Annotated in this window: 61 protein-coding genes (2 of these 61 only partly in view); 28 read left to right on the plus strand and 33 right to left on the minus strand. The window is 57.9% G+C overall.

What is annotated here, in order from left to right; genetic code table 11:
* The 4 genes from IM295_RS17395 to IM295_RS17410 all read left to right on the plus strand — a co-directional run.
* A protein-coding gene (locus IM295_RS17395) for an MFS transporter (RefSeq protein WP_032644875.1) crosses the window boundary here: on the plus strand, positions 1–537 show its final stretch. The gene continues 1,116 nt to the left of window position 1, outside the view; 537 of the gene's 1,653 nt are visible here — the last part of the coding sequence; the start codon falls outside the window, past its left edge; its stop codon occupies positions 535–537.
* Positions 538–559: 22 nt separating this feature from the next.
* Positions 560–1,639, plus strand: coding sequence for an HlyD family secretion protein (locus tag IM295_RS17400; RefSeq protein WP_028013076.1), 1,080 nt, complete (start codon positions 560–562; stop codon positions 1,637–1,639).
* Complete coding sequence (locus IM295_RS17405; RefSeq protein ID WP_193067117.1) at positions 1,639–3,018, plus strand: efflux transporter outer membrane subunit; 1,380 nt, start codon at positions 1,639–1,641, stop codon at positions 3,016–3,018. Before IM295_RS17400 ends, IM295_RS17405 begins: the two co-directional genes overlap by 1 nt.
* Before the next feature lie 102 nt (positions 3,019–3,120).
* The gene (locus IM295_RS17410; RefSeq protein WP_193067062.1) at positions 3,121–3,780 is read left to right on the plus strand and encodes an O-methyltransferase; all 660 of its coding nucleotides are present in this window, start codon (positions 3,121–3,123) and stop codon (positions 3,778–3,780) included.
* Between the two features lie 54 nt (positions 3,781–3,834).
* On the opposite strand, the gene hrpA is transcribed toward IM295_RS17410, so the two are convergent.
* Positions 3,835–7,737 (minus strand): ATP-dependent RNA helicase HrpA, encoded by a 3,903-nt coding sequence (hrpA, locus tag IM295_RS17415; RefSeq protein WP_193067063.1) that lies wholly within the window; start codon positions 7,735–7,737, stop codon positions 3,835–3,837.
* 205 nt (positions 7,738–7,942) lie between these two features.
* Here hrpA and azoR point away from each other — a divergent pair, with 205 nt between their 5' ends.
* Both azoR and IM295_RS17425 read left to right on the plus strand, forming a co-directional pair.
* Complete coding sequence (azoR, locus tag IM295_RS17420) at positions 7,943–8,548, plus strand: FMN-dependent NADH-azoreductase (protein WP_008502313.1); 606 nt, start codon at positions 7,943–7,945, stop codon at positions 8,546–8,548.
* 89 nt (positions 8,549–8,637) lie between these two features.
* A complete protein-coding gene (locus tag IM295_RS17425) occupies positions 8,638–9,324 on the plus strand; it encodes an RluA family pseudouridine synthase (RefSeq protein WP_193067064.1) in 687 nt (228 codons plus the stop codon).
* Between the two features lie 7 nt (positions 9,325–9,331).
* On the opposite strand, the gene IM295_RS17430 is transcribed toward IM295_RS17425, so the two are convergent.
* On the minus strand, positions 9,332–9,871 hold the full coding sequence (locus IM295_RS17430; protein WP_059357036.1) for a DUF2058 domain-containing protein: 540 nt from the start codon (positions 9,869–9,871) through the stop codon (positions 9,332–9,334).
* A 254-nt stretch (positions 9,872–10,125) separates the two neighbouring features.
* Between IM295_RS17430 and IM295_RS17435 the strand changes: the two genes are divergently transcribed.
* Positions 10,126–11,100 (plus strand): DUF1852 domain-containing protein, encoded by a 975-nt coding sequence (locus tag IM295_RS17435; protein WP_069732301.1) that lies wholly within the window; start codon positions 10,126–10,128, stop codon positions 11,098–11,100.
* Between the two features lie 23 nt (positions 11,101–11,123).
* Positions 11,124–12,152 carry a methionine synthase gene (locus tag IM295_RS17440; protein WP_193067065.1) on the plus strand — a complete coding sequence of 343 codons (1,029 nt, stop codon included), beginning with the start codon at positions 11,124–11,126 and terminating at the stop codon, positions 12,150–12,152.
* Between the two features lie 5 nt (positions 12,153–12,157).
* Here the strand turns inward: IM295_RS17440 and IM295_RS17445 are convergent, their stop codons facing one another.
* Positions 12,158–13,090: a LysR family transcriptional regulator gene (locus IM295_RS17445; protein WP_047365246.1), complete on the minus strand. Its 933-nt coding sequence runs from the start codon at positions 13,088–13,090 to the stop codon at positions 12,158–12,160.
* 95 nt (positions 13,091–13,185) lie between these two features.
* Here IM295_RS17445 and IM295_RS17450 point away from each other — a divergent pair, with 95 nt between their 5' ends.
* Positions 13,186–13,620 carry a DMT family transporter gene (locus IM295_RS17450; RefSeq protein WP_028013065.1) on the plus strand — a complete coding sequence of 145 codons (435 nt, stop codon included), beginning with the start codon at positions 13,186–13,188 and terminating at the stop codon, positions 13,618–13,620.
* Between the two features lie 4 nt (positions 13,621–13,624).
* Positions 13,625–14,083 (plus strand): DMT family transporter, encoded by a 459-nt coding sequence (locus IM295_RS17455; protein ID WP_028013064.1) that lies wholly within the window; start codon positions 13,625–13,627, stop codon positions 14,081–14,083.
* Here IM295_RS17455 and IM295_RS17460 read toward each other — a convergent pair.
* From IM295_RS17460 to IM295_RS17495, 8 genes are read right to left on the minus strand one after another with little or no spacing between them, the layout of a single operon-like run.
* The gene (locus IM295_RS17460) at positions 14,080–14,613 is read right to left on the minus strand and encodes a DUF3833 domain-containing protein (protein WP_028013063.1); all 534 of its coding nucleotides are present in this window, start codon (positions 14,611–14,613) and stop codon (positions 14,080–14,082) included. The two genes, IM295_RS17455 and IM295_RS17460, sit on opposite strands and share 4 nt — an antisense overlap.
* Positions 14,610–15,134 carry a hypothetical protein gene (locus tag IM295_RS17465; RefSeq protein ID WP_028013062.1) on the minus strand — a complete coding sequence of 175 codons (525 nt, stop codon included), beginning with the start codon at positions 15,132–15,134 and terminating at the stop codon, positions 14,610–14,612. Before IM295_RS17465 ends, IM295_RS17460 begins: the two co-directional genes overlap by 4 nt.
* A complete protein-coding gene (locus tag IM295_RS17470) occupies positions 15,131–15,616 on the minus strand; it encodes a DUF2878 domain-containing protein (protein WP_028013061.1) in 486 nt (161 codons plus the stop codon). Before IM295_RS17470 ends, IM295_RS17465 begins: the two co-directional genes overlap by 4 nt.
* Entirely contained in the window at positions 15,613–16,833 is a 1,221-nt protein-coding gene (locus IM295_RS17475; RefSeq protein ID WP_047368497.1) for a cyclopropane-fatty-acyl-phospholipid synthase family protein, read from the minus strand. Before IM295_RS17475 ends, IM295_RS17470 begins: the two co-directional genes overlap by 4 nt.
* Positions 16,830–17,552, minus strand: a complete 723-nt coding sequence (locus IM295_RS17480) for a DUF1365 domain-containing protein (RefSeq protein WP_045261402.1) — start codon at positions 17,550–17,552, stop codon at positions 16,830–16,832. Before IM295_RS17480 ends, IM295_RS17475 begins: the two co-directional genes overlap by 4 nt.
* Position 17,553: 1 nt before the next feature.
* A complete protein-coding gene (locus tag IM295_RS17485) occupies positions 17,554–18,813 on the minus strand; it encodes an NAD(P)/FAD-dependent oxidoreductase (RefSeq protein WP_193067066.1) in 1,260 nt (419 codons plus the stop codon).
* Positions 18,810–19,529 carry an SDR family NAD(P)-dependent oxidoreductase gene (locus tag IM295_RS17490; protein ID WP_193067067.1) on the minus strand — a complete coding sequence of 240 codons (720 nt, stop codon included), beginning with the start codon at positions 19,527–19,529 and terminating at the stop codon, positions 18,810–18,812. Before IM295_RS17490 ends, IM295_RS17485 begins: the two co-directional genes overlap by 4 nt.
* Positions 19,526–19,960: a nuclear transport factor 2 family protein gene (locus IM295_RS17495; protein WP_041910128.1), complete on the minus strand. Its 435-nt coding sequence runs from the start codon at positions 19,958–19,960 to the stop codon at positions 19,526–19,528. Before IM295_RS17495 ends, IM295_RS17490 begins: the two co-directional genes overlap by 4 nt.
* A 257-nt stretch (positions 19,961–20,217) precedes the next feature.
* On the opposite strand from IM295_RS17495, the gene IM295_RS17500 reads away from it, so the two are divergent.
* Both IM295_RS17500 and IM295_RS17505 read left to right on the plus strand, forming a co-directional pair.
* Complete coding sequence (locus IM295_RS17500) at positions 20,218–20,415, plus strand: hypothetical protein (protein WP_024908361.1); 198 nt, start codon at positions 20,218–20,220, stop codon at positions 20,413–20,415.
* A gap of 1 nt (position 20,416) precedes the next feature.
* Positions 20,417–21,205: a hypothetical protein gene (locus IM295_RS17505; protein ID WP_045630376.1), complete on the plus strand. Its 789-nt coding sequence runs from the start codon at positions 20,417–20,419 to the stop codon at positions 21,203–21,205.
* On the opposite strand, the gene IM295_RS17510 is transcribed toward IM295_RS17505, so the two are convergent.
* Both IM295_RS17510 and IM295_RS17515 read right to left on the minus strand, forming a co-directional pair.
* Positions 21,186–21,587, minus strand: coding sequence for a GNAT family N-acetyltransferase (locus IM295_RS17510; protein ID WP_193067068.1), 402 nt, complete (start codon positions 21,585–21,587; stop codon positions 21,186–21,188). The genes IM295_RS17505 and IM295_RS17510 overlap by 20 nt on opposite strands.
* Before the next feature lie 40 nt (positions 21,588–21,627).
* Positions 21,628–21,966 (minus strand): helix-turn-helix domain-containing protein, encoded by a 339-nt coding sequence (locus IM295_RS17515; RefSeq protein WP_193067069.1) that lies wholly within the window; start codon positions 21,964–21,966, stop codon positions 21,628–21,630.
* Between the two features lie 90 nt (positions 21,967–22,056).
* On the opposite strand from IM295_RS17515, the gene IM295_RS17520 reads away from it, so the two are divergent.
* A complete protein-coding gene (locus tag IM295_RS17520) occupies positions 22,057–22,836 on the plus strand; it encodes an SDR family oxidoreductase (protein WP_193067070.1) in 780 nt (259 codons plus the stop codon).
* A gap of 51 nt (positions 22,837–22,887) precedes the next feature.
* Here IM295_RS17520 and IM295_RS17525 read toward each other — a convergent pair whose 3' ends face one another.
* Positions 22,888–23,451: a TetR/AcrR family transcriptional regulator gene (locus tag IM295_RS17525; RefSeq protein ID WP_226859502.1), complete on the minus strand. Its 564-nt coding sequence runs from the start codon at positions 23,449–23,451 to the stop codon at positions 22,888–22,890.
* Between the two features lie 119 nt (positions 23,452–23,570).
* Here IM295_RS17525 and IM295_RS17530 point away from each other — a divergent pair, with 119 nt between their 5' ends.
* The 7 genes from IM295_RS17530 to IM295_RS17560 all read left to right on the plus strand — a co-directional run bounded on the left by IM295_RS17530 (position 23,571) and on the right by IM295_RS17560 (position 30,820).
* A complete protein-coding gene (locus IM295_RS17530; protein WP_193067072.1) occupies positions 23,571–24,038 on the plus strand; it encodes a nuclear transport factor 2 family protein in 468 nt (155 codons plus the stop codon).
* 84 nt (positions 24,039–24,122) lie between these two features.
* Complete coding sequence (locus IM295_RS17535; protein WP_047365488.1) at positions 24,123–24,437, plus strand: PTS sugar transporter subunit IIB; 315 nt, start codon at positions 24,123–24,125, stop codon at positions 24,435–24,437.
* 196 nt (positions 24,438–24,633) lie between these two features.
* Entirely contained in the window at positions 24,634–25,248 is a 615-nt protein-coding gene (locus IM295_RS17540) for a TetR/AcrR family transcriptional regulator (RefSeq protein WP_041910138.1), read from the plus strand.
* Positions 25,249–25,322: 74 nt separating this feature from the next.
* Entirely contained in the window at positions 25,323–26,432 is a 1,110-nt protein-coding gene (locus tag IM295_RS17545; protein WP_126326042.1) for an efflux RND transporter periplasmic adaptor subunit, read from the plus strand.
* Positions 26,429–29,518 (plus strand): efflux RND transporter permease subunit, encoded by a 3,090-nt coding sequence (locus tag IM295_RS17550; protein ID WP_193067073.1) that lies wholly within the window; start codon positions 26,429–26,431, stop codon positions 29,516–29,518. Before IM295_RS17545 ends, IM295_RS17550 begins: the two co-directional genes overlap by 4 nt.
* 34 nt (positions 29,519–29,552) lie before the next feature.
* Positions 29,553–30,146, plus strand: a complete 594-nt coding sequence (locus IM295_RS17555; protein ID WP_126326044.1) for a TetR/AcrR family transcriptional regulator — start codon at positions 29,553–29,555, stop codon at positions 30,144–30,146.
* 74 nt (positions 30,147–30,220) lie between these two features.
* Positions 30,221–30,820 (plus strand): NAD(P)H-dependent oxidoreductase, encoded by a 600-nt coding sequence (locus IM295_RS17560; RefSeq protein WP_193067074.1) that lies wholly within the window; start codon positions 30,221–30,223, stop codon positions 30,818–30,820.
* A gap of 51 nt (positions 30,821–30,871) precedes the next feature.
* Here IM295_RS17560 and IM295_RS17565 read toward each other — a convergent pair whose 3' ends face one another.
* Entirely contained in the window at positions 30,872–31,348 is a 477-nt protein-coding gene (locus IM295_RS17565) for a WbuC family cupin fold metalloprotein (protein ID WP_193067075.1), read from the minus strand.
* A gap of 293 nt (positions 31,349–31,641) precedes the next feature.
* Here IM295_RS17565 and IM295_RS17570 point away from each other — a divergent pair, with 293 nt between their 5' ends.
* A complete protein-coding gene (locus IM295_RS17570; protein ID WP_193067076.1) occupies positions 31,642–32,112 on the plus strand; it encodes a hypothetical protein in 471 nt (156 codons plus the stop codon).
* Positions 32,113–32,154: 42 nt separating this feature from the next.
* On the opposite strand, the gene IM295_RS17575 is transcribed toward IM295_RS17570, so the two are convergent.
* Positions 32,155–33,081 (minus strand): LysR substrate-binding domain-containing protein, encoded by a 927-nt coding sequence (locus IM295_RS17575; RefSeq protein ID WP_193067077.1) that lies wholly within the window; start codon positions 33,079–33,081, stop codon positions 32,155–32,157.
* Positions 33,082–33,267: 186 nt separating this feature from the next.
* Between IM295_RS17575 and IM295_RS17580 the strand changes: the two genes are divergently transcribed.
* On the plus strand, positions 33,268–33,705 hold the full coding sequence (locus IM295_RS17580; RefSeq protein ID WP_193067118.1) for a VOC family protein: 438 nt from the start codon (positions 33,268–33,270) through the stop codon (positions 33,703–33,705).
* Between the two features lie 45 nt (positions 33,706–33,750).
* Here IM295_RS17580 and IM295_RS17585 read toward each other — a convergent pair whose 3' ends face one another.
* Positions 33,751–34,644, minus strand: a complete 894-nt coding sequence (locus tag IM295_RS17585) for a dihydrodipicolinate synthase family protein (protein ID WP_100170350.1) — start codon at positions 34,642–34,644, stop codon at positions 33,751–33,753.
* A gap of 21 nt (positions 34,645–34,665) precedes the next feature.
* Positions 34,666–35,361 carry a B3/4 domain-containing protein gene (locus tag IM295_RS17590; protein WP_088205388.1) on the minus strand — a complete coding sequence of 232 codons (696 nt, stop codon included), beginning with the start codon at positions 35,359–35,361 and terminating at the stop codon, positions 34,666–34,668.
* Positions 35,362–35,404: 43 nt separating this feature from the next.
* Here IM295_RS17590 and IM295_RS17595 point away from each other — a divergent pair, with 43 nt between their 5' ends.
* Positions 35,405–36,007, plus strand: coding sequence for an XRE family transcriptional regulator (locus IM295_RS17595; protein WP_193067078.1), 603 nt, complete (start codon positions 35,405–35,407; stop codon positions 36,005–36,007).
* A gap of 127 nt (positions 36,008–36,134) precedes the next feature.
* On the plus strand, positions 36,135–36,755 hold the full coding sequence (locus IM295_RS17600; RefSeq protein WP_045261416.1) for a LysE family translocator: 621 nt from the start codon (positions 36,135–36,137) through the stop codon (positions 36,753–36,755).
* A gap of 53 nt (positions 36,756–36,808) precedes the next feature.
* Here IM295_RS17600 and IM295_RS17605 read toward each other — a convergent pair whose 3' ends face one another.
* Positions 36,809–37,603: a helix-turn-helix domain-containing protein gene (locus tag IM295_RS17605; RefSeq protein ID WP_028013041.1), complete on the minus strand. Its 795-nt coding sequence runs from the start codon at positions 37,601–37,603 to the stop codon at positions 36,809–36,811.
* Between the two features lie 109 nt (positions 37,604–37,712).
* Between IM295_RS17605 and IM295_RS17610 the strand changes: the two genes are divergently transcribed.
* Positions 37,713–38,504, plus strand: a complete 792-nt coding sequence (locus IM295_RS17610) for a sulfite exporter TauE/SafE family protein (protein WP_126346057.1) — start codon at positions 37,713–37,715, stop codon at positions 38,502–38,504.
* Between the two features lie 117 nt (positions 38,505–38,621).
* On the opposite strand, the gene IM295_RS17615 is transcribed toward IM295_RS17610, so the two are convergent.
* Positions 38,622–39,104, minus strand: a complete 483-nt coding sequence (locus IM295_RS17615; RefSeq protein ID WP_193067079.1) for a glutathione peroxidase — start codon at positions 39,102–39,104, stop codon at positions 38,622–38,624.
* Positions 39,105–39,240: 136 nt separating this feature from the next.
* On the opposite strand from IM295_RS17615, the gene IM295_RS17620 reads away from it, so the two are divergent.
* Positions 39,241–40,512 carry a serine hydrolase gene (locus IM295_RS17620; RefSeq protein WP_193067080.1) on the plus strand — a complete coding sequence of 424 codons (1,272 nt, stop codon included), beginning with the start codon at positions 39,241–39,243 and terminating at the stop codon, positions 40,510–40,512.
* Here the strand turns inward: IM295_RS17620 and paaY are convergent.
* The 13 genes from paaY to paaA all read right to left on the minus strand — a co-directional run bounded on the left by paaY (position 40,421) and on the right by paaA (position 51,557).
* Complete coding sequence (gene paaY / locus IM295_RS17625) at positions 40,421–41,017, minus strand: phenylacetic acid degradation protein PaaY (protein ID WP_193067081.1); 597 nt, start codon at positions 41,015–41,017, stop codon at positions 40,421–40,423. The genes IM295_RS17620 and paaY overlap by 92 nt on opposite strands.
* A 9-nt stretch (positions 41,018–41,026) precedes the next feature.
* On the minus strand, positions 41,027–41,962 hold the full coding sequence (gene paaX / locus IM295_RS17630) for a phenylacetic acid degradation operon negative regulatory protein PaaX (RefSeq protein WP_021241337.1): 936 nt from the start codon (positions 41,960–41,962) through the stop codon (positions 41,027–41,029).
* Positions 41,963–42,046: 84 nt separating this feature from the next.
* The gene (paaK, locus tag IM295_RS17635; RefSeq protein WP_041910177.1) at positions 42,047–43,363 is read right to left on the minus strand and encodes a phenylacetate--CoA ligase PaaK; all 1,317 of its coding nucleotides are present in this window, start codon (positions 43,361–43,363) and stop codon (positions 42,047–42,049) included.
* Positions 43,364–43,390: 27 nt separating this feature from the next.
* A complete protein-coding gene (pcaF, locus tag IM295_RS17640) occupies positions 43,391–44,596 on the minus strand; it encodes a 3-oxoadipyl-CoA thiolase (protein WP_193067082.1) in 1,206 nt (401 codons plus the stop codon).
* On the minus strand, positions 44,596–45,018 hold the full coding sequence (gene paaI / locus IM295_RS17645; protein WP_028013034.1) for a hydroxyphenylacetyl-CoA thioesterase PaaI: 423 nt from the start codon (positions 45,016–45,018) through the stop codon (positions 44,596–44,598). Before paaI ends, pcaF begins: the two co-directional genes overlap by 1 nt.
* Positions 45,008–46,432: a 3-hydroxyacyl-CoA dehydrogenase PaaH gene (gene paaH / locus IM295_RS17650; protein ID WP_193067083.1), complete on the minus strand. Its 1,425-nt coding sequence runs from the start codon at positions 46,430–46,432 to the stop codon at positions 45,008–45,010. The genes paaI and paaH overlap by 11 nt, the downstream gene beginning before the upstream one ends.
* 1 nt (position 46,433) lies before the next feature.
* On the minus strand, positions 46,434–47,222 hold the full coding sequence (gene paaG / locus IM295_RS17655) for a 2-(1,2-epoxy-1,2-dihydrophenyl)acetyl-CoA isomerase PaaG (RefSeq protein ID WP_126346051.1): 789 nt from the start codon (positions 47,220–47,222) through the stop codon (positions 46,434–46,436).
* Positions 47,222–47,989, minus strand: coding sequence for a 2,3-dehydroadipyl-CoA hydratase PaaF (paaF, locus tag IM295_RS17660; RefSeq protein WP_193067084.1), 768 nt, complete (start codon positions 47,987–47,989; stop codon positions 47,222–47,224). The genes paaG and paaF overlap by 1 nt, the downstream gene beginning before the upstream one ends.
* Positions 47,986–49,056, minus strand: a complete 1,071-nt coding sequence (paaE, locus tag IM295_RS17665) for a 1,2-phenylacetyl-CoA epoxidase subunit PaaE (protein WP_193067085.1) — start codon at positions 49,054–49,056, stop codon at positions 47,986–47,988. Before paaE ends, paaF begins: the two co-directional genes overlap by 4 nt.
* A 7-nt stretch (positions 49,057–49,063) precedes the next feature.
* Positions 49,064–49,561, minus strand: a complete 498-nt coding sequence (paaD, locus tag IM295_RS17670; RefSeq protein WP_193067086.1) for a 1,2-phenylacetyl-CoA epoxidase subunit PaaD — start codon at positions 49,559–49,561, stop codon at positions 49,064–49,066.
* An 11-nt stretch (positions 49,562–49,572) separates the two neighbouring features.
* Positions 49,573–50,319 carry a 1,2-phenylacetyl-CoA epoxidase subunit PaaC gene (paaC, locus tag IM295_RS17675; protein WP_126326060.1) on the minus strand — a complete coding sequence of 249 codons (747 nt, stop codon included), beginning with the start codon at positions 50,317–50,319 and terminating at the stop codon, positions 49,573–49,575.
* Between the two features lie 8 nt (positions 50,320–50,327).
* Positions 50,328–50,615, minus strand: a complete 288-nt coding sequence (gene paaB / locus IM295_RS17680; RefSeq protein ID WP_003857353.1) for a 1,2-phenylacetyl-CoA epoxidase subunit PaaB — start codon at positions 50,613–50,615, stop codon at positions 50,328–50,330.
* Positions 50,616–50,627: 12 nt separating this feature from the next.
* Entirely contained in the window at positions 50,628–51,557 is a 930-nt protein-coding gene (gene paaA, locus IM295_RS17685) for a 1,2-phenylacetyl-CoA epoxidase subunit PaaA (protein WP_028013027.1), read from the minus strand.
* A 285-nt stretch (positions 51,558–51,842) separates the two neighbouring features.
* Between paaA and paaZ the strand changes: the two genes are divergently transcribed.
* Positions 51,843–53,885, plus strand: a complete 2,043-nt coding sequence (paaZ, locus tag IM295_RS17690) for a phenylacetic acid degradation bifunctional protein PaaZ (protein WP_193067087.1) — start codon at positions 51,843–51,845, stop codon at positions 53,883–53,885.
* Between the two features lie 203 nt (positions 53,886–54,088).
* Positions 54,089–54,634, plus strand: the 5' portion of a protein-coding gene (gene tynA, locus IM295_RS17695; RefSeq protein ID WP_193067088.1) for a primary-amine oxidase. It continues 1,728 nt past the right edge of the window; the window shows 546 of its 2,274 coding nt (coding positions 1–546); it begins with the start codon at positions 54,089–54,091; its stop codon lies beyond the right edge, outside the window.

The following is a 54,634-nucleotide window of genomic DNA, read 5'->3' on the forward strand; positions in this document are numbered from 1 at the left end:
CTGCTGGACAGCCAGTCCAATAACCTGACCCGCCCGGATCAGCTGATGGTCAGCCAGTTCCTGCTGGGCTTCGGCAGCGCCTTCTTCCTGGCGCCCGCCATGCTGGCCGCCATTGGCGGGGTAATAGCCGACCCCCGTAACCTGGTCAGCTTTTCGGTCATGTTTGGCATGAGCCAGAACCTCGGCGGCCTGCTGGGATCGGCGATTCTCGGCACCTTCCAGACCTGGCGCGAGAAATACCACTCCAGCCTGCTGGCGGATCAGCTCACCACGCTTAACCCGCTGGTCAACGAGCGGATTCAGCTTTATACCCAGATGTATAAAAGCCTGATTGGCGACAGTACGCTGCTGGGAACGCAGGCCATTACCCAGCTACAGACGGTGACCAGCCTTGAGGCAAATATTCTGGCCTACAACGATACTTATCTGCTGACGGCAAGCATCGCTGCCGCCACGCTGGTCTGGATTTTATGGCGCTTGCTGCGCCTGCGCATTACTGCCCGTATGGCGCTGAAGAACGCCACCGGCAACAAATAATTGTAATATTTCTGGAGAGTTTATGAGTCAGCAGGATGCCGCCAAAGAGCAGGCCAACACCCGCAAAAATGTGCGCATTGTTTCCGTTTTCACCGCCGCTGCCATCGGTATTGTTGGCGTGCTGGTCATTCTTTACGCCTGGCAGCTGCCGCCGTTTACCCGCCACGCGCAGTTTACCGACAACGCCTACGTGCGCGGCCAGACGACGTTCATTAGCCCCCAGGTTAATGGCTATATCACCGAGGTGAAGGTGCAGGACTTTGTGCAGGTCAAAAAAGGCGATCTGCTGTTGCAGATCGATGACCGCATCTATCGCCAGCGCGTCCATCAGGCCGAGGCGCAGCTGGCGATGAAAATTGCCGCGCTGAATAACAACCTGCAGCAGCGGAAAAGCGCCGAAGCGACGATTGCCAAAAATGAAGCCGCGCTGAAAAATGCCCGCGCCCAGAGCCTGAAAACCCAGGCGGATTTAAAGCGCGTGAAGGATCTGACGGCGGATGGGTCGCTTTCCATACGCGAGCGCGATGCCGCGCTGGCCAGTGCGGCTCAGGGCAGCGCAGATATCGATCAGGCGAAAGCCACGCTTGAGATGTCGCGTCAGGATCTGCAGACGGTGATTGTGAACCGCGGCGCGCTGGAGGCAGATGTTGAAAACGCCAAAGCGGCGCTGGAGCTGGCGCAGATTGACCTGCAAAACACCCGCATTATCGCCCCGCGCGACGGCCAGCTGGGCCAGATTGCCGTGCGTCTCGGCGCGTACGTGACTGCCGGAACGCACCTCACTACGCTGGTACCGCCGCAGCACTGGGTGATTGCCAACATCAAAGAGACCCAGCTGGCGGAGCTGCGCGTCGGTCAGCCGGTGAAGTTTACCGTCGATGCCTTAAACAACAAAGCGTATCAGGGCCGCGTAGAGAGCATCTCGCCGGCGACCGGGGTTGAATTCAGCGCCATCACGCCGGACAACGCCACCGGTAACTTTGTCAAAATCGCCCAGCGTATTCCGGTGCGCATTGAGGTGCTCGGTAAGCCTGAAGAGTCTGCGCTGCTGCGTCCGGGTATGTCGGTCCAGGTAACGATCGATACGCGGGAGGCGAAGTGATGATCCTTCGCCCGATAGCCGCGCTGGTGGGGGCGCTCATGCTGGCCGGATGCCAGTCCGTTGACGTCAAGCCGGCGCAGCCGACCCTGCAAATTCCGGCTCAATGGCGCGCCGTCTCAGGGCCAGCCAGCCCGACGGAACAGCTCTGGTGGCGCAATTTTCATGACAACAACCTCAACCGCTATGTGGACCAGGCGCTAAAAAATAACAGCGATGTGCTGATCGCGCGGGAACGAATTAACGAGTACCAGGCGCGGGTCTTTGCCGCCGACGGCAGCCTGTTTCCTTCGCTCGACGCGGGCGTAACCGGGACGCGCGCCCGTTCTCAATCCGCCGCCACCGGGTTGCCGGTTTACAGCACGCTGTACAGAGGCAGCCTGACGGCGAGCTATGATGTTGATATCTGGGGCGTCAACCGCAGCGCGGCCAATGCCGCCGAAGCCTCGCTGGAGGCGCAAAAAGCCGCCGCCGCGGCTGCGGATCTCACCGTCGCCTCGTCCGTTGCCTCCGGGTACGTCACCCTGCTCTCGCTTGATGAACAGCTGCGCGTGACCGAATCCACGCTGAAATCGCGCGAAGAGGCGTTTAAACTTGCCAAACGCCAGCTTGAGACGGGCTACAGTTCGCGCCTGGAGCTGATGCAGTCGGATTCCGAGCTTCGCTCAACGCGAGCGCAGGTGCCCGTGCTGCGGCATCAGATTGCGCAGCAGGAGAATGCCCTGAGCCTGCTGCTGGGAAGCAATCCCGGTGCGGTAGCGCGTAGCGAAAGCTTTGCGGCGCTGACGCCGCTCACGCTGCCGTCACAGCTGCCCTCCACGCTCCTGAATCGTCGGCCGGATATCGTGCAGGCTGAGCGACAGCTGGTCGCGGCTGACGCCTCGCTTGCCGCGTCACGCGCCAGCCTGCTGCCGTCAATCAACCTGACCGCAACCGGATCGATCCAGGATCGCACCCTTTCCGGCCTGCTGGATAACCCGCTCCAGCTCTGGAGCGCAGGCGGCAGCATTCTCGCCCCGCTGCTTAACCGCCAGGCGCTGAACGCGCAGGTGGATATTTCCCAGTCCCAGCGTAACCAGGCGCTGTATGCGTATGAAAAAACCGTGCGTAACGCGTTTGCCGAAGTGAACAACAGCCTTGATGCCATTATGCGCTATCAGGAACAGCTGACGGAGCTGCTTGCCCAGCAGGATGTAGCCCGGGAGACGCTGCGCATTGCGCAGAACCGCTATCGCAACGGTTATTCATCCTATCTTGACGTGCTGGACGCGCAGCGCACGCTGTACTCGGTCCAGACCAACGTGGTGCAGGTCAAAAATAACCTGCTGCTGGCGCAGATTGATTTGTATAAAGCACTGGGCGGAGGATGGGTCAGTGCCTGAAAACCTGCCCGGTGGCGCTTTGCTTACCGGACCTGCATTTCGCACCCGTAGGCCGGGTAAGGCGTAGCCGCCACCCGGCAATCCCTCTAAAGGAGTCAGTCTATGCAACAACAATGGTCTGCAGTAGATAATTACATGATTTCTTCGCTTATCCCTGAGGATGAGGTTCTTCAGAAGGTTCTTGAAAACAACAAACGCACCGGGCTACCTGAACACGATGTTGCGGCCAATCAGGGGCAGCTGCTGGCGCTGTTCGTGCGAATGACGCAGGCAAGACGCATTCTTGAGATCGGGACGCTGGGTGCCTATAGCTCTATCTGGATGGCGCGCGCCCTGCCGCCGGACGGAAAGCTGATTACGCTCGAGGCGGACCCAACGCATGCTGATGTTGCCCGCCAGAATATTCGCCTCGCGGGGCTGAACGATCGTATTGAATTAATAGAAGGCCCGGCGCTGAACTCGCTGGAGAATTTCGGTGACGTTCCCCCGTTCGACCTGATCTTTATTGATGCCGATAAGCCAAACAATCCCGGCTATCTGGAGTGGGCGCTGCACTATTCCCGTCCCGGCACGGTGATTATCGGCGATAACGTGGTCCGCGACGGCGAGGTCATTAACGGGCAAAGCGACGACGCGCGCGTGCTGGGCGTGCGGCGTTTTATAGAGATGACGGGGGATAACCCACGCTTAACCGCCACCGCACTGCAAACGGTGGGGGTTAAGGGATGGGATGGGTTTACGCTGGCGATTGTGAATGGGTGAAGGCATCAGCCCGACCCTCTCCCTGTGGGAGAGGGAGAAAACCGGGCAAGGACGTTAAGCGGAAATCTGCTCCATCGCCTGCAATATACGTTTATCCGAAATCGGATACGGCGTACCGAGCTGTTGAGCAAAGAAGCTGACGCGCAGCTCCTCGATCATCCAGCGGATCTCCTGCACATCTTCATCGTCGCGACGCGCCGGCGGCAGCTTGTTTAACCACTGCTGCCACGACTGCTGCACGCTTTCGACCTTCAGCATCTGCGCGCGATCGCGGTGCGGATCGATCGCCATTTTCTCCAGACGTTTTTCAATCGCCTGAAGATAGCGCAGCGTATCTCCCAGACGCTTAAAGCCGTTGCCGGTGACAAAGCCGCGGTACACCAGCCCCGCCATCTGCGCCTTCACGTCCGACAGCCCCAGCGCCATGGTCATATCCACGCGCCCCTTCAGGCGCTTGTTGATATTGAACACGGCGGTGAGGATCTGCTCGACCTGTTTGGCAATCTCCACCACGGTGTCGTTCAGCTCGGCGCGAACCTTGTCATGCAGCTTCGCAAAACCTTCTTCCGTCCAGACCGGGCCGCCCGCCTCGTGGATCAGCTTGTCCACGCCGCAGGAGATGCAGTCGTCAATCAGATCCAGCACTTTGCCGTACGGGTTAAAGTAGAGCCCCAGCTTGGCTTTGTTCGGCAGCTTCTCGTGCAGATACTTGATCGGCGACGGGATGTTGAGCAGCAGCAGGCGGCGCAGCCCGCGCCACATCATCTGCTGCTGTTCCTGCGGGTTATCAAACAGTTTGATCGCCACGCTGTCACGTTCGTCCACCAGCGCCGGCCAGGCCTTGACCTTATAGTTGCCGCGCTTCTGCTCGTAGCTTTCCGGAAGCTGGCCAAAGCTCCAGATATGCAGCCCGCTCTGCTCGATGCCGTCGTCCGCCACCGCAGAAAGCGTCTCCTGAACTTTGCCTTTCAGCGCCTCTTTCAGCTCGCTGAGGGAACGCCCTTCCAGCAGCTTTTTGTTTTTATCATCCACCACGCGGAAGCTGATTTTCAGGTGATCGGGCACCTGCTCCCAGTTCCAGTCTTCGCGGTCAATGGTGGTGCCGGTCATGCGGCGGAACTCACGCTCCAGCGCGTCCAGTAGCGGCAGTTCCAGCGGCGTGACGCGGCCCAGAAACGCTTCCGCATAGTTTGGCGCTGGCACAAAATTGCGCCGCACCGGTTTCGGCAGGGATTTGATCAGCGCAATCACCAACTCGCGGCGCAGGCCGGGAATTTGCCACTCAAAACCGCTCTCGTCGACCTGGTTTAACAGCGGCAGCGGAATGTGGACGGTTACGCCGTCCGCGTCGGTGCCCGGTTCAAACTGGTAGGTCAGACGCAGCTTGAGGTTGCCCTGATGCCAGAAGTTCGGGTAGTCGAGCTTGCTGACCGACTCCGCCCCCTCTTTAATCAGCATGCTCTTTTCGAAGTTGAGCAGGTCTGGCGTCGCTTTGCTGGCCTTCTTCCACCAGCTGTCAAAGTGGCGGGCGGAGATCACATCATGGCTGATGCGCTGGTCGTAAAACTCAAACAGCGCCTCATCGTCCACCAGAATGTCGCGGCGTCGGGACTTGTGCTCAAGCTCTTCCACCTCGGCGCGCAGCTTCAGGTTTTCACGGAAGAACGCGTGGCGCGTCTGCCAGTCCCCCTCCACCAGCGCGTGGCGGATAAACAGCTCGCGGCTGAGCGCCGGATCGATCTGGCTGTAGTTGACCTTACGCGCGGCGACCACCGGCAGGCCGTAAACGGTCACTTTTTCGGTCGCCATCACCGCGCCCTGCGCGCGCTCCCAGTGCGGCTCGCTGTACGAGCGTTTCAGCAGGTGCTGAGCCACCGGCTCAACCCATTCCGGGTCGATGCGCGCGGCAATGCGCCCCCACAGGCGGCTGGTTTCCACAAGCTCCGCGACCATGGTCCACTTCGGCGGCTTCTTGAACAAGCCGGAACCCGGGAAGATGGAGAAACGCGCGTTACGCGCGCCGGTATATTCCTGCTTATCCGCATCCTTCATCCCGATATGGGACAGCAGGCCAGTCAGCAGCGCGATATGAATTTCGCGGTACTCCGCCGGTTCACTGTTCACCGGAATGCCCAGCTCTTTCACCACCTGGCGCAGCTGGGTGTAGATATCCTGCCATTCACGCACGCGCAGATAATTAAGGAAATCCACGCGGCACTGGCGGCGGAACTGGTTCGAGGAGAGCGCTTTCTGCTGCTCGCCGAGGTAGTTCCACAGGTTCACAAAGGCGAGGAAATCGGACTCTTTGTCGTGGAAGCGACGGTGCTTTTCGTCCGACGCCTGCTGTTTGTCCATCGGACGCTCGCGCGGGTCCTGAATGGAGAGCGCCGAGGTGATGATCATCGCCTCGCGCACGCAACCGTGCTTTTGCGCTTCCAGCACCATGCGCGCCAGGCGCGGGTCGACCGGCAGCTGGCTGAGCTGGCGGCCCAGCGGCGTCAGCTTATAGACCGTTGCCTGCTCGTCGGTGGTAATCGCCCCGAGTTCTTCCAGCAGACGCACGCCGTCCTGAATGTTGCGCTTGTCCGGCGCTTCCACAAACGGAAACGCCGCGATGTCGCCCAGCCCCAGCGCGGTCATCTGCAGGATAACGGACGCCAGGTTGGTGCGCAGAATTTCCGGGTCGGTAAACTCCGGGCGCGACAGGAAATCGTCTTCGGAATAAAGACGAATACAGATCCCTTCCGACACGCGGCCGCAGCGGCCCTTACGCTGGTTAGCAGACGCCTGGGAGACCGGCTCAATCGGCAGGCGCTGAACCTTGGTGCGGTAGCTGTAGCGGCTGATGCGCGCCGTGCCCGGGTCGATCACGTATTTAATCCCCGGTACGGTCAGCGAGGTCTCCGCCACGTTGGTCGCCAGCACGATGCGGCGTCCGCTGTGTGGCTGGAAGACGCGGTTCTGTTCGCTGTTGGACAGGCGGGCATACAGCGGCAGGATCTCGGTGTGGCGCAGGTCGCGCTTGCTGAGCGCATCGGCAGTATCGCGAATTTCGCGCTCGCCGCTCATGAAGATCAGGATGTCGCCCGCGCTCTCGTTGCCCAGCTCGTCAACAGCGTCGAAGATGGCCTGCAGCTGGTCGCGCTCGGTATCATCCGCCTCTTCCACAATCGGGCGATAGCGCACTTCCACCGGATAGGTGCGGCCCGACACTTCAATAATCGGCGCATTGTTGAAGTGTTTTGAGAAGCGCTCCGGGTCGATGGTCGCGGAGGTGATGATGATTTTCAGATCAGGGCGACGCGGCAGCAGCTCTTTAAGATAGCCAAGCAGGAAGTCGATGTTCAGGCTGCGCTCGTGCGCTTCATCGATGATGATGGTGTCGTACTGCATCAGCAGGCGGTCCTGCTGTATTTCCGCCAGCAGGATACCGTCCGTCATCAGCTTGACCATGGTGCTGTCGCTGACGTGGTCGCTGAATCGCACCTTGTAGCCGATGCAGCCGCCCGGCTCCGTCTGCAGCTCTTCGGCAATACGGTTCGCTACGGTGCGCGCCGCCAGACGACGCGGCTGGGTGTGGCCAATCAGCCCCTTCACCCCGCGGCCCAGCTCCATACAGATTTTCGGCAGCTGGGTGGTTTTTCCCGAACCGGTTTCCCCCGCGACAATCACCACCTGGTGGTCGCGGACGGCCTCAAGGATGTCCTGTTTCTTCTGACTGACGGGCAGGTTTTCCGGGTAGGTGATCGCCGGACGCGCGGCTTCGCGCAGCACAACCTTCCCTGCCGCCTGTTCAATCTCTTTGGCCATCTCCTGGTAAATGGCCTGTTGTGCATCAGGATTTTTAACCTTCTTCACGCCGTGCAGCCGGCGGGAAAACCGCTGTTTATCGCGCAGCATCAGGGAATCAAGCTGTTGCAGGAGCATCGGGAAGGTGAATTTTTGTTGTTCTGTCATAGCGTTAACGGGCAGTGCTCTGCCGGATAAAATCTCTTTTTAATGATTGCTATAGAGTACCACATTGACGCTTTTAGCGCCTTATTCAAAAAATTCGAACATAGACTTCGATATATTGCGCTATCTCTGTGGCAGGATTGTGAATAAAGTGTCAACAAGCAACGGGGCACCCCCCTTCAATCAAATGCAACAACAGGAATCACCCATGAGCAAAGTATTAGTTTTGAAATCCAGTATTCTGGCAGGGTACTCTCAGTCTGGTCAGCTGTCTGATTACTTCGTTGAACAGTGGCGTGAACAGCATTCTGCAGACGAAATCACCGTGCGTGACCTTGCAGCAAACCCTATTCCTGTGCTGGACGGCGAGTTGGTTGGCGCGCTGCGCCCAAGCGATGCGCCACTGTCCCCGCGTCAGCAGGAAGCCCTGGCCCTGTCCGACGAGCTGATTGCTGAGCTGCAGGCGCACGACGTTATCGTCATCAACGCCCCAATGTACAACTTCAACATTCCTACCCAGCTGAAGAACTACTTCGACCTGGTGGCGCGCGCTGGCGTAACCTTCCGCTACACCGAGAACGGCCCGGAAGGTCTGGTAAAAGGCAAGCGTGCGATCGTCCTGACCAGCCGTGGCGGTATTCATAAAGATACCCCAACTGACCTGGTTGCGCCGTACCTGAGCCTGTTCCTGGGCTTCATCGGCATCACTGACGTGAACTTCGTGTTCGCGGAAGGCATCGCTTACGGTCCTGAAGTGGCGACCAAAGCGCAGACCGACGCGAAAGCCGCCATCGACAGCCTGGTAGCCGCGTAAGATTTCCCCCTCTCACCGCCCGGTGGGAGGGTTTTTCTTTTCCCCGCATTTCGCTATCATCCGCATCCACTCTCCAGCCGGGCGGCCTGATGTCTGCGATTATCGATTCTTTTATTGCCCCACCGTGTCACGACGACATTGAGATCCTCTGGCAGGATGATCATCTGCTGGTGATTAATAAGCCTTCTGGCCTGCTCAGCCTCTCGGGCAAAAACCCGCAAAACCTCGATTCTGTCCATTATCGTCTGGTCCAGACGTTCCCCGGCTGCACGCTGGTACACCGTCTGGATTTCGGCACGTCCGGGCTGATGGTGGTTGCGCGCAATAAGGCCATCAACGCGGCGCTTTGCCAGCAGTTCAGCCAGCGCAGCGTGGAGAAAGTCTACAGCGCCCTGCTTTATGGGCATCTGGAAAACGACGAGGGAATAATAGACGCGCCCATTGCCAAAGACCCGGCGCTGTTCCCGCTGATGTCGATCTGCGCCATCAACGGTAAACCCGCCCGTTCCCGCTATCGGGTGGTGGAACGTTTTTTTCGGGGGACAGGAGTGCCGTTAACGCGGGTGGAACTGACGCCGGAAACCGGGCGAACCCACCAGCTGCGCATCCACTGCCAACAGCTCGGGCACCCTATTCTGGGCTGCGATCTGTATGGCGGTCTTGACGCGCCGGGGGCTAAGGAAACGCCCCGGCTGATGCTGCATGCCAGCGAGCTGAATTTTATTCATCCCGTGAGCGGAGAGCCGGTTAACGCCCGCCACGCCGCCCCGTTTTGAACGCGGTTTACCACATCAAATCGTCAGGAATTTTGAAGTCCGCGTACGGATCGTCTTCGTCCAGCTCTTCCTGACTGAGCGCGCTGTTTAACACGATGCTGTCGGCATCGCGCTGGGCAATTTTATCAGCCACCACCGCCGGAATGATCGCGTATTCACAATCGCCGTTTGCATTGAGCACCAGGCGCGCAATGGCCAGACGGCCGTTGATCAGCTGGGTTTGCGTCTGCTTGTCGACCTCAATTTTTTTGATCAGATTACCGTCGGTGAAGTTAAAGGTGATGTTGCCCTTCGCCACGGTGATGCGGTTCATCTCGATCAGCTGCTTCACCTGCGCTTTAAACTCTTTCGCGAGTACTGCCTGCTTCTGCTGCTCGCTCAGCAGCTTGTCACGCTCGATCTGCGCCTTCTTGTTCTCTTCTACCGCTTCACGAGCCTCACGTGCCTGAACGCGTGATTTCTTTGCCGTGCGCTGCACTTTCGCCGCTTTCTTGCTGCTGACCAGGCCCGCTTTCAGCATCTGCTCTTGTAAGGTGAGTTTTGTCATGATCGTTTCTAAACCGGTTGGAAATTTTGGGGATTATAGCGGGAATTGAGTAAAGAGTGCGACATTAGGAGAATCGTAGGCCGTGTAAGCGCAGCGCCACCCGGCAATAAAGGCAGCAACACCGCGAGCATTACACTTCATGAACTTCCCTCATGTTGCATTGAAATTAAGTCACTTCCCCTGCGCCGCGGGCTCAGGCATAAATTATGCATTAGTAACTTCTTAGCAACATGAACTTAGGATGCATAACCACAATGAGCAAAGCTTTCACATATACCCTTAAGCGCAGTTGCTTCGATGAGAATTACAACCCGTCAGAAAATACGCGTACGACCACCAACTTTGCCAACCTGGCACGTGGGGAAAAACGTCAGGAAAACCTGCGCAATACGCTGGTGATGATCAACAACCGCTTTAATGCCCTGGCGCGCTGGGATAACCCGACCGCCGATCGCTACGCGGTTGAGCTTGAAATCATCTCTGTCGATTTGAACATTGGCGCGGAAAAGCCGTTCCCGGCCATTGAGATTTTGCAGACGTATATTGTCGACAAGAAAAATAACCAGCGTATCGCAGGCATTGTCGGGAATAACTTCTCCTCTTACGTGCGGGATTATGATTTCAGCGTCCTGCTGCTGGAGCACAACAAGAACCAGCAGCACTTCAGTATTCCGGAAAAGTTTGGCGAACTGCACGGCAATATTTTCCGTCATTTTGTGAACTCGCAGGAATACAAAGAGAACTTCAGAAAGGGCCCGGTGATCTGCCTGAGCGTCTCGAGCAAAGACACCTATCGCCGCACCGGTAACCAGCACCCTGTTCTGGGTATTGAGTACGCGCCGGATGGCGAATCGTTAACGGAACTGTACTTCGCAAAAATGGGCCTGAAGGTCCGCTACTTCATGCCTGAGAACAGCGTGGCGCCTTTCGCGTTCTTCTTTACCGGAGACTTGCTGAGCGATTACACCGATCTGGAACTGATCGGCACCATCAGCACGATGGAGACGTTCCAGAAAATCTATCGCCCGGAAATTTATAACGCGAACTCGGCGGCGGGACTGTTTTATCGCCCGGACCTGAACCAGCAGGATCATTCATTAACCAAAATTGTTTATGACCGCGAAGAGCGAAGCCGGTTGGCGATTGAACAGGGTCGATTTACCGAAGAATATTTCATTAAGCCTTATAAACACATTCTCGAGCAGTGGTCTGATAACTACACGCTTTAATTCATCAAAAAAGGTCTTTTATTATGAAAACATTGCTCCCGACGTCTACGGCTGGCAGCCTGCCTAAGCCGACCTGGCTTGCGCAACCTGAAACGCTCTGGTCTCCGTGGAAACTGCAGGTTCAGGAATTACTAGCAGGTAAACAGGATGCGCTGCGCCTGTCTCTTGACGAGCAGATCCGTGCGGGAATCGATATCGTCAGCGACGGGGAACAGACCCGTCAGCACTTCGTCACCACCTTTATTGAACACCTGAGCGGCGTCGATTTTGAAAATCGCCAGACGGTGCGCATTCGTAACCGCTACGACGCCAGCGTGCCGACCGTGGTTTCTGCCGTTGCGCGTCAGAAGCCGGTATTCGTGGACGATGCAAAGTACCTGCGCCAGCTCACGGACAGGCCGATCAAATGGGCCCTGCCAGGGCCAATGACCATGATCGACACCCTTTACGACGCGCATTATAAAAGCCGCGAAAAGCTGGCCTGGGAATTCGCCAAAATTCTCAACCAGGAAGCGCGCGAATTAGAAGCCGCGGGCGTGGATATTATCCAGTTCGACGAGCCGGCGTTTAACGTCTTTTTTGATGAGGTCAACGACTGGGGTATCGCCGCGCTCGAGCGCGCCATTGAGGGTCTGAAATGCGAAACCGCGGTACACATCTGCTACGGCTACGGCATCAAGGCCAATACCGACTGGAAAAAGACGCTCGGCTCAGAATGGCGCCAGTATGAAGAGGCCTTCCCTAAGCTGCAAACCTCTAACATCGACATCATCTCCCTGGAGTGCCACAACTCCCGCGTACCGATGGATCTGCTGGAGCTGATTCGCGGTAAAAAGGTGATGGTTGGGGCGATTGACGTGGCAACCAACACCGTCGAAACGCCAGAAGAGGTCGCCGACACCCTGCGTAAAGCGCTGCAGTTCGTCGACGCCGACAAGCTTTACCCCTCAACCAACTGCGGCATGGCTCCCCTCTCCCGTCAGGTGGCTAACGGTAAGCTGAAAGCGCTCAGCGCCGGCGCAGAAATTATCCGCAAGGAACTCGGCGCGTAATTGCCTTACGTTTGCCAGTACGGCGGCGAGCCGAAAAACGCCACGTAATAATCAATCACCGCCCTGACGTTCAGGGGCGGATGACGTGCGTGAGGATAGATCGCCGCAATATTCAGCGGCTCCGTATTGATAGCGCACGCCATTTCCGGCATAAGAGCGACCAGCTCCCCCCGCTGCAGCCTGTCGCCAATCAGCCAGTCCGGAAACAGGACGATTCCCATTCCACCCAGCGCGGCAATGAGCAGCGACTCCGCATTATTGGACGTCATCAGCGGCGCCACGGGATAGTGCACCCAATTCTCCCCCTTGCGTCGCACAAGCCAGCGATTAGGGCCAGACGAACCGCGATACACCAGGCATTTATGCTGGCTCAGCTCGGCCGGGTCGGCCGGTACGCCGTGTTGACGCAGATACGCGGGCGACGCGGCAAGATGGTAGCGCTGCTGCCCGAAGATGCGGGCGTGGAACGTCGAGTCCGTCAGCGTGCCGATGCGAAAAATGAGGTCGGCGGCATCCCGGTGCGGGTCGATAAAGTCATCGGTCAGCGTCAGCTCTATGGTTAACCGTGGATAACGCTCGGCCAGGCCTGCCAGGCCGGGTGCAACATGCCTCTGTCCAAAAAATACCGGCCCGTTAATGCGTACCGTGCCGGAGGGTTCGGTCGAACGTTCATCCAGCTCCCGACGCGCCTCTTCGAAGTTATCCACCATCGCCCGGGCATAGCGGATAAAAAGATGCCCGTTTTCCGTGGGGATCACCGCCCGGGTATTGCGATAGAACAGCTGCTGGCCGAGCGCGTCCTCAAGCTGATGAATAATCCGCGACACCTGCGAGGCAGAAATTCCCTCCCGTCGCGCAACGACGGAAAAGTTCTGCGTTTCATAGACGGCAATAAACAGCAGCAGTGAGCGAAGGTTCATGCTTCCGGCATCTGACATTAATGCATTTCCTGCAAAGGTGTTTCCTGCATTATGGCATTTTTCTCACATGTCTACCGACGTAATCTTCTTCGCCTGATAATGGAGGAAGCATAATGCAGTTTGTATTGATTTTACTGGTGATTGCCGGCGGGATGGGTCTCTCCGTCGAGGCAGGTTTGCTGGGGCCGTTAGGGGGAGAAGTGGGCGATTTATGGGCCACGTTCAGCATTTTCGGGGTCGGCGCTGCGCTGACCTTTCTGCTGATGCTGTTTTTCAGCCCGCGCAACGGTCCGTCGTTTTTCGCACAGCCCGGCTGGCAGCTGCTTGGCGGCGTGCTGGGTCCTGTTTACGTTGTCATTTTGACTATCGCCACCCCCGCTATCGGCATCGCTCTGACGATGATCGGCATCCTGGCAGGTCAGGTTTTTAAAAGCCTGATCATTGACCACTTTGGCCTGCTGGGTACGCCGCACAGGAAGATAAACGCAAGACGCATCGTGGCGCTGGTTTTTATTATTGCCGCACTGGTACTGGTCGCAAAGGGGTAAGCACATGACACTGATGATGATAATTCTCGCCATCTGCGGCGGCGCGACGCTGAGCATACAGGCCGCAATTAACGGACAGCTCGGCAGCAGCGTGGGCGTTTTCAAGAGCGCGTTTCTGACGTTTTCCGTCGGCGCGCTGGTGACCGCCCTGCTCATTTTCTTCTTTGAGCCTAAGCAGACGGTCACGCTGCTGGACGTGCCGAAATGGCAGCTCCTCGGGGCGATGTTCGGCGTGCCCTACATTGTGATCATGGTGCTCGCTGTGCAGCGCATCGGCACCGCCGTCGCCACGGTAGCGGTGATATTCGGCCAGCTCGCCATGAGCATGCTGATAGATAACTTTGGCTGGTTGAACAATCCCGCTATTCCGTTTTCACCGAGCCGTCTGGGCGCGGTGGTGTGCCTGGGGATTGCCCTTTACTTCATTTACTCCAGCAGCAAAACCGGCGATGTTCGCGACTAAGCTTCCGTATTCCGGGTAAAAAACAGCGTCACCGTGGCGACGGTGACGCCAAATTTCTTCATCTCGGTTTTATTGAACAGATGCGTCTCATCCTGCAGGTACATCCAGTCATCAAAGTTCAGCAGCCACGTTTTGCCGTTGGCCTTCACGTTCATGCTGTAATGCCAGTTAAAGGCGTTGCCTGCGGCCTGCCCGGTGGCAACCCCTTCTATATCACCTGCCGTTCCCTCGTAGCGGTCGTTCCCCACGCGGCGAATGTGCCATACCCGCTGCTGCTTCTCGCCGTCGTCGTAAACGAAGCGCTCGTTCAGCGTCAGCGTATCGCCGATGACGTCCCCGGCAATCTCAACGTGAAAGCGGCGGATCTGCTTGCCGCTGCGATCCTGCACCATGCCCCACGCTTCGGTTTTGCCCTGGAAGTAGTGGAAGATATCAAGCCGCGGCTGCTGCTGACGATACTCGGACACCTCCGTACTGCAGCCGGCCAGCAGCATCGTGAATGCCAGCGCCAGCGTCAGGATTCGTTTCATTTTTTGCCTCCGATTAGCTGCTGACGCAGCTCAGGATATTGCGTGCGGGGATCGAGCCAGATGGCCAGAAAGCGGGTGCTGAACGCTTCTGACTGGCGCGGACCGAGCGGAATAAAAGATTTTTGCGCCGACGACGCGCGGTACCAGAACTGCCCCTGCTTATCGTTGAGAACAAAAGCCAGCTGTGAACCCGGTCGGACATCCGGCCACAGGGACTGGAGCATCCTTAGCCAGGCTTCACTTTGCGGTTCCTGCGTCAGGATCCCCTGCGCCTGCCACTGGTCGCGGGTCGCCTCAACCAGTTCATCGCGATCTATGTCGCGCGCGTAGGTAATAATCAGCGCCTGATCCTGATCGTCCCGGCTGTAACGGCCATCCGGCGTGCGGAGCTGAGAGGTATAGACCGTGAACGGCCCCCAGGTCAGCGTGGCGTCGCCCACCTTGCGCCAGGCCAGCCAGTCGGCGGCCTGAGCACCAGGAACAACCAGCATGAGGCAAAACAGCAGAACCGCAGCCCTCATTTTTGTCTCCCCATTAGCAGGTGGAAAAACAGCATCAACACCAGCCAGCCCGGCGCCATCCAGCTGACGACGATAAAGGTCGGCTCCAGAAACGTGATGGCGCCCAACCGCTCGCCAATCAGGTAGGCCACCGGGCCTCCCACGGCCGCCAGCAGGGTCAGCAGCCAGCCGGGTAACGTGGTGGTACGCGCAAGCTGCGTCCAGACCACGGCGAACATCAGCCACAATGCCACCATCCATAGCGGCATCAGGGAGTCGCCCGTGAAGGCAATCAGCCCCGTCAACGCCCAGAGCGCATCCAGCAGGCTGCCCGCCGCGGCCAGCCCAATGGCGTAAAGACGGTATGCTGACGGCAAGAGCAGGCACGCCAGGATCGCCAGCCCGAGCCAGATAATCAGGCCCTGTTCGCGAAACAGCACTACCAGCGCCCAGTAGAGATCGAACGCGACGGCCAGCAGAAAGACCTGAAGGTAGCGTCTCATACGCGCTCGGCGGTCAGCTGCACCACGCTGATGGTGCGGGCGTTAAACCCGGCTTCGCAGTAGCCGAAGTAGTACAGCCACATGCGGCGGAACCGTTCATCAAAGCCAAGCTTTTCAATCTCCTGCCAGGCGTGGACAAAGCGCTGCCGCCAGTGGGCCAGCGTGCGGGCGTAGTCCGGTCCCATATCGAAGAGATTGCGCACCACGAAATCGGTGTGGCGCGTCATCAGCTCGTTCATCGCCGTAATGCTCGGCAGGAAGCCGCCGGGGAAAATGTAGCGCTGGATAAAATCGACGCTTTTGCTGTAGTCGCGGTAGCGCTGGTCCTGAATGGTGATGGCCTGAATCGCCATCCGTCCACCGGGGCGCAGCCGCGCCTGACAGGTACGGAAGAACGTGGGCAGATAGCGTTGCCCGACGGCTTCAATCATCTCTATCGAGACCAGCTTGTCGTACTGCCCGGTAAGGTCGCGATAGTCGCAGAGCAGTACCTCAACCCGATCCTGCAGCCCGGCGCGGGCAATGCGCTCGGTCGCCCAGATATATTGCTCCTGCGACAGCGTGGTGGTGGTCACCCGACAGCCGTAGTGACGGGCGGCGTATTCCGCCATCGCCCCCCAGCCAGTGCCAATTTCCAGCAGGTGATCATCCGGGTTTAGTGCCAGCTGGTCGCACAGGCGCGCCATTTTGGCCTGCTGAGCCGCCGTCAGATCCTGCTCGTCCGCGGTAAACAGCGCGCTGGAGTAAAGCAGTTCCTTATCCAGAAAATGGGCATAGAAAGCGTTGCCCAGATCGTAATGGGCGGCAATATTTTCGCGGGCCTGGGCACGAGAGTTGCGCCGCGTCCAGTGGCGCAGCCGCTCCAGCGGTCGGCCAAGCAGCCGGAACCCGTTCTCCAGACGACCAAGCACCTCGCCGTTGAGGGCCAGGATTTGCAGAAGCGGCGTAAGCTGCGCGGTCTCCCATTCGCCGTCCATCCAGGCTTCTGCGGCGGCAAGGCTACCGCCCGTTAAGACGCGCCAGTAGACGCCGGGCGTGAGGATCTGCACGTCGGCGTGCAGCGCGGAGGATGTCTCGCCAAAATGGAAGGTCTGCGCCCCTTCACGCAGGGTGAGTGAGCCGCCGCGAATGCCGCTTAACAGACGAAACAGCAGCCATCGCGCGATGCGGACGTTGCGCGGGATATCGGGTTCTAGCGCAAAGACGGGATCGGTCATGAGCGTTCACTCCTGCTGACGGGATGGTTATACAGCGGCACGCGCTTGAGCCACAGCCTCAGCGCCTGCCAGTAAATGGCGAAAACGGTTTTCAGAGTCATCAGCGGGATGCGCAGCAGCAGCGCGCGCAGCGCCGGGCGGGTCAGAGGCTCCCGGCGCAGGGACAGCGTGGCGTCAAAGACCTTCGCTTCCTGATGATTTTCAATGTGCATATGCAACGTGTTGTCCGGGTTGTTGAAGCGCCAGTGGTAGACCATGTCCATCGGGTTGAAGGGGGAAACGTGAAACGCTTTTTCCGTGGGCCGGGCATTTTGCCCGTCGACCGCGTAATAATGGCGCTCGTTCCACGGCGTGTTGCGCACCTCCGCCAACACCCAGCGAAGCGTGTTTTCCTGGTCATAGCAATAGTAAAAATTGACCGGATTGAAATGAAACCCGAAGTAGCGCAGCTGCGTCAGAAGCATGACCCGCCCTGCGGGACGTTCCCCGGTCAGGCTCTCCAGCCTGTTCAGCACGTTCTCTTTAAGCGGCGTGCCAAGCGGATAGTCCGCGTCATGGAACGCGGCGGCGGCAAAGCGGTTGCGCCGCACGCCGACGGATGCCAGCAGCGGCAGTTCATCAAGATCCAGCCAGGCCATAAAAACGCCGTAGCTGAATTCATGCGTTTTCGGCTGAAGGCGGCGGTGGCGCAATACGCCGTGATAGAGGCAGCTGTTCATGTCAGTTCCCCTCCCCGGCGGCTATTTCATTGACCACGTCCAGCGCGCTGCGCACGCCGTCTTCATGAAAACCGTTGTACCAGTAAGCGCCGCAGAACCAGCTCCGGTGATGACCGTTGATCTCCCCACGGCGCGCCTGCGCACGCCAGCTTTGCGGGTTAAACAGCGGATGCTCATAGACAAAGCGCTGCAGGACGAAGCGTTCATCCACCGGCTCGTCCGGGTTCAGGGTGACGCAGAACAGTGGGCTGCCCGCAGGCAGACCCTGCAGAATGTTCATGTTGTAGGTGACGCAGGCGCTGGCCTGCTCCTGCGCGCTCAGTCGGTAGTTCCAGCTGGCCCAGGCGCGCTGCCGCACCGGCAGCCAGCGTGGATCGCTGTGCAAAACAACCTCGTTGCGCTGCCAGCCGATATCGCCCAGCACTTCGCGCTCCGCGGGCGTAGGATCCTCAAGCATGGCCAGCGCCTGGGCGGAGTGGCAGGCAAATATCACCTGGTCGAAGGTGTGGCTGCCGTTTTCAAGCTGGAGCGTGACCCCGTGCGCATGGCGGCTCACCCGCAGAACAGGCGTGTTCAGGTGCAGCGTCAGGCGGTCGCCCAGTTTTTGCAGCATGGCGCGGATATACTCCCGCGAGCCGCCCGGCACCACGTACCACTGCGGACGCTGGGTGATATCCAGCAGGCCGTGGTGATGAAAGAAGCGCAGGAAGAGCGGCAGCGGGAAACGCTTCATCTCCTGCAGCGATGACGACCAGATCGCGGCTCCCATCGGCAGAATGTAGTGGCGCGCAAAAAACGGCGTGAAGCCGTGCTGGTCCAGAAACGTCTGCAGCGTGGCGTTCGGATCGACCTCCCCTTCAAGCGCCTGTTTCGCCAGGCGGTTAAAGCGGACGATGTCACCGAGCAGCCGCCAGAATGCCGGATTTACCAGGTTTCGACGCTGGGCAAACAGCGACGTCAGCGTGTGGCCGTTGTACTCAAGCCCCGTCTCTGGGTTGTGTACTGAAAAGCTCATCTGTGTTTTTTGCCCGCTGATGCCGAGCTCGCTGAGCAGGCCCATAAAGCGCGGGTAGGTGCGGTCGTTGTAGACAATAAACCCGGTATCGATCGCGTATGTGCCCTGGGGCGTTGAGACGTCAACCGTCGCGGTATGGCCGCCGGGCGTGGTGCCCGCTTCAAACAGGGTTACCTGATGATGCCCTGCCAGCCGCCAGGCGCAGGTCAGCCCGGCGATGCCGCTGCCGATAATTGCAATGTTCATGAGCGCACCATCCTGCGCAGCAGCGCGCGCTGCAAAAACGCGGGCAGCCCGGAGAGCAGCCGCAAAATAAGGCCAAACCCGGCCGGAAACGCGATATGCATTTTGCCCTTTGCCAGCCCGGTACGGATCGCCTTGACCGCTTCGTCAACGCTCACCCTACCCGGCATGGCAAAATCGTTTTTGCGCGTCAGCGGGGTATCGACAAATCCCGGAGAGACGACCGTCACGGCAATCCCCTTTGGCTCCCAGTCCAGACGCAGACTGTCGGTAAACCAGCTCAGCGCCGCTTTGGACGCGCCGTAGGCCTCTGCCCGCGGGAAGGGAAGCCAGTGGGCCATCGAGCTCACCAGCACCACGCGGTTACCGGCAACCAGCTGCGGCTGCAGCGCGGCCAGGCAGTTCACTGGCCCGAGAAAATTGGTGGTCATGACCCGCTCCACCAGCGCCGCATCCACCACGCCGCCGTCGAGATATTCGCAGGTACCGGCGCAGAGAATAACCAGATCGGCGTAAACGCCGCTCAGCGCCTGGCGACAGGCGTCCCTGTCTGTCATATCGAACGGGCGAACGGTGAGATTGGGGCAGGTCTGATGTAGCGCTTCAAGCCGCGCCGGATCGCGCCCGCAGGCAATCACGTGGTAGCCGTCAGCGGCAAAGGACTTCGCCAGCCCCGCGCCGATGCCCGAGCTTGCGCCGGTAATCAGCACCGTCTTCATGATTTGACCCTCCGCTTCACGCCGCGTACCGCCCAGCCCAGCAGAGGGAGGTGTTCGTAGATCATCTCTCCCGCATCGTAGAAGTCCCGCTGACGCGTGATGAGATTGTTTTCGGTGTCCACCACCGAACATCCAGGCAGTTCAAGCGGCTCGCCTCCGGCAATGCGCGGATGCGACCAATGCATTACCCAGGTGACAACAAACCGGTTCCCGCTGCAGAGCGGCGGATCGATGACAAAACGGCACTTCTCGACGTTTGCCAGCAGATGGGTGAAATAGCGCTGAAGCGCGAAAATACCGTTGTGCTCGCCGAACGGATCGATAAGGGTGGCATTCGAATGGTAAAGCCCGACCAGCGCGGTCGGCGGCTGGCTATCCAGTGCGGCGTAGTACTCAATAAACCGACTCACGACAGAGGGCAAAGTGCTCATGGGTCACATCCTGGCTGTAAACAACGTGGCGTAATCGCATAATTAAAACTTACACAATTAACGTTATTTGTCCAAGTTTGTGCAAATTTATTTTTTATTACCCATAAATATCAACAACTTGAAAACACAATCACTTGACGGTTTTGTAGGCCGGGTAAGGTGTAGCCGCCACCCGGCTTTCACTTTCAGGTTATCCTTAAGGCAAATTCAGCCGTCATCTTCCAGGCTTATCCTTTTTATTCATAAGGATGCCTGACATGAAACGTTTCTTTCTCTCCCTATTCTCAAGCCCGGAATCCTTACTGCAGGTGATGAGTCAGCAGGAAATTATTGAAGCCGTGGAAGATGGCGATCGCATCATTATCGACCAGGACGGGAACGCCTCGGTGAACTACAAGAGCAACGAGGTGCGGCAGGACTTTCTGCGTCACGTCAACACGCTGAAGAGGGCCTGATATGGGAACGGCGATATTTATGGTGCTGATGGTCTGCGGGTACTGGTACACCAGCCGCGACCTGTCGACCCGCTTTAAAATCAAGCGTTCCTTCGGCTGGGACGTCTATTTTCTCGTCGCGCTTTACGGCTGTATTTTCGTTTTGCAGGGCGTAATCGCCACGGGATTGCTCTGGCTGCTGCTATTCGCCCTTTCCGCCGCCAACAACGCTTTCCACTTTGCCTCACCGAAATACACCGACTGGCAAATCGACTTTATGAACTGGAGTTTTTTAGGCATTCAGGCGCCGGTGGTGGTGATGCTGGCGTTTGCCATTCTGTTTTGCCTCTACCGCTCTAACTGGGCAGGCAGCGCCAGGCTGGACGGCGAGAGCCGGAAAAAGCTCTACAAACGGCTTGCGCAGGCGAGCGGGATTGAACAACTGCTCTATCAGTGTATGGAGCAAGGCGAGCTGGCGCAGGTGACGCTCCGGTCGCGGCGGATTTACGTCGGCATGATCCACACCGCGACGCTGGAATATGAAAAAACGGCCAATATCGTGCTGATCCCAATGTTGAGCGGGTACCGGGATGCCAAGACGATGAATCTGCGTATCGAGAATAATTACAGCAGGTGGTATGCGGAACATGATATTACGCTCGACTCTGAACCCCGCAGCGCCATGTCATTCCGCAAGGTGATTTTGCTTAATCAGATTGAGAGCATCTCGCTGTTCGATCCTGCCAGCGCCAGCGCGCTGTCGCTGGCACAGCGGGACATGCAGGCGCGTTCTAAAGAGACATCCCCATAATGTTGAGTATGCTCTGCTGTGAGGCAGTTTCGAAAAGGACGTTCTTGATGCAGAGCATGCCCTGCTTCTGGTAGAACCGGTACGTTCCCGCGTTCTGCTCAAGCACTTCCAGCCAGAGATAGTCCTTTTCCCTGCTCCGGGCCATGTCGATAATTTTATTGAACATGTCCTGAACATAGTTCTTGCCGGTCTCAGCAGGATCGAGGTAGAGCTTGTTGAGGAGAACGCCCCTCTTGTCCGTTTCCGGAAGCATAGCGTCCCAGGTCACTTTCATGAATCCCACTGGCCGATCGGTTTCTGCCACAAACCAGGAAACAGGGCTCTCGGACAGGCTCTGCTCAATTACGGCAGGGGTATACTCGGCATCCAGAAAAGCCTTCATCTCTGCGTCTTATCCCACTGATACGTATTGAGCGCAGGGTTTAATGCCTGGCGTAATCCTCGCGTTTTTCTGCCCATTTCAGCATGGCATCAAGCGCCGGGCACAGTGCCTGCCCCCAATCGGTGAGGCGATATTCCACTTTCGGTGGTACCTGAGGGTAGACCATCCGCGAAACAATACCGTCTGACTCGAGTTGTCGAAGCTGCTGCGCCAGCATCTTTTGGGAAATACCGGGGATCAGTTTTTCGAAATCAGAGTAGCGCTGCACTTTTCCGTCGAAAAGATGAAAAAGAATAATTAATTTCCAGCGCCCTTCCAGCAACCGTAATACTTGCTCCACGCCGCTTGCGGCAGATTCCGGACTATATAACTTACTCATAATTTAGTAACTCACTTTTTCGTGCGTACTTGTCAATTACTCAGTCTATGTTGAATATACCTGTACTGTAAATAATGGGAGTGAAAGTCCATGTCATTAGATATTGATTTTAAAGGCAAGCGCGTGCTTGTTACCGCTGGCACGAAAGGGCTCGGCAAAGCAGTCGTCGGACTTTTAAAACAACTCGGTGCAACGGTATTTACCACGGCGCGCCACGAACCAGACGTAAATATCGCGGATACTTTCGTAGCCGCTGATCTTACTACGGTCGCTGGATGTGCCTCAGTCACATCCGCAGTGCAGGAACAGATGGGAGGTGTCGACGTGATTATCCATGTTGCAGGCGGTTCAACCTCACCCGGTGGCGGTTTTGCTGCACTTGGCGAAGACGAGTGGCAGCAGGAGCTCAATCTTAATTTGTTACCTGCCGTACGCTTAGATCGCGCCCTGCTTCCCGGAATGCTCGAGCAGGGAAATGGGGTGATTATCCACGTGACGTCTATCCAGCGCGAACTGCCTTTACCGGATTCAACAACGGGTTATGCGGCGGCTAAAGCAGCCCTCTCAACCTACAGTAAAAGTCTTTCAAAGGAAGTCTCGCCGAAAGGTGTTCGGGTGGTGCGCGTTGCACCTGGCTGGATCGAAACTGAAGCGGCGGTGGCACTGGCGGAGAGACTGGCAAAGCAGGCAGGAACAGACTACGAAGGTGGCAAACAGATCATTATGAAGGCGTTAGGTGGAATACCGCTCGGACGCCCTGCCCGACCGATTGAGGTTGCCAACCTCATCGTCTTCCTCGCTTCATCGCATGCTGCGAGTATTACTGGCACTGAATTTGTCGTTGACGGCGGTACCATCCCGACAGTGTGACGCGGGTGCTTAATCGGCTCGGGATGAGGGCTGATTAAGCACAGGGAAATATCACTGACCCGTCAGTTTTTCTAAACCTGTTTTTAACGCGTGTATTACCCTGTCTGAATCCATTCCCATTTGTGCATGAATAATCGCGCCGTCAACAAGCATCATAATGTCATTACAGATCTGTTCATCCGTTATACCGGTGAGCATTCCGATTTTTTTGTTTGTTTCTGCTTTATGATTGCGGCATATCTCTTTAATTTCGCTTTCAATATCTTCGGATTTTGCCTCTGCGCTGGCGTTAATAAACGCGCAGCCGTGGAACTCGGGCGAAACAAACCATTCGTGAAGCGTTGCGGATAATGCATCAGACGCTGTCAGGCCTGCGTCGTGATGTTGACGCAGCGTGGTTTCAAACCAGTTAATCCATATTTCATGCCGGTACTGTAAATAGGCAAGAATAAGTAAGCTTTTACCCGGAAAATGGCGATAAAACGTCACCTTCGTCACTTTCGCCTCTTTAATCAGCGTATCTACCCCCGTGGCTTTGAAACCCGTGGAATAAAACAGATCGTGCGCCGTATGTAATATTTTATCCCTGACGCTGATTTTTTTATCGTTGCTCATGACGGGTGTATTCACTTTTCGGCAGCCTCTAAAAGGAGTGTTGACAGCGTTATTTTTCAAGCATAGATTAGCGCAAGTAGACAGACCTGTCTACATAATAACAAACAGAGGTAATCGCAATGAACGCACGTCCTCCTTTACCGCCCTTCACACGTGAAAGCGCCATCGAAAAAGTCAGACTGGCAGAAGACGGCTGGAATAGCCGCGACCCGGCGAAAGTCGCGCTGGCCTATTCGCTGGATACCCAATGGCGCAACCGTGCGGAATTCGCCAATGGCCGTGAAGAAGCCCAGGCGTTTCTGGCGCGGAAATGGAAAAAAGAGCTCGACTATCGTCTGATTAAAGAGCTCTGGGCATTTACGGGCAACCGGATCGCGGTGCGCTATGCCTATGAATGGCATGATGATTCCGGCAACTGGTTCCGCTCGTACGGCAATGAAAACTGGGAGTTTGAACCGGACGGACTGATGAAGCGCCGTTTTGCCTGCGTTAACGATATGCCGATAAAAGAATCCGAGCGACTGTTCCACTGGCCGTTGGGTAGACGCCCGGACGATCATCCCTCATTGAGCGATCTGGGGTTATAGTTTTGTCACCAAAATCAGAGATAGCGCGCATTTCGGTGACCACCTCAGGACTACCCTATGAGCGGTTTTCAGGAGGAACAAAATATGAAAAAGCTTCTGATATGTTGTTTGTTCGGTAATACCGCAAACGCTCTTGCCAAAAAAATGCAGTCCCTGGCAGAACAAGAAGGCTATCCACTGATGATTAGCGCCGTTGGGCTGGATAACTTCGCCAGCGTCGCCCCCGCTTTCGACGGTTTTCTTATCGCGCCGCACATTCAGTACAAACTCGACGAGATACACGCAACGGTGGGCAATACACGTTCAATCGCCATCATTGAGAGTCTTCCCTACGCGTCTCTGGACGCGAAGAAGGTGTTGAATTTCGTAAAGGAGCAAATGCCTGAACTGGCTGCCTGACAGACAAGGCCGCATCGCTATTGCGGCCTCCTCGTCCCCGCAGACAGATAGATGCCATAGCGCGCGAAAAACAGTGATACACTTACCCCACCTGGTTGATCGTCCCGTCTGAACGGCTCACGACGAAAACGGATGTAACCAAAATACGAAATGGTCACTCGTTGTCAATCGTAGCTCGTCACGCTAAGCTTACATAATGACTAAAACTATGAACGCCCCATCAATACGTGGTCCACTTGACCATTCTGTCAGAGAGCAAATCGTCGAAGCGGCCTTTGAGCACTTCGGTCACTATGGCTATGAAAAAACCACCGTCGCCGAGCTGGCGAAATCTATCGGTTTTTCAAAATCCTACATTTATAAGTTCTTCGATTCCAAGCAGGCTATCGGCGAAGTGATCTGCGCAAACCGCCTGGAGCTGATCATGACGGCCGTGCTTTCCGCCATTGCGGATGCGCCGTCAGCCAGCGAAAAACTCCGCCGTCTCTTCAAAGCACTTACCGAGGCCGGAAGCGAGCTGTTTTTCCACGATCGCAAGCTCTACGACATCGCCGCCGTCGCGTCACGGGAGAAGTGGCCTTCGACGGAAAGGTATACCGAAAGCCTCCTGAAGCTGATTGAGAGCATCATTATCGAAGGCAGACAGGCTGGAGAGTTCGAAAGGAAGACGCCGCTGGATGAGGTCACCTGCGCCGTTTACATGGTGATGTGCCCTTACATTAACCCCGTTCAGCTGCAGTACAACCTTGAAACTGCCCCAACGGCAGCGGTACTCCTCTCCTCATTGATTTTAAGAAGCCTGGCCCCCTGATTAGTGACCATTGACTTTATTGGTCACTAATCACAGAATGCGGAAACTGTCCTGTTACTTCAAAAGGGTTTCCCATGCTCAGGCTCACTTCAGCCCGCCTTGCCATATGTCTTCTGCCGTTTGCCCTCGCGGCATGCGGCGATATTTCCGCGAGTGACGATCCGCGCACCAGGCCACCGCTTGTCAGATCCGCCTCCGTCGAGATGGCGAATCCAGCCGCTCGCACCTTTACGGGCGTGGTGGTGGCAAGAACGCAAAGCGACCTGGGCTTCAGGGTTCAGGGTAAAATCCTCGAACGTCTGGTGGATACCGGGCAGACTGTCAAACAGGGCCAGCCCTTACTGCGCCTGGATCCGGTTGACCTGAAATTACAGGCTCAGGCGCAGCAGCGCGCGGTGGATGCTGCCCAGGCGCGGGCGAGAAAAGCCACCAGCGATGAGGCGCGTTATCGCGGTCTGGTGGCGTCCGGCGCGGTGTCCGCCGCGGAGTACGATCAGATTAAAGCGGCGGCCGATACGGCCAGGGCGGATCTCAGCGCCGCCCGGGCGCAGGCCAACGTGGCGCAAAACGCCACGGGCTATGCCGTCCTGCTGGCGGATTCAGACGGCGTGGTGATGGAGACGCTTGCCGAACCCGGTCAGGTGGTCAGCGCCGGGCAGGTGGCGATCCGCCTTGCCAGAGCGGGACAGCGCGAAGCACTCGTGCAGCTTCCGGAGACGCTGCGCCCTGCCGTCGGCAGCGAAGCACGAGCCACGCTTTATGGCCGTGAACAACACCCGGTCACCGCCACGTTGCGCCTGCTGTCTGACTCCGCGGATGCCACAACCCGGACGTATGAAGCACGCTACGTGCTGGCTGGCCAGCTGGCGAACGCGCCGCTGGGGGCGACCGTCACGCTCAGCCTTGAAGACCCGAAAGCGGAAGGTCAGGCCATGCAGGTCCCGCTGGCCTCACTCTACGATGCGGGTAAAGGGCCCGGCGTCTGGCGCATTTCCGCCCAGCCGGCAAAGGTCACATGGACGCCAGTGAGGGTGCTGAGCGTGGGCGAAGATGCGGTCCAGATCACGGGCGGCGTGAAGCCCGGGGAGAAGATTGTTGCGTTAGGCGCCCATCTTCTGCACGAAGGTGAAGTTGTCAGGCTGGCAGAACAACGCCATGCCGCTCCGGCGGAGAACGCGCCATGAGCCAAAGTCGCTTCAACCTGTCCGCGCTGGCCGTCCGCGAGCGTTCCGTCACGCTGTTTCTGATCGTTCTGGTGACCATTGCCGGTATTTACGCTTTTTTTGGACTGGGACGCGCGGAAGATCCGCCCTTCACCGTGAAGCAGATGACGGCGATTGCCGTCTGGCCGGGCGCAACCGCGCAGGAGATCCAGGATCAGGTGGCCGAACCGCTGGAAAAGCGCCTGCAGGAACTCAAATGGTATGACCGTACGGAAACCTATACCCGCCCCGGCGTGGCGTATATCACCCTGTCACTGCAGGACAAAACCCCGCCTTCTGAGGTGCAGGAGGAGTTCTATCAGGCGCGTAAAAAGCTTGGGGATGAATCCCAGCGTCTCCCGGCGGGCGTCATCGGCCCGATGATCAATGACGAATTCTCGGATGTCACCTTTGCCCTCTTTGCTCTGAAAGCAAAAGGCGAACCGCAGCGGCAGCTGGTACGCGATGCCGAAGGCCTGCGCCAGCAGCTTCTGCACGTTCCAGGGGTCAAAAAAGTCAACATCATCGGTGAACAGGCCGAGCGGATTTATATCGCCTTCTCCCATGACCGTCTGGCGACGATGGGCCTCTCACCGCAGGATATTTTCAATGCCCTCAACGACCAGAATGCCCTGGCCGCGGCGGGCGCCATTGAGACCCGGGGCGCGCAGATTTTTATCCGCCTGGACGGCGCGTTCGATGAACTGCAGAAAATCCGCGATACGCCTTTAGTCGCTCAGGGCAAAACGCTCACGCTGTCGGATGTGGCAACGGTTGAACGAGGCTATGAAGATCCCCCGACGATGCTGATACGCAATCAGCATGAACCCGCCCTGCTGCTGGGTGTTGTCATGCGTGAGGGCTGGAACGGCCTGGCGCTGGGTAAAGCGCTGGATGCGGAGACGGCGAAAATCAATGATAGCCTGCCGCTTGGCATGACCCTGACCAAGGTCACCGACCAGTCCGTGAATATCCGCTCGTCGGTCGATGAGTTTATGATCAAATTCTTCGTCGCCCTGCTCGTGGTTATGGTGGTCTGTTTTATCAGCATGGGCTGGCGCGTGGGCGTGGTGGTCGCGGCGGCGGTCCCGCTGACGCTGGCGGTCGTCTTCGTGGTGATGGAGGCCGCGGGAATAAACTTTGACCGCGTCACGCTGGGCTCCCTGATCCTCGCCCTCGGCCTGCTGGTTGACGATGCCATTATCGCCATCGAAATGATGGTGGTGAAGATGGAGGAAGGTTACGACAGAATCAAAGCCTCAGCCTACGCCTGGAGCCACACCGCCGCGCCGATGCTGGCCGGTACCCTGGTGACGGCGATTGGCTTTATGCCGAATGGGTTTGCCCAGTCGACCGCCGGGGAATACACCAGCAATATGTTCTGGATTGTCGGCCTCGCCCTGATTGCCTCATGGTTTGTTGCGGTGGTGTTCACGCCGTATCTGGGGGTGAAGATCCTGCCGGCGATCCCCAAAGTGGAAGGCGGCCATGCCGCCATCTATAACACGCCTCGCTATAACCGTTTTCGCCAGCTGCTTGGCCGCGTTATCGCCAGAAAATGGCGTGTGGCCGGGTCCGTGGTCGCCATTTTCATTCTGGCCGTGCTCGGCATGGGGCTGGTAAAAAAACAGTTCTTCCCGACCTCCGATCGCCCGGAAGTGCTGGTTGAAGTACAGATGCCTTATGGTACCTCGATTGCGCAAACCAGCGCCGCTACTGCAAAAATAGAAGCGTGGCTGGGCAAGCAGCCAGAAGCCAAAATCGTCACGGCCTATATTGGTCAGGGCTCGCCCCGTTTCTATCTGGCAATGGCCCCCGAGCTGCCCGATCCCTCTTTTGCGAAAATCGTGATCCTGACGGACAGCGAGACGTCACGCGAGGCGCTCAAGTTCAGGCTCAGGGAGGCCGTCGCCAGCGGCCTTGCGCCCGAAGCCCGCGTGCGGGTGACGCAGCTGGTGTTTGGCCCCTACTCGCCTTTCCCGGTTGCCTGGCGCGTGTCGGGGCCGGATGTCAAACAGGTGCAGGACATCGCCGAACGGGTGAAAGCCGTGCTTCAGGCAAGCCCGATGATGCGAACCGTTAACACCGACTGGGGCTCGCGCGTTCCGGTGCTCCATTTCACCCTCGATCAGAACCGCCTGCAGGCGACCGGCTTAACTTCCAGCGCCGTTGCCGGGCAGCTTCAGTTCCTGCTCTCAGGCGTGCCTGTCACCTCCGTTCGGGAAGATATTCGATCGGTAGAGGTCGTTGCCCGCGCGGCGGGTGATATCCGCCTTGACCCGGCAAAAATCGAAGGCTTTACCCTGGTCGGCAATGCGGGACAGCGCGTGCCACTGTCTCAAATTGGCAAGATAGAGGTCGGCATGGAAGACCCGGTCCTTCGCCGTCGCGATCGCACCCCCACGATTACCGTACGGGGCGATATCGCCGACAATCTTCAGCCGCCGGACGTGTCGGTCGCCATCATGAAGCAGCTCCAGCCGATCGTTGATACGCTGCCGGCCGGCTACCGCATTGACATGGCGGGGTCGATTGAGGAGTCGGGCAAAGCCACGCAGGCCATGTTACCGCTGTTCCCGATCATGATTGCCCTGACGCTGCTGATCATCATTTTGCAGGTGCGCTCACTCTCCGCGATGGTCATGGTGTTCTTAACCGCGCCGCTGGGGCTGATTGGCGTTGTGCCGACCCTGCTGATATTTAATCAGCCGTTTGGCATCAACGCGCTGGTCGGCCTGATCGCCCTTTCTGGCATTCTGATGCGCAATACGCTGATCCTGATCGGTCAAATCGATCATAACCAGAGGGACGGCCTCGATCCGTTCCAGGCGGTGGTCGAGGCGACGGTCCAGCGAGCGCGGCCGGTCTTACTCACCGCCATGGCGGCCGTGCTGGCGTTCATTCCCCTGACGCATTCGGTATTCTGGGGCACGCTGGCCTGGACGCTGATCGGTGGCACGCTGGGCGGGACGATCATTACGCTCGTCTTCCTGCCCGCGATGTATGCGATCTGGTTCCGGATCCGCCCGGCTGAACAACGTGTACAGCATGCCACGGAAAACGTGTAAACTACCATCAGTAGATAACTGACCTGAGGCAAGCATGGTTGTTAAGCGCTTAAGAAAAGAGGACCGCCGCGTGCAGCTGCTGGAGGTTGCGCGAGGGATCGTGCGTCAGCAAGGCACGGAGGCGTTGACCCTTGGCTATCTGGCAGAACGGGCTAACGTGACCAAGCCTATCCCCTACGACCACTTTGGCGATCGTGAGGGGCTACTGATGGCACTGTATCAGGACTATAGCGATCGGCAGCTGGCGAAATTCAGGGAGACGCTGGCGGTGGACAGCAAAACGCTGGAGAAGACGATCCGCTTTTTCAGCGCGGCCTATATCGACTGTGCCATTGCCGCCGGACCTGAAACCGGGCCAATCGTCGCGGCGCTGTCCGGTTCTCGCGCGCTGCAGACGTTTCGGGAAGCATGCGTGGCCGAATGCGCCGACTGCCTGCGCACCGCGCTTTCTCCTTTTATCGTCTTAAAAGGCGTTCAGGGAGAAGCGGTACTGACGGCCATCATTGGCGCGGCGGAGGCCCTCAGCACCTCGGCGGGCAACGGCGTGCTCGCCCGGAATGTGGCAGAAGATATGCTCTGCGGCGCCATGACCGGGGTGCTGGAGACCTACGCGAATAGCACAAAATGATCGCCGGGGGCGGATTGACACCTAAATTACCAATAGTAACATAGGCATCACTTCTCCCCCATTTGGAGGTCGCTATGTCTGCAACCCATGCCATTAAAAACGCGCTGATCGTGACGGCACACCCGATCGACAATTCGTTGTCCCATACGCTGGCAGCTCGTATTGCCGGGAAATTACGCGAGGAAGGTACGCAGATTGAGATCGCCGATCTGCATGCTGAAGGGTTTAATCCGGCGATGACCCGCGCCGATCTCGATTTGTATCACGGCGATCCGAGCGCCCTCCCCGACGATATTCTGCGCGAGCAAAAGCGCGTCGAGCGCGCGGATATGCTGGTATTCGTCTTCCCGGTGTACTGGTGGTCGGTTCCCGCGCTGTTGAAAGGCTGGTTCGATCGCGTGTTAACCCTGAACTGGGCGTATAAGGTGGCCGACGACGGCCGGATTGTGGGCAACTTGCGTGATGTTCCCGTCCGCCTGATTGCCACCGGCGGTAGCGATCTTACGGGGTTCGACAAACACGGCTATTCGACGGCGATTCAGACGCAGATAATCGAAGGGGTATTTGGCTTCTGCGGGTTGAAGAACGTTAAGCTCGAAATCCTTTACCAGGCAGACACGGCTACGCCTGAGCAGGTTGAGGAATTCCTGCAAAGACTCGGCGGCATCCAGTAAACCATACGGTGCTGGCGCGCTTTCCTGCGCGCCGGGAACACTACAGGAAAATTACAGGGTAAAACGCCTATCACCCACCTGCGCCTGGGCGTACCATTTCATCAACTCTACAGTACCTGGCGCGTTCTCAGCAGGCGACCACGGGGCGGTATCGTGCTCAGGCACGGGCTGATACGCCCCGTGTTTTACCTCAAAAATGACGCCGCCTTTATCCAGCGACAGCACGGCATGCCAGGTTCCGGCATCCATCTCCAGGACTTTACACTCTTCGCCTAACACCACGCGCCGGGTCACGTTTTCGCTGTCGTCAAAATTCAGCACCAGAAAGCGGCCGCTCAGCGCCGTCAGCAGTTCAAACGTGTGCGGATGGCGATGGGGGCGGACATAGGTACCGGGTTCCATTGCAATGGCCAGGCGCTGCACCGGATCGCTCAGGTCAGGGTGTAAATTACGGTGTGCGCGTAAGCGAGGAGAATGTGCGGCCTGCTCGCTTTGCTGCTGCAGGTCACTAAAAGTAATTTGTTTCATATAAGCCTTTGAGAATGTGGCGATTAACGGCAAGCCGATTGCTGCACGACGTTATACCATCCTGAAAAGCCGATAAGCTAAGGCATTTGTGAAACAAAACGCTGCCGTGAGAGGATCTGCAATGTTGGAGCCCAGAGCGCCACATTGAGTAAAACTCACATTAATGCCAACTATTTATCGTTTTTCAAACATAACCGCACTGAAATACCATCCATTTACCCCTGGTATACCGCTGTCAAAAACAGATAGCGACGTAAAAACAATAAATAATAATGTGCGGATATGGAGCACCTATGACACTCGATGTTTTATTCCATTTAATGAAAACCCTCTCACCAGAAAAAAGCACCGCTGGTGAAAAAATACCTGCGCTAATCACCTTACTTTCCTCAGAAAGTCATCGTTCAGAAGCGCTTTCGCCATTTATACATCGACTGCACCTGCTCTCATTTGCCCAGAACGCTCCCGGCAATGCCGAGGAGCTACTCTCAGCACATATTACAAAAGACGACAGACTTTTCCCCCAGCCTGACTTCGCGGACTGGCCACGGGTGCGTTACGCCGAGTCCGGTGAAGTACAGACGCCGGAATCAGAAGAGTATTTTCGTAAAATGACCTCGGCTGCAAATGTGCTACGTTCTTCGCTGATCGACGAAGAGCGCGCAAAGGGGACGCCAGCGCTTTATATTCTGGATAAATTACTTAACCTGAATAGCGCACTGCCGGAAAGATATAAAAAGATGGCGAATATACCCTACGCGTAAACTTATTAAACAGGATAGTCCGTAAGGAATATCCTGTTTAATTTAAGACAGCCGCTTTTCATTATACTCAAGACAGAGGATATCCAGCGAAGGAACGACCGGCGAATTAAGGTTAAGCCAGGCCAGCAACCGTTCAATACTCTGTCCTCTGAGCGAATTTTTCGGCCAGACAAGATAGTAACCGTCCCCTGTTGCTATCGCCTCCCGGAAGGGCAGCGCGAGCAGGCCGCTTTTCAGCGCGTCGAGCGTGAGCCGGAGATCGGCCATCGCCACGCCGTGTCCGTGCATGGCCGCAAGGCTTCCCTGCTCCAGGGTGTCGAACACGATCCCACCGCTCATGTCGAGGCCGGGGAATAAGCCCGTCCTTTTCAGCCAGCGCTTCCAGTCCCGTCGGTCCGGTGACGGATGAATAAGATCGCACTCAGGAAGCTGATGCCGGGCAGACTTCAGCAAAGACGGCGTACAAACCGGAATAAGCCATTCGCTGAACAGTAGCCTGCTCTCCGTTGACTCGCCGAAATAGCCGTTACCAAGGAGGATCGCACAATCGTAGGGCTCGCGGCTGAAGTCAACCGTGTCGAAGTCCATCCAGACGCTGGCGATTTCGATTTTCGGCTTCGCATGATTCTCCCGAAAGGATTTAAGCACATTGAGAAGCCATCGCATCGTCAGGGTGCTGGGGGCCTTGAGGCGCAGAAGGTGGTTTTCACTTTTGAATGCGCGACAGGCCCACTCAATATTCGAGAAACTTTCGCTAAGCTGCCCGGCCAGAATACGCCCGGCGTCGCTGACCTCCACTCTCGGTCCCTGCCGTTTAAACAGCTCGCAGTCGAACCACATCTCAAGCGTGCGGACATGCCTGCTGACCGCCCCCGGCGTGATATTCAGGACTTCAGCCGCTTTGCTGAACGAGTTCAGCCGTGCGGCAACTTCGAACGCGCGCAGCGCATACAGTGGCGGTAAAGACATACATTCCCTTTTTGGAAGGTGTAATCATACAGTTTTTGTATTATCGGCACACGATGACGTCAGCCAACATTTTTTATCGCCGAGGCTTCCTGCTGAGGCATGCCGATGATCCTGGCCTGGGTGGTGGTGAAGATAGCTACTTTGCGATAATCTCTGTTCAGACTGACGGAAAAGAGGATGTTTAAAGTGCTGGCTTATATCACGATTGGGACAAATGACTTTCAGCGCGCCGTGAACTTTTATGACGCTATTTTTAACGTGCTGGGCTATACACGTCTGCCCGCCTGGACTGATAGCTGGGCAATGTGGGGAAACGAAAATCATCCGGATGACGAATTTAGCTTCTGCATTTGTCCTCCTTTTGACCAGCAATCCGCGACGGCGGGAAACGGGACAATGTTCGCTTTCAGAGCAGATAACTCGGACATTGTCAGACGCTTCCATGCAGCGGGCCTCCGTGCGGGTGGGAAAAATGAAGGCGTGCCCGGTACACGAACCGCCTACGGCCCCGACTTTTATGTTGCCTATCTGCGCGATCCTGACGGACATAAACTGGCGTGCGTTTGCCAGCATTATTCTCCTGATGCAGATAAGCTATCAGGCGAAGAAGAGTCACTTCAATAATAAAATTTTGCTGTAAGGACCGGTAGACACCCAGTCCTGCGGAGATCACTTCAGCTCCAGCGTGCTTATCACATGGGCAATATCCGCGATGTCGCCAGCTGACAATGGTTGCAGAGGGCGAGGCAGGCAATCCATGTCGGTAAGACCAAGCACGCCAGCAGCAGCGGCAATAACGCGAATACTGCCGCCATGTTTACGGAACAGCGACCACAATGGCTCAAGGCGGGTTGTCAGGGCTGTAACGCGTTGACGATCGTTTGCCGCCGCGGCTTCAGTGATTTGTTTCGCCATCTCAGGGAACAGACCGCCACACACGGAATACCACACTTCACAACCGGCGTTTAATCCCAGTCCCGCATAAGCGTCGCCACTGATACCGATTGTTACGCCAGGGTTCAGATGTTGACGTAACGCCTTCACCCGCTCAGTTGCTGCAGCGGGGCTATTCGGGACGCCAGGGATCTTGACCGAGCGAACACCCTCAAGTGATGAGAGACGACCGTGGAGTTCATCCGTAAAGGTAAAATGCGTCGTGCCCGGATTATCATAGATACACACCGGTACAGATACGTGCCGGGTAACGGTCTCAAAGAGTGTGAAGACTTCTTCGTCACGGAGTGGCTGGTAGCTGACCGCCGGGAGTAACAGCGCATTTGCACCAGCGGCCTGTGCATCATCTGCCAGATGCAGAATGGCATCGGTACTGACCGCTCCCACACACACCATCATGGGGATGTTGCCTGCATGCTGTTTGGCCAGCGTTGCTACGCGCTTGCGCTGCTCCCGGGTCAGATAGGCGTAGCTTCCGGTTGACCCCAGGATGCCCATAGAATCAACCCGAGCGTCTGTAAGACGAGAAAGGATATGGCTGAAACCCTTTTCATCCACGCCGCTGGCGGTGACTGGGGTTAATGGAAATGCCGACAAGCCGGTAAACATACATGTTTCTCCTGAAGGATATTACTGCTGTTGTTCTTCGATGAGAGCAACGTCAAACCACAGACCGGGCATCATTTTTTCCAGGCCGTCGGTCAGCATTTTTCCGGCTTCGTGAAGCGTCTCCAGCGGCATCTGCGGGAGACTCTCCAGAATGAACCACATTTGCTGCGCTTCCACGCCTAAGCGGGTTCTGATCCCCTGTCGCCAGTTCCAGCGACGGCAGGTCACGCCGATATCATCACACCAGATAACCTCACCTTGTGAAGGATACTCAACGGTGGTCTCTCCCTCTTTGACCGTATCAAAAGGTTCTGTTCCTTTTGCCACAGTCAGACGCGGCGCCCCCTGATAGGCAGAGAGATCCTCTCCACCAACCGGAACGGCATAGCGGAGACTGACGGCATTATAAAGATCAACGACAGGATCGAGCGCTGGCATCGTTCCGTCACGTAAGACGCGCTTGCGTAACGCATCCGCTGAGCAAGGGGTGCGTTTAGGTTTAGCCCCAAATTTTTGAAAAACGTCGGCCCATGCCGCCAGATGAGATTCCGCCCAGGCAGGCTCACCGGCCAGAACCGCCTCACAGGCTTCTCGCAGCGCCGTTTCTCCAGTGCCGGGATTAAGCACTGGCGCAGCTTTTACGCGGATACTGAGCGCCCGAAAACCGGGAGCAATACGATAAATTTCAGGAGAAATTGACGGAGATACTGTTAACACGTGATAATCCTGTAATGACCAATTTATTCCATGATAATGACCAATGACCAAAAAAGTCAATTTAATGACCGATGCAAATTCGATCGCCAGCTCCGTGAATGAAGCCGTATCGCAGCGAATTAAACTGTATCGTAAGCAAAAGAAAATCTCCCTTGATGAACTCTCGCGTCAGGCGGGTGTAAGTAAGGGAGCGTTGGTTGAGATAGAAGGATGCCGGGCGAATCCCAGCATTGCCCTGTTATGTCGCCTGGCTGCCGCGATGGGGGTTTCGGTGGCTGATTTTGTGGATGTCAGTGCCAAACCGACCGTGCATCTCATTGCTGAAGATGAGATCCCAGAATTGTGGACAGGTGAAACAGGCGGGAGAGCAAGATTGCTCGCAGGATCGGGTGGCCCTGATATGACCGAGCTCTGGATGTGGGAAATGCAGCCCGGGGAAAAGTTTGCGTCACCCGGCCACGCGGAAGGAACGCTTGAACTGTTTTATGTTCAGTCGGGCACGCTCACACTCGGCGTACAGGATCACGTGTATCAGATAAAAACTGGCTGTTCGGCAACTGCCAGAACGGACGTTCCTCATTTCTATGAAAACCGGGAGAAGGACCCATTGGTATTCATCATGACAGTGCATGAGAAAGCGTCCTGAGTTGTAGCCCGGTATGCCAGCAGGGCTTGTCTCATTAAAGCAATTTACAATTTATTCACATAACTGCCTTTGTCTAATTGATTGGCGCAAAGTAAGGGGGTAACATCCACTCTTTCGGATAAAGAAAATGTCTGTTACTGATTCTCTCCTTGCCTTCTCTCTCGCTGCACTACTGCTCACCCTTACTCCGGGCCTGGATACGGCACTCATTCTACGAACGGCATGTGCTGAAGGTGGAAAGAAGGCTTTTCAGGCAGCTCTTGGAATTGATACTGGCTGTTTTATCTGGGGCGCACTTGTTGCGCTGGGACTGGGAGCGCTGCTGGCGGTGTCAGAGCTCGCTTATACCATGCTGAAAATTTGTGGTGCGACTTACCTTTGCTGGCTGGGTTTACAACTGCTGAGGCGGCCACGTTCATCTTTCAATCACGGCGATGGCGTTAATCCTTCAGCGGGGAACTGGTTTATAAAAGGAATGCTGGGAAATGTACTCAATCCTAAAATGGGTATTTTCTATGTCTCTTTTTTACCTCAATTCATACCTGCCGGGCATTCCCCTTTTGTATGGACTTTTATACTTGTCAGCATTCATGTCGCAATAGGGACAATGTGGTCAGTCACGCTCATTTTATCCACGCACTTTGCATCAGCCATACTGAAGAAAAGCAGTGTTGTCAGGGGAATGGACAGAGCTACAGGAGGATTGTTTTTGTGCTTTGCGGCTAAACTTGCACTCAGCACAAGATAACCTGATTAACGCTAACACAGCTCAGAACGTCCGCTGTGGTCACATAACTGACGTTATGAACGGTGCCCTGTGAAGCTTTTGAAATCAAGCCGATAATACGAAGGCGGCTGTCCCGTGACACGGCGGAACATCGTGGCGAAAGATGATGCATTGTCGTATCCGAGAGTGAGAGCCACTTCATTCACCGGTTTACCTGTTATCAGCAACGTCAGTGCACTGACGACACAGGCTCGCTGTCGCCATGCAGAAAATGACATGCCGGTTTGCCGTAAGAAAAGTCGACGAAAGGTACTGGCGCTCATAAACAGCGTACTGGCCCAGCGCTCAGCAGGATCGTGGATTGAGGGGTTAAGTAAAAACGCCTGACAAAGAGCCAACAGAGCCGGATGTTGTGGCAGCGGAATATCGAATTCGCGAACCGGCATTTCCGCCAGTTCCAGTAACAGCAGATTTACCAGTGCACGGTCGCGTGCGCTGTCATACATCAGCGGCAAATCCACAGCATCAAGCAACAACTGACGTAACAATGGCGATACGCTGATCACCTTACAGTGTCGATACTTAATCGATCCCGTCACGCATGTTGGTTCAATATATAAGCTACGCGTGGTCACACCTACAAACCGGACAGCGTGAGGGGTTTCGGGTGGGATCCATACTGCATGTTGTGGGGGAACAACCCACTCTCCGTTACAGGTTGAGACGTACATGAGACCCGTTGCGCCATACAGCAGCTGCGCGCGGCGATGTTGGTGTTGTGGCAGTATAAATCCCTGCGCATAGTCATTGCCTAACGCCACCACTTCACGATCGAGCTTATCGACATCTTCAATTTTTACGTTGCGCACACCGGTCTCCGTCTGAACGATTTACAAAGGTAATTGAGCGCTGCGCAAATGGGAAGCAGGATGCTACCGGTATAAGCTGCTCGCTCATTTTCAGGTCGGGGATATTCTTTTGAACGATATCGCAATTATTGCACTGGCAGGCTTTACTACCGGTATCACCACGGTGCTCTTTGGTTTTGGGGGCGGTTTTGTCGTGGTGCCATTTGTTTATCAACTGATGCTGCGGCAGTCTGAGCTGGCAGGAAACGCCATGCATATCGCGGTTGCTACCTCAACGGCGGTGATGATATTTAACGCGGGCTGGGTCAGCTACCGAAACTGGCGCGCCGGCAAACTTTCAGCGCAGACATTGTTCCCATTATTATGGTTTATCGCCATCGGGGCTGTCGTGGGTTCCTGTCTGGCGGGAGTCTTCAGCGAGAATATTGTTCGCGCACTGTTCATTCTTTATATGCTGGTAACCATTGGCGATTGTTTGTTGCGCAAAGGTTTTTTTAGCCGCAGTTCCCCGCGTCGCTTGTCACTTTCTGTGGTAACGGGCGGCGGAGTGATCATCGGCATGATAGCCGCATTGCTGGGCGTGGGTGGCAGCGTGATGACAGTGCCATTATTACGGCGACACGGCTATGCGATGGGTGAATGTATTAGCGCTTCTAACCCGCTTTCTCTGCCTGTCGCGCTGTGTGGTGCCGTGACGTATGCGGTCATTGGTTGGCAAAATATTCCGGTGAGCGGATTTCTCGGTTTTATCAGCCTGAAAATTTTAGGCCTGTTGGTACTGACGGGCTGGGCTGGAATAGTTTTTAGCCGTAGGGTTATACCTGCTTTACCTGACATATGGCACGCACGAATCTATGTAATACTGCTGTGCCTGGTGCTACTGGCGATGCTGCTCCAGTAAACCCATCCATCGCGGCGACTACTGGGCTACCTGTACCAACGTCCGCTTCTGGCACAGAGCGGACATAATGAATTTCGGCTATATCCGGCAAATGGATGGCTCTGGCGACAAAAACACTCACCTTCCCAGTGCCGCAACAATTGCCCCCTCCATTTTCTCTGGCGTCGTCATCGGTGCAAAACGCTTGAGCGGCTTACCGTCGCGTCCGATCAGAAACTTAGTAAAGTTCCACTTGATCCGACCACCCAGCACGCCAGGCAATTCGCTTTTCAGATAACGAAACATCGGATGTGCTGCGGCCCCATTGACCTCAACTTTCCCGAACATGGGAAAACTGACGCCGTAGTTAATGTAACAGGTCTTTGAGATTTCATCGGCGTCGCCGGGTTCCTGCTTACCGAACTGGTTGCAGGGGAAGCCCAGCACCACTAACCCTTGTTCGGCGTATTTCTTGTATAGCGCTTCGAGACCCGCATACTGGGGCGTAAAGCCGCACTGGCTGGCGGTATTGACGACCAAAACCACCTTCCCCGCATAGTCGGCCATTGAGATAAGACTGCCATCCAGGCGGGTGGCGGTAAGCTGATGAAAGCGTGTCATGCTGAAATCCTCAAAGCAGGCCGAAAAGCTGCTATGACCACCCACGCGGCGGCCTCCGTACAGAAAGTTTACATTCAAACAGGCTAAGTGTGATACATTCCCGCCGCGCCAATGACCACCACACTCGCTATCAGGTATGCAGAACATCACAAAAAAAATTCGCTGGCTTCTGCTTGCTATCCCATTCCTCAGCGGTTGTGGCACGCTCTCGCAAATGTCCTCCCCGGAAGGTACCCAGGAACTCCTCACCCATGAATCGCTGGATGGCGACGTTGACAGCGTGGTGCGTCACTACATGGCGCAAAAGTCTGTTCCAGGAATGACGGTCGCGGTAATCCATAATCACGGCTCGCCTCAGTTTTACACCTGGGGCGTTACCGATGCAGTCAACCGCTACCCGGTCAGGCCCGATACCCTGTTTGCGCTCGGCTCGCTCAGCAAAGGGATCACGGCGGAAGTGGTGGCCTGTCTGGTGAGTGAGGGGCAACTGAACTGGAACGACAGCCTGGCGACATTGCTACCGCCGGGAACGCCGCTAAGTAAGGATGCACAAAAAATCACCCTGCTGGAGCTGGTAACCCACACCTCCGGCCTTCCGCGCCAGAATATGGACGTTCCGATGCTCGGAAAATTCATCCGCTACTTAGGCACGGGTGATAATTTCTACGGTGAACTGGACAGCGATAACGTGCTGCGTTATCTGGCGAACTGGCGCGCGCCGAGAGATAAAACGCCGCAATACTCCAATACCGGCTACGCCCTGATTGGCTATATCCTGAAGCACAAAACCGGCGAAGATATTCAGAGTTTAGCCTCGCGCTATATTTTCCGTCCGCTGCACATGGTTAACAGCAGCTTTACGCCCCAGAAGCTCAAAGGATACCCCCAGCGGGCGCTCGGCCACGCGGGCGATCAGCCAAAATTCATCCCGCGCGGGCAGCTGACGCCAGACTGGCATTTTTCCAACAACATGGTGGCGGCGGCAAGCCTGTACAGTAACGCCGAAGATTTGGCGGCCTATGCCCGCTATCACGTCTCTACGACACACAATCCCTTGCTGGACAGCGTCTTTGACGAAGTCAGAAATACCGATATTCAACGCCCCGACGGGGTGCAGGGCATTGCCTGGACCACCGACTTTATCGGTCTGGAAAAAATCACCTATCAGGTCGGCTATATCGGCGGCTACTCCAGCTTCATCGGCTATGACAAAGAGAAAGGCAATGCGGTGGTGGTGCTGCAGAATATCTTTAACTGGAGCAACTATATTGGCATCGCGCTACTGATGGATATGGCGAAAAAAGACGGCCTTACCCCTACATCGCCGACTTCGGCCTTAAGGTCTCGTCAAACGCCAGCCGTTTCCGGTCAGGCTCAGCCTCGCGCAGCGGCTCAACCTGGTGCATAGTTAGCTTGCAGCGCTCCACCAGCACCTGATACTCCCGCGTGCCCTGCCGCTTCCACGCCATCTCCTGCTCGCTCAGCTCGCGAATCGCTTTGGCCGGGCTGCCGATAATCAAGTGGTTGGCAGGCATCTCCGCTTTCGCCTTTACGAACGCCGCCGCGCCGACGATGCTGTTTTCACCAATCACTGCCCCGTCCATCACCACCGCGTTCATACCCACCAGCGCGTTGCGGCGGATGATGCAGCCGTGCAGGATGGCGCTGTGGCCGATATGCCCCTCCTCCTCCACCACCGTGTCCTGCTCCGGGAAACCGTGCATCACGCAATTATCCTGAATGTTCGCGCCATCTTTCACCACGATACGGCCAAAATCACCGCGCAGGCTGGCATTAGGGCCAACATAAACGCCTTTACCCAGAATTACGTCGCCAATCAGCACCGCCGTTGGGTGAACATAGCTCTCGTCAGGTACCACCGGCGTCAGACCGTCAATTTGATAAACTGGCATCTTCACTCCTTATGCGCTTGTAAGACCACCAAAGCGTTGATAGTAGAGCGTGCCGGGCACGGGCAGTTCGCCCACGGAGGTTTCGCCCTTCTCGCTGACAAACGCCAGCGCCCCCGGCGCGACACGCTGATAGATATTAATGCAGAGCTGTCGGGCGCTTTGCCCCGCCCAGTGCGCGGGCAGTAACTCCTCCGGCAACAGTGGGTCTTTCAGCACCACGCGGCGATAAAAGTGAATCAGCAGCAGCTGGATCTGGAAGCAGCGTTCAGGCGTAAGCTCCTCCGGCGCGGCCTCTTTCAGCAGCGGCAGCAGCGGGCGGAACGAGTTGATAAACGACTCGTACATCGCGTTTTGCTCGGTTAACTGCCAGCACTCTTCCACCCGCGAACGCAGCGCGGCGCGGGAGAGCGCCAGCGGCGAGTGGGCTTCGAAGAAGATCACGTTTTCCGCCACGCCGGCATCGTGAAGCAGGGACTGCACATCCGCCAGATGCTGGGACGGCGAGGCCATCAGGCTCGGTGCCAGCGTGCCAAATCCTTGCCAGATGAGCTGTTTTTTCACATCCGCGAGCGTAGTTTTATCCAGCCCTTCGGAGAGCAGCAGCAGCCATTTTCCGTCCCAGGCGGGCAGCTCTGCGCGATAGATCTTATTCTCCGCGCGACGCGTCAGCCGCAGCCCCTTATCGCTCAGGCGGTAAAAGCTGCGCCGCCCGATGCGGGAGACGTCCAGCCAGCCCTCTTTGTTGAGGCGAAACAGCGCGGTGCGCACGAAGCGCTCGCCAAATCCCATGCCTTCCAGCAAGGCGGCCAGGCTGCCGAGCCAAATCTCGCCGCCGCGGTGGGAAAGCGCGTCACCGTATAACGAGGAGATAAGCGACGTTCCGCTGACGGGAACCGAGCTGACCGCGTGCTGGATAAAGGCGTCGAGTTTATTCATGTGATTCATTCTGTTGTTATTTTTGTCCTGGATGAATCATAGCATAAGCCCCTCACCCTGGCCCTCTCCCCAAAGGGGAGAGGGCCAGGTGTTTTAACCGTTCGCCGCAACTTTACGCAGATCAAACACCCGGCAGGCTTTCCCCTCCGAGCGCGGGATGCTGCCGCAGTTCACAATCATCACGTCGGTGGAAATCCCGACCATCGACTTTATGCGGTGGCGCAGCTGGTGGCACACCTGGCAACGCTGCTCGTGCGTCAGCGTTAAGCTGCTCTCTTTCAGCTCCACCTTCACGGAAAGTGAATCAAGATGCCCACGACGGTTCACCTCCAGCTGATAGTGCGGAGAAAGGTGTTCGAACTTCACGATCTCCTCTTCCAGCTGCGACGGGAAAACGTTGACGCCGCGGATGATCAGCATATCGTCGCTGCGGCCGCCGATCCGGTCCATACGGCGCATGCTGCGAGCGGTTGCCGGCAGCAGACGCGTCAGGTCGCGGGTGCGGTAGCGGATCACCGGCAGCGCCTCTTTGGTCAGCGTGGTGAACAGCAGTTCGCCCTGCTGACCGTCATCCAGCGGCGTGCCGTCGTTCGGGTTGACGATCTCCGGGTAGAAATGATCTTCCCAGATGGTTGGGCCGTCGGCGGTTTCGATACACTCCATCGCCACGCCCGGCCCCATCACCTCGGAGAGGCCATAAATATCCAGCGCCGTAATGCCTAAGCGTTTTTCGATTTCGCGACGCATGGCCTGTGTCCACGGCTCCGCGCCGAAAACGCCAACGCGCAGGGAGCAGGTGCTGGCGTCGCCGCCCATCTGGCGCTCCAGCTCCTCAATCAGGTTGAGGCAGTAGGACGGTGTCACCATGATCATGTCCGGCTGGAAATCACGGATCAGCTGCGCCTGTTTCTCTGTCTGGCCGCCGGACATCGGGATCACCGTCGCCCCCAAACGCTCGGCGCCGTAGTGCGCGCCCAGCCCGCCGGTAAACAGGCCATAGCCATAGGCCACGTGAATTTTGTCCTTCGCGCTGCCGCCCGCCGCGCGCAGGGAGCGCGCCACCAGGTTGGCCCAGTTGTCGATGTCGCCCTGCGTGTAGCCGACAACCGTCGGTTTGCCGGTGGTGCCGGATGACGCGTGAATGCGCACCACCTGCTCCATCGGCACGGCAAAGGTATCAAACGGGTAGTTGTCCCGCAGGTCCTGCTTGGTGGTGCACGGGAATTTGCGAATATCCGCCAGCTCGTTGAAATCGTCAGGGTGAACGCCCGCAGCGTCAAACTTGCGTTTGTACATCGGCACGTTGTTATAGGCGTGGTGCAGCGTCCATTTCAGACGCGCGGTCTGCAGCGCCTGCAGTTCGTCAAGGGAGGCCGTTTCAATCGGATCAAGCTTTGTTGTATTTGTCATTGTAGGGTACTCACATTGTTTTTATGCTCAAACACGCTCAAGGATCATGGCAATGCCCTGACCCACACCGATGCACATCGTACACAGCGCGTAGCGCCCGCCGCGTCGGTGCAGTTCATTACTCGCGGCCAGCGCCAGTCTGGCGCCGCTCATCCCCAGCGGGTGACCAATCGCTATCGCGCCACCGTTCGGGTTGACGTGCGCGGCATCATCCGGCAATCCCAGCTGACGCAGCACGCCCAGCGCCTGCGCGGCGAAAGCTTCGTTAAGCTCGATCACGTCCATCTCGTTAATGCTGAGTCCGACGCGCTCCAGCACCTTGCGCGTGGCCGGGACCGGACCGAGCCCCATCAGACGTGGCTCCACGCCTGCCGTCGCCATCGCCACGATCCGCGTGCGCGGGACCAGCCCCTGCGCCAGCGCCATCTGCTCGCTGGCGACGATCAGCGCCGCTGCGCCGTCGTTGACGCCGGAGGCATTTCCCGCCGTGACCACCCCGTTCCTGCGGAACGGCGTTTTTAGCCCGGCAAGCTGCTCAAGCGTGGTGTCCGCGCGGGGATGTTCATCCTCGCTGAACTCGTTGACCGCCCCTTTTTTCCCCGGCACCTGCACCGACACAATCTCCTGCGCCAGAATGCCGTTCTGCTGCGCCTGCGCGGTACGCTGCTGGCTGCGCAGCGCGAACGCGTCCTGATCGGCACGGCTGATATTTAACAATTCAGCTACATTCTCTGCCGTTTCCGGCATGCTGTCAGTTCCGAATTGCTGATGCATGAGCGGATTCACAAATCGCCAGCCGATGGTGGTATCGAAGATCTCCGCCTGTCGCTGGAACGCGGCGGTGGCTTTGCCCATCACAAACGGCGCGCGGGACATGGACTCCACGCCGCCCGCAATCAGCAGGTCGCCGTCGCCCGCCTTAATGGCGCGTGCGGCAAAACCAATCGCGTCCAGCCCCGACCCGCACAGGCGGTTAATGGTGGTTCCGGACACCGTCTGCGGCAGCCCGGCCAGCAGCGACGACATACGCGCCACGTTGCGGTTATCTTCACCCGCCTGGTTCGCGCAGCCGAAGATCACGTCGTCAATCCGCTCCAGATCGAGCTGCGGATAGCGTGCCAGCAGCGCGCGGAGCGGCACGGCACCGAGATCGTCAGTCCGAACGGCGGAAAGCGCCCCGCCATAGCGCCCCACCGGGGTTCGAACGCCATCACAAATAAATGCGTCACGCATCAGGCCTCTCCTGTCACATTGCCGCCGATGCGGTGAGATTTTCCGCGAAAAAGGGCGACGGTTTTCTGTTGCTGGTTCTGAATTTCAATGTCGTACACGCCGGTCAGCCTGCCCTGATGCTTGACCCGCGCGGTGGCGGTGAGCGTGTCCCCGGCAAAGCCCGGACGCAGAAAATCAATCGAGCAGCCGGAGGCCACCGCCGCCAGCCCCTGACTGTTGCAGGCGTAGGCAAAGGCGGTGTCTGCCAGCGAAAACAGCTGTCCGCCGTGGCAGGTTTGGTGGCCGTTGAGCATCTGCGGGGTGATGGTCATGGACACCACCGCGTAGCCGTCGTCCATATCGACAATGTCCATCCCCATCGCCTGCGCGCAGGCGTCCCGTTCGTACATGGCGCGGGCGTTGTGCCAGGCGTTATGACTCATAGCTACTCTCCAGAAGCGCGCGCTGGCGCAGCAGGGAACAGGGGCGATAGCGTTCCTCGCCGTAATGACGCTGCAGGTTCTCCAGCAGCGTCAGCAGGCGCTGCCAGCCCAGACGCTCGCCCCAGGCGATCGGCCCGCTCGGGTAGTTGACGCCCAGGCGCATGGCGGTATCGATGTCCTTCTCGCTGGCGACCCCTTTTTGCAGAGCATCCAGCGCTTCGTTGGCAATCATCGCCACCGTGCGCCAGACCAGCAGGCCGGGATAATCGGCAATCTGCACCACCCGAAGCCCCTGCTGCTGGAGGTAGCGGATGGCCTTTTGCGTCGCCGTATGCGGGTTGCTGGCGGCTGCGGCGATGACCGCGACGTCGCGCTCGATGCGGTCTACTACAACCACCGGCCCGTTGAGCCGCAGCGCCAGCGCCTGCGCGGTTTCGCCCTGCGTTTCAATCAAGTACACATCATCAATTTCCGTGACACCGTTACGTCTTTTTTCCACGCGCATCGGGCTGTAGCTGTCGTTCACGGTATCAGCCCAGCGCACCCCGGGCCTGTCGCCCTGCCAGTCATAAACGCCCTTCCCGCTTTTTTTGCCCAGCCTGCCAGCCAGTACCAGCTCCTGCTGCACCAGCGAGGGCAGAAAACGACGCTCCTGCCAGAAGGCGTTAAATACCGAGCAGGTCACCGCGAAGTTCACGTCCTGACCAATCATGTCGGTCAGCTCCAGCGGGCCCATCGGGAAGCCGCCGCCTTCGCGCAGGGCGGCGTCAATCACCTCCGGCGCGGCCACCTGCTCTTCCAGCGCGCGCCAGGCCTCGGAATAGAACGGACGCGCGACGCGGTTGACAATGAACCCCGGCGTTGACTGGCAGCGCACGGGCTGCTTGCCCCAGTTCAGCGCCAGCTCGCACAGCGCGTCGGCCACTTCCGGGGAGGTTGCCAGCCCGCTCACCACCTCTACCAGCTTCATGACCGGCGCCGGGTTGAAGAAATGCAGTCCGGCGACGCGCTCAGGATGGTGGATGTCCGCAGCAATCGCCGTGACGGAGATCGAAGAGGTATTGCTGGTCAGCACCGTCTGCGGCGGGCAGATTTCCGCCAGCTGCGAAAACAGCGCCTTTTTAACCTCCAGCCGTTCCGAGGCCGCTTCAATCACCAGTTCGGCCGCGGAGAGCGCGTCGATATCCGTGACGGGAAGCAGCCGGGCGAGGATCTGGCTCCCGGCATCGGCGGAGAGTTTTCCGCGCGTCACCCGGGAGACCAGACGCTGGCGGATCCCGTCGATAGCGCGGGATATCGCATCGCTGGAAATATCGTAGAGCAGCACCTGATGCCCGTGGCTGGCCGCTACTTCTGCAATCCCCGCGCCCATCGTGCCGCTGCCAATCACGGCGACAGTCCGTATGTTGAGCATCTTATTTCCCCGTAAAGTTAGGCGCGCGCTTCGCGAGGAAAGCGCTGACGCCCTCGCGGTAGTCGTCGCTGCGACCGGCCAGACGCTGATAGTCGCGCTCCAGGTCAAGCTGCGCGTCGAGGGTGTTGGTTTCCGCAGCATTGATCGCCAGCTTGATCAGGCCCAGGCCGAAGGTCGGCTGCGAGGCAAAGTGCAGCGCCATCTGCTGCGCCGTGGCGGAGAGCTGGTCGTCGTCCACCACCTGCCAGATCATCCCCCACGCCTGCGCCTGCTCGGCGCTGAGTTTGTCCCCGAGCAGCGCCAGCCCCATGGCGCGGGCGCGTCCGGCCACGCGCGGCAGCAGCCACGTGCCGCCGCAGTCCGGCACCAGGCCGAGCTTGCTGAAGGCCATCACGAAGTTGGCCGACCGGGCGGCAATCACCATGTCACAACCGAGCGCCAGCGTAGCTCCCGCGCCAGCCGCCACCCCGTTAACCGCGCAGATGACCGGCTTCGGCAGCTTTGCCAGGCGGCGCACCAGCGGGTTGTAGAAGGTTTCCACGGACATCCCCAGATCCGGCGCCGGGCCGTTGGGGTCGACGTTACGGTCGTTCAGATCCTGACCGGCGCAGAACCCGCGTCCTGCCCCGGTGATCAGCAGGCAGCGGATGGCGTCATCGCGCTCGGCCTGCTTCAGGCAATCGGCAAGCTGCTGGTGCATCACGTCGTTAAAGCTGTTCAGACGCTCCGGACGGTTCAGCGTAATGGTCATTACGCCCTGTTCTACGTGACTGAGAATAAATTCCACAATTAGCGTCCTTTAAAGTCGGGGGTGCGTTTTTGTAAGAAGGCGTAGATACCTTCCCGGCGGTCTTCGGTGGCGGAAAGCAGCGTAAACAGCTGGCGCTCCTGGGCGAGCCCGGCCTGCAGCGGCACCTCCTGCGACTGGCGCAGCGCCTGCTTCGCCGCCTGCAGCGCAAGCGGAGAGTGGCGCGCCATCAGCACCGCCTGCTTCAGGGCGTACTCCAGTGTCAGAGACGCCGGGAAGAGATCGCTCACCAGCCCGGCGCTCAGCGCCTGCTCTGCGGTAATGCTCTCGCCGGTCAGCACCATTTTGCTGGCCAGGGATTTACCGACGCTGCGGATAAGACGCTGGGTGCCGCCCGCGCCGGGCATGATGCCCAGCGTGATTTCCGGCAGGCCGAAACGGGCGTTATCGCCAGCAATGATCACGTCGCACAGCAACGCCAGCTCGCAGCCTGCGCCCAGCGCGAAGCCGTTCACGGCAGCAATCAGCGGTTTGTTAAACGCGTTAATGCGCGCCCATAGCTGCGGGCGGATATCATTCAGGGTGGCGGGCAGGTCCTTCTCCGCCATTTCGTTGAGATCGGCCCCGGCGGCAAAGCAGCGCTCGCTGCCGTAAATCACGCAGACGGCGATGTCGGCATCCACGGCGGCAGCCTCAAGCTGTTCCGCAAGCTGCGCCAGCAGCGCATTGTTAAGGGCGTTGCGCGCCGCCGGACGGTTCAGCGTCAGCTGCAGCACGCGGCCATGACGGGTAACAATCAGTTCGCTCATGCCATCCCCTTCGCGTCAAAGTCGACAATCACGTCGGCGGTTAACGGCAGCGACTGACAGCTCAGTACGTACCCGGCGGCCAGCTCGTCCGGCTCCAGGCTGTAGTTGGTTGCCATGTCCACCTTGCCGCGCAGCACTTTGCATTTGCAGGTGGCGCACACGCCGCCCTTGCAGGCATACGGAAGATCCGCCCCCTGCCGCAGGGCGGCATCAAGAATGCTTTCGTCGTCCGCCGTCAGGGTGATTTCACGGTCGCGCCCGTCCTGGCGCACGGTCACTTTCTGCCCTTCCGCCTGCACGTGCGCCGCGCGCTTAACGGTGATTCCGGAGGTGTTAAAGCGCTCAAGGTGAATGGATTTTTCCGGCATCCCCAGCGCTTTCAGCGTCGCTTCGGCGTCGTCCATCATCGCCGACGGACCGCAGATGAAGGCCTCGTCATACTGGCGGAAGTTGATCAGGGTTTTCGCCAGCGCCTGCAGCTTTTCCCCGTCGATGCGGCCAAAGAGCAGGTCGCTGTCCAGCCGCTCCTGGCTGAAGATGGAGACCAGCTGCAGCCGCTGCGGGTATTTGTCCTTCAGGTCCGCCAGCGCCTGGCGGAACATCATGCTCTGGCTGCTGCGGTTGCCGTAGATCAGGGTGAAATGGCTGTTGGATTCGAGCGAAAGCGTGGCGGAGATAATCGCCAGCATCGGGGTGATCCCGGAGCCTGCGGCAATTGCCAGGTAGTGGCCTTCACGTTCAGGCTGCGGCTGGTAGCCAAACTGCCCTTGAGGAACCATCACCTCCAGCGCCATGCCCGCTTTGATCTCATCCCGGGCATAGCGGGAAAAGCGCCCACCGTCGATGGCTTTGACCGCCACGCTGATCTCACCCGGCGCGGTGCTGCGGCAGATGGAGTAGCAGCGGCGCAGCTCGTCTTCGCCCAGCGTCGTTTTCAGGGTCAGGTGCTGGCCGGGGCGGAAGCGGTAGGCCTCCTGCAACGCCTGCGGCACCGCGAAGGTGATGGTTACCGCGTCGCGGGTTTCGGGTTCCACTTTTGCCACTGTTAATGAATGAAACGTTGTCATGGCAGCCTCAAATACATTTGAAATAGTCGAAGGGCTCGCGGCAGATATTGCAGCGGTAGAGCGCTTTGCAGGCCGTCGAGCCAAATTCACTGATAAGGGAGGTGTCGGTGCTGGCGCAGCGCGGGCAGCTCACCTCTGCCGGGACGTGCGCGTGGCAGCTATGCCCCACGGGCGGGCTGATGCCGTACGCCCGCAGGCGCTCGCGCGCGTCGGCGGTCATCCAGTCGGTGGTCCAGGCGGGTTCTAGCTGAAGCACGATATGCACCGGGGTAAAGCCGTGCGCGGTCATCGCCTCGCGGATCGCCCCCAGCAGGTGTTCCGTTGCCGGGCAGCCCGAGTAGGTGGGCGTGAAGCCAATCACCCAGCCTTCCCCCTGCGCCTTCACGCTGCGCACCATGCCTAAATCGGTAATGGTTAACACCGGCACTTCCGGATCGGGGATCTGGCTTAACAGCGACCAGATCTGCGGAACTTGCGCAGGCGCGATGTCGACGAGGCGTTGCATAGCGTTCTCCTTTACCACTGCTGACCGGGATACGCGCGCTGGAGATACTGCATTTCCGCCAGCATCGGACCCAGATGTTCGGTATGAAGCCCCTTCTTGCCCCCGGTGCGGTACGCCACCTCTGCGGGAACCTGCAGACAGGCTTCTTTAAGACCAGCAAACACTTCGCTTTCCCACGGCTGGCGCAGGGTTCGCGGATCCACCGCCACGCCGGCGTCAATCAGCTCAAGCTCGACCTCATCGGCGTCAAACAGCTCCGCCGTAAACCGCCACAGGCTGTCGATGGCCTGCTGCATATTTTGCGCGGAGGTTTCGGTCCCGTCGCCCAGCCGCACCAGCCAGCCGCGGCTGAAGCGCAGGTGGTAGCGTGCCTCTTTAATGGCTTTGGCGGCGATGGCAGCAAGCTGGCCGTCGCTGCTCTGAGTCAGGCGTTCGTACAGCGCCACGTTCCAGGCGTCCATCAGGTACTGACGGGCAATCGTGTCGGCGAAGCTGCCGTTCGGCTGCTCCACCAGCAGGACGTTGCGGAACTGGCGCTCGTCGCGGCCAAACGCCAGCGTGTCTTCATCGCCCTGGCCTTCTAATTCCGCGGCATAGGTCAGAAAATTGCGCGCCTGCCCCAGCAGGTCGAGGCCGATATTGGCGAGCGCGAGGTCGATTTCCAGCTCCGGCGCGTGGCCGCACCAGGCGCCGAGACGCTGGGAGAGCACCAGACCGTTGTCGCCCAGACGCAGGGCATAGGCAGTCACTGAGTTCATTCTTTGCCTCACATATGCTCGATGCCGTCAGGGATGGTGTAGAACGTCGGATGGCGGTAAACCTTGCTTTCCGCCGGGTCGAAGAACTCGCCGCTCTCTTCCGGCTGGGAGGCCACAATTTCACTCGCCTTCACTACCCAGATAGAACACCCTTCGCTGCGGCGGGTGTAGGCATCACGGGCATTTTCCAGCGCCATGCGATCGTCGGCGGCATGCAGGCTGCCCACATGACGGTGGGATAACCCTTGTTTGCTGCGTACGAATACTTCGTACAGCGGCCAGTAGACATTGCTCATGGTTATTTCCTCTTATGCGGCCTGACGGGTACGTTGTTTTTCGGCGTGCGCCAGCGCGGCTTCCCGCACCCACGCCCCGTCGTCCCAGGCTTTGCGTTTCGCGGCCAGACGTTCGTGGTTACAGATGCCGCGCCCGTTAATGACCTCGTCAAACTCCTGCCAGTCGATCTCGCCGAAGCGGTAGTGACCGCTCTCTTCATCAAAACGCAGGTCCGGATCCGGCACCGTCATGCCGAGCATCTCCACCTGCGGAACCGTGTTGTCGACAAAGCGCTGACGCAGCTCGTCGTTGCCAAAGCGTTTGATTTTCCAGGCCAGGCTGCGGGCGCTGTTAGGCGAGTTGTCGTCGTTCGGCCCGAACATCATCAGCGCCGGCCACCAGAAGCGGTTGATGGCGTCCTGCAGCATCTGACGCTGGGCCTCACTGCCCTGCGCCAGCGCCATGCAGGCTTCAAAACCCTGACGCTGGTGGAAGCTCTCTTCTTTACATATTTTCACCATCGCCCGGGCATACGGGCCGTAGGAGGTACGGCACAGCGCCACCTGGTTGACGATGGCCGCCCCGTCCACCAGCCAGCCGATCACGCCGATATCGGCCCAGCTCAGGGTCGGATAGTTGAAGATGGAGGAGTATTTCATCTTGCCGTCGAGCATCTTCTGGTAGATGTCTTCCCGCGCGCAGCCCAGCGTTTCCGCCGCGCTGTAGAGGTAAAGCCCGTGTCCGGCTTCGTCCTGCACTTTCGCCAGCAGGATCGCTTTTCGGCGCAGCGTCGGCGCGCGGGCTATCCAGTTCCCTTCCGGGAGCATGCCGACAATTTCGGAGTGCGCGTGCTGACCAATCTGGCGGATCAGCGTTTTACGGTAGGCTTCCGGCATCCAGTCCTGAGGCTCAATCGCCGTCTCCTGCGCTATGCGCTGCTCAAACCGTTGTTCTTGCGTCACGTCATCACCTTTATGATTCGTTAGTTTGCAAATTAAAGCGAAATGTTGAATCACTTTGTTTTGTAAAAGTTACACAAAGGTTAAATATAACCCCAAGAATTGTTTCCCGGTTTTGTGATGCTGCTCGCAAGGCTTTTACGCCAGGCCTTTTACAAAGCGCCTATACGCGACGCGATTCGGCAAGTCAGATCACAACGTTAACAATTCATTAAAAACACAGCTTGATTTTTATGATTCACGATCAAACTATTAATGGTGAAATCACGAAACATTTGGAGATAAGCGATGCAGCAGTTAGCCAGCTTCTTGTCCGGTACCTGGCAGTCTGGCCGGGGCCGCGAACGCGCGATTCATCACGCCATCAGCGGCGAAGCACTCTGGGAAGTGACCAGCGAAGGGCTGGACATGGCGGCCGCCCGTCGCTATGCCATTGAGCATGGGGGCGAGGCATTGCGCGCCATGACTTTTATTGAACGTGCCGCCATGCTGAAAGCGGTGGCGAAACACCTGCTCGGCGAAAAAGAGGCGTTTTATGCCCTGTCCGCCCAGACGGGCGCGACGAAGGCGGACAGCTGGGTCGATATTGAAGGCGGCATCGGCACCCTCTTCACTTACGCCAGCCTGGGCAGCCGCGAGCTGCCGGACGACACGCTGTGGCCGGAAGATGAGCTAATCGCCCTGTCGAAAGAAGGCGGCTTTGCGGCGCGCCACGTTCTGACCTCGAAATCCGGCGTGGCGGTACACATCAACGCCTTCAACTTCCCCTGCTGGGGAATGCTGGAAAAACTCGCGCCGACCTGGCTTGCCGGGATGCCCGCCATCATCAAGCCCGCCACCGCTACCGCGCAGGTGACGCAGGCGATGGTCAAATCCATCGTGGACAGCGGACTGGTGCCGGACGGCGCCATCAGCCTGATTTGCGGCGGCGCGGGCGATCTGCTCGACCAGCTCGACAGCCAGGACGTGGTGACCTTTACCGGCTCCGCCAGCACCGGGCAAAGCCTGCGCGTGCACCCGAATATTGTGGCGAATTCGATACCGTTCACCATGGAAGCCGACTCCCTGAACTGCTGCGTGTTGGGTGAAGACGTCACGCCGGAGCAGCCGGAGTTTGCCCTGTTCATTCGGGAGGTGGTCCGCGAAATGACCGCCAAGGCCGGGCAGAAATGTACCGCCATTCGCCGGATTATCGTCCCGCAAAGCCAGGTTGATGCCGTGAGCCAGGCGCTGATTGCCCGTCTGGAAAAGGTGGTGATGGGCGACCCGGCGCAGGAAGGGGTGAAGATGGGGGCGCTGGTCAACGCTGAACAGCGCGCAGACGTGCAGGAGAAAGTGGATCGGCTGGTCGCCGCAGGCTGCCAGATCCGTCTGGGCGGCAAAGCGGATTTGCAGGCCGCGGGGGCGTTCTTCCCGCCGACCCTGCTGTTCTGCCCGCAGCCGGATGAAACCCCGGCGGTGCACGATACCGAAGCCTTCGGCCCGGTCGCCACGCTGATGCCGTATCGCAGTGCAGAGCACGCCATGCAGCTTGCCCGCGCGGGCGGCGGCAGCCTGGCGGGGACGCTTGTCACCGCAGACCTGAACATTGCCCGCCAGTTTATTGCCGGCGCGGCACGCGCCCACGGGCGAATTCAGATCCTTAACGAAGAATCATCAAAAGAATCTACCGGCCACGGCTCCCCGCTTCCTCAGCTAATGCACGGCGGCCCTGGCCGCGCGGGCGGCGGCGAAGAGCTGGGCGGCCTGCGCGCGGTGAAGCACTACCTGCAGCGCACCGCGATTCAAGGCAGCCCGACGATGCTGGCCGCCATCGGCAAGCAGTGGGTGCGTGGCGCAGCGGTGCAGGAAGATCGCGTCCATCCGTTCCGTAAATACTTTGAGGAACTGCAGCCGGGCGACAGCCTGCTGACGCCGCGCCGCACGCTGACGGAGGCGGACATCGTCAATTTTGCCTGCCTGAGCGGTGACCACTTCTACGCCCATATGGACAAGATCGGGGCGGCAGAGTCGATCTTTGGCGAGCGCGTGGTTCACGGCTACTTCCTGATCTCCGCCGCGGCGGGACTGTTCGTTGATGCAGGCGTCGGGCCGGTGATTGCCAACTACGGCATGGAAAACCTGCGCTTTATCGAGCCGGTCAAGCCGGGCGACACCATCCAGGTGCGTCTGACCTGCAAGCGCAAAACGCTGAAGAAACAGCGTACCGCCGAGGAAAAACCGACCGGCGTGGTGGAATGGGCGGTAGAGATTTTCAACCAGCACCAGCAGGCCGTGGCGCTCTACTCCATTCTGACGCTGGTGGCGCGCCAGCGTGGTGATTTCAGCTAACGTTCGCCCTCATCCTGCCCCTCTCCCCAACGGGGAGAGGAGATTGCTCTGAACGACCTGTGATTTATCTCAGCGCCTTTTTTAACCTGGCAAGACCAACAAATAACCTGGCAGATGCAGGCAAACGCTTTTCTCAGGCGCCTGTCAGGATAAGGCTGTCACAACACAATAAACCCTAAAAACACAACAAGATGAGGTCTACGATGGGAAGCAATTCTTCTTTTTCTGCCCGTAGAACGGCACTGGCCATGGCCGTTGCGCTGTGTTGCGCCTGGCAATCCCCTGCTTTCGCCCACGGCAGCGAGGCGCATATGGTCCCGATGGACAAAACACTGCAGGATTTTGGCGCGGACGTTCAGTGGGATGATTACGCACAGATGTTCACCATTGCGAAAGACGGCGCCTTCGTGAAGGTCAAACCGGGCGCAAAGACGGCCATCGTCAACGGTCACCCCCTCAATCTTGAAGTGCCGGTAGTGATGAAGGACAAAAAAGCCTTTATCTCAGAGACCTTCATCAACGATGTTTTCCAGTCTGGTCTTGACCAGACCTTCCAGGTTGAAAAACGTCCTCACCCGCTAAACGCGCTCACGGCGGACGAAATTAAGCAGGCTGTCGAGGTTGTGAAAGCCTCTGCGGATTTTAAACCCAATACCCGCTTTACCCAGATCGCCCTTGCGGAACCAGAGAAAGCCAAAGTGTGGGACTTTGTGCTCAACGGTACGGCAGTGGACGCCCCTCGCCAGGCG

This window comes from Enterobacter cloacae complex sp. P14RS (genome assembly GCF_014895895.1).
Lineage (GTDB): Bacteria > Pseudomonadota > Gammaproteobacteria > Enterobacterales > Enterobacteriaceae > Enterobacter > Enterobacter bugandensis.

Excerpts from the sequence above, each read along its gene's own strand:
- IM295_RS17400 (WP_028013076.1), top strand. The coding sequence starts at position 560 with ATGAGTCAGCAGGATGCCGCCAAAGAGCAGGCCAACACCCGCAAAAAT.
- IM295_RS17405 (WP_193067117.1), top strand. The coding sequence starts at position 1,639 with ATGATCCTTCGCCCGATAGCCGCGCTGGTGGGGGCGCTCATGCTGGCC.
- IM295_RS17410 (WP_193067062.1), top strand. The coding sequence starts at position 3,121 with ATGCAACAACAATGGTCTGCAGTAGATAATTACATGATTTCTTCGCTT.
- hrpA (WP_193067063.1), bottom strand. The coding sequence starts at position 7,737 with ATGACAGAACAACAAAAATTCACCTTCCCGATGCTCCTGCAACAGCTT.
- azoR (WP_008502313.1), top strand. The coding sequence starts at position 7,943 with ATGAGCAAAGTATTAGTTTTGAAATCCAGTATTCTGGCAGGGTACTCT.
- IM295_RS17425 (WP_193067064.1), top strand. The coding sequence starts at position 8,638 with ATGTCTGCGATTATCGATTCTTTTATTGCCCCACCGTGTCACGACGAC.
- IM295_RS17430 (WP_059357036.1), bottom strand. The coding sequence starts at position 9,871 with ATGACAAAACTCACCTTACAAGAGCAGATGCTGAAAGCGGGCCTGGTC.
- IM295_RS17435 (WP_069732301.1), top strand. The coding sequence starts at position 10,126 with ATGAGCAAAGCTTTCACATATACCCTTAAGCGCAGTTGCTTCGATGAG.
- IM295_RS17440 (WP_193067065.1), top strand. The coding sequence starts at position 11,124 with ATGAAAACATTGCTCCCGACGTCTACGGCTGGCAGCCTGCCTAAGCCG.
- IM295_RS17445 (WP_047365246.1), bottom strand. The coding sequence starts at position 13,090 with ATGTCAGATGCCGGAAGCATGAACCTTCGCTCACTGCTGCTGTTTATT.
- IM295_RS17450 (WP_028013065.1), top strand. The coding sequence starts at position 13,186 with ATGCAGTTTGTATTGATTTTACTGGTGATTGCCGGCGGGATGGGTCTC.
- IM295_RS17455 (WP_028013064.1), top strand. The coding sequence starts at position 13,625 with ATGACACTGATGATGATAATTCTCGCCATCTGCGGCGGCGCGACGCTG.
- IM295_RS17460 (WP_028013063.1), bottom strand. The coding sequence starts at position 14,613 with ATGAAACGAATCCTGACGCTGGCGCTGGCATTCACGATGCTGCTGGCC.
- IM295_RS17465 (WP_028013062.1), bottom strand. The coding sequence starts at position 15,134 with ATGAGGGCTGCGGTTCTGCTGTTTTGCCTCATGCTGGTTGTTCCTGGT.
- IM295_RS17470 (WP_028013061.1), bottom strand. The coding sequence starts at position 15,616 with ATGAGACGCTACCTTCAGGTCTTTCTGCTGGCCGTCGCGTTCGATCTC.
- IM295_RS17475 (WP_047368497.1), bottom strand. The coding sequence starts at position 16,833 with ATGACCGATCCCGTCTTTGCGCTAGAACCCGATATCCCGCGCAACGTC.
- IM295_RS17480 (WP_045261402.1), bottom strand. The coding sequence starts at position 17,552 with ATGAACAGCTGCCTCTATCACGGCGTATTGCGCCACCGCCGCCTTCAG.
- IM295_RS17485 (WP_193067066.1), bottom strand. The coding sequence starts at position 18,813 with ATGAACATTGCAATTATCGGCAGCGGCATCGCCGGGCTGACCTGCGCC.
- IM295_RS17490 (WP_193067067.1), bottom strand. The coding sequence starts at position 19,529 with ATGAAGACGGTGCTGATTACCGGCGCAAGCTCGGGCATCGGCGCGGGG.
- IM295_RS17495 (WP_041910128.1), bottom strand. The coding sequence starts at position 19,960 with ATGAGCACTTTGCCCTCTGTCGTGAGTCGGTTTATTGAGTACTACGCC.
- IM295_RS17500 (WP_024908361.1), top strand. The coding sequence starts at position 20,218 with ATGAAACGTTTCTTTCTCTCCCTATTCTCAAGCCCGGAATCCTTACTG.
- IM295_RS17505 (WP_045630376.1), top strand. The coding sequence starts at position 20,417 with ATGGGAACGGCGATATTTATGGTGCTGATGGTCTGCGGGTACTGGTAC.
- IM295_RS17510 (WP_193067068.1), bottom strand. The coding sequence starts at position 21,587 with ATGAAGGCTTTTCTGGATGCCGAGTATACCCCTGCCGTAATTGAGCAG.
- IM295_RS17515 (WP_193067069.1), bottom strand. The coding sequence starts at position 21,966 with ATGAGTAAGTTATATAGTCCGGAATCTGCCGCAAGCGGCGTGGAGCAA.
- IM295_RS17520 (WP_193067070.1), top strand. The coding sequence starts at position 22,057 with ATGTCATTAGATATTGATTTTAAAGGCAAGCGCGTGCTTGTTACCGCT.
- IM295_RS17525 (WP_226859502.1), bottom strand. The coding sequence starts at position 23,451 with ATGAGCAACGATAAAAAAATCAGCGTCAGGGATAAAATATTACATACG.
- IM295_RS17530 (WP_193067072.1), top strand. The coding sequence starts at position 23,571 with ATGAACGCACGTCCTCCTTTACCGCCCTTCACACGTGAAAGCGCCATC.
- IM295_RS17535 (WP_047365488.1), top strand. The coding sequence starts at position 24,123 with ATGAAAAAGCTTCTGATATGTTGTTTGTTCGGTAATACCGCAAACGCT.
- IM295_RS17540 (WP_041910138.1), top strand. The coding sequence starts at position 24,634 with ATGACTAAAACTATGAACGCCCCATCAATACGTGGTCCACTTGACCAT.
- IM295_RS17545 (WP_126326042.1), top strand. The coding sequence starts at position 25,323 with ATGCTCAGGCTCACTTCAGCCCGCCTTGCCATATGTCTTCTGCCGTTT.
- IM295_RS17550 (WP_193067073.1), top strand. The coding sequence starts at position 26,429 with ATGAGCCAAAGTCGCTTCAACCTGTCCGCGCTGGCCGTCCGCGAGCGT.
- IM295_RS17555 (WP_126326044.1), top strand. The coding sequence starts at position 29,553 with ATGGTTGTTAAGCGCTTAAGAAAAGAGGACCGCCGCGTGCAGCTGCTG.
- IM295_RS17560 (WP_193067074.1), top strand. The coding sequence starts at position 30,221 with ATGTCTGCAACCCATGCCATTAAAAACGCGCTGATCGTGACGGCACAC.
- IM295_RS17565 (WP_193067075.1), bottom strand. The coding sequence starts at position 31,348 with ATGAAACAAATTACTTTTAGTGACCTGCAGCAGCAAAGCGAGCAGGCC.
- IM295_RS17570 (WP_193067076.1), top strand. The coding sequence starts at position 31,642 with ATGACACTCGATGTTTTATTCCATTTAATGAAAACCCTCTCACCAGAA.
- IM295_RS17575 (WP_193067077.1), bottom strand. The coding sequence starts at position 33,081 with ATGTCTTTACCGCCACTGTATGCGCTGCGCGCGTTCGAAGTTGCCGCA.
- IM295_RS17585 (WP_100170350.1), bottom strand. The coding sequence starts at position 34,644 with ATGTTTACCGGCTTGTCGGCATTTCCATTAACCCCAGTCACCGCCAGC.
- IM295_RS17595 (WP_193067078.1), top strand. The coding sequence starts at position 35,405 with ATGACCAAAAAAGTCAATTTAATGACCGATGCAAATTCGATCGCCAGC.
- IM295_RS17600 (WP_045261416.1), top strand. The coding sequence starts at position 36,135 with ATGTCTGTTACTGATTCTCTCCTTGCCTTCTCTCTCGCTGCACTACTG.
- IM295_RS17615 (WP_193067079.1), bottom strand. The coding sequence starts at position 39,104 with ATGACACGCTTTCATCAGCTTACCGCCACCCGCCTGGATGGCAGTCTT.
- IM295_RS17620 (WP_193067080.1), top strand. The coding sequence starts at position 39,241 with ATGCAGAACATCACAAAAAAAATTCGCTGGCTTCTGCTTGCTATCCCA.
- paaY (WP_193067081.1), bottom strand. The coding sequence starts at position 41,017 with ATGCCAGTTTATCAAATTGACGGTCTGACGCCGGTGGTACCTGACGAG.
- paaX (WP_021241337.1), bottom strand. The coding sequence starts at position 41,962 with ATGAATCACATGAATAAACTCGACGCCTTTATCCAGCACGCGGTCAGC.
- paaK (WP_041910177.1), bottom strand. The coding sequence starts at position 43,363 with ATGACAAATACAACAAAGCTTGATCCGATTGAAACGGCCTCCCTTGAC.
- pcaF (WP_193067082.1), bottom strand. The coding sequence starts at position 44,596 with ATGCGTGACGCATTTATTTGTGATGGCGTTCGAACCCCGGTGGGGCGC.
- paaI (WP_028013034.1), bottom strand. The coding sequence starts at position 45,018 with ATGAGTCATAACGCCTGGCACAACGCCCGCGCCATGTACGAACGGGAC.
- paaH (WP_193067083.1), bottom strand. The coding sequence starts at position 46,432 with ATGCTCAACATACGGACTGTCGCCGTGATTGGCAGCGGCACGATGGGC.
- paaF (WP_193067084.1), bottom strand. The coding sequence starts at position 47,989 with ATGAGCGAACTGATTGTTACCCGTCATGGCCGCGTGCTGCAGCTGACG.
- paaE (WP_193067085.1), bottom strand. The coding sequence starts at position 49,056 with ATGACAACGTTTCATTCATTAACAGTGGCAAAAGTGGAACCCGAAACC.
- paaD (WP_193067086.1), bottom strand. The coding sequence starts at position 49,561 with ATGCAACGCCTCGTCGACATCGCGCCTGCGCAAGTTCCGCAGATCTGG.
- paaC (WP_126326060.1), bottom strand. The coding sequence starts at position 50,319 with ATGAACTCAGTGACTGCCTATGCCCTGCGTCTGGGCGACAACGGTCTG.
- paaB (WP_003857353.1), bottom strand. The coding sequence starts at position 50,615 with ATGAGCAATGTCTACTGGCCGCTGTACGAAGTATTCGTACGCAGCAAA.
- paaZ (WP_193067087.1), top strand. The coding sequence starts at position 51,843 with ATGCAGCAGTTAGCCAGCTTCTTGTCCGGTACCTGGCAGTCTGGCCGG.